Genomic DNA, 57,671 nt, shown 5'->3' on the forward strand with positions numbered 1-57,671 from the left:
CCTTGCCGGTCTCTTTGTCCGCCACATGCCGCGCAGAAACGATCTCCGGCTGCGCAGGGCCGATACTGCGGATCAACGCCTACGTGGCAGGAGATCTCGATGGCTGACATTCTCCTCGGGCTCGGCGCCGCAGTGATCAAGACTGCTGCCCGGCTCTGGTTGAAGGACCATGAGTTCGCCGCGGAGACGAGCGGCTCGGTGATCGACGCGATCACCGGCAGGGCCGCGGGTGTGCGTGAGCGCCGGCGCGCGCAACGGCTGTTCGAGGATCTCGAGGAGATGGTCGCCGATCGCCTCCTGACCGTGCTGGAGCACGAGTTCACCGGGCTGGCCGAGAACGAGCGCAATGCCGCCGTGCTGGCCGTCACCGACGCCTTCGACCGGGCCCCGCTCACCGACCAGGACCTGTTCGCCGCGGACCTCGACGCGTTGTTCCTGGAGCGCCACGTGCGGGCGGGCAGCCCGGGCGCCACCCGCGACCTCGGCCACCAGGCCGCCGGGCTCTACGACCGGGTGCTCGCCGAATGCTGTGCGTACGTGCTGGAGGTGACGGTCGGGCTGCCCGCGTTCGGGAAGGGCGCCCTCGTGGAGATCCTGCGCCGCGAGACCGAGATCCTCACCGGCATCCGCGACCTGCTCGACCGTATCCCGAAGGTCGACGCCGCCGACCCCGACACCGTCTTCCTCGCCACGTACCGGCGCCAGGTCGCCACCGCGCTCGACCGGCTGGAGCTCTTCGGCGTGACGGTCTCGCCGTCCGTACGCCGCTATCCGCTCAGCGTCGCCTACATCAGCCTGGACGTGCGCGGAGAGGGCCTGCGGCAGACGATGTCGGCGGCCCTCGGCGGGCTGGGCCGGATCGGCGAGGTCCACGCGCGGCTGGACGCGTCGGCCAGTACGTGGCGGGTGCACGAGGTGCTCGGCGCCACGTCACGGCTGCTGTTGCGCGGCGACGCCGGGTCGGGAAAGACCACGCTGCTGCAGTGGCTGGCGGTACGGTCGGCGCGCGGCGACTTCGGCGACCAGCTGTCCGGCCTGGTCGGGCTCGTGCCGTTCTTCCTGCCGTTGCGCCGCTACTCCGGTGCCGAACTGCCCGCGCCCGAGCAGTTCCTCAGCCAGGTGGGTCGGCACATCGCCGACGACATGCCGAGGGGCTGGGTCCATCGGCTGCTCCGGGCCGGGCGGGCGCTGGTGCTGGTGGACGGCATCGACGAGCTGCCCGAGACCGAGCGCGAGGCGGCCCGCGGCTGGCTGCGGGAGCTGGTCCTCGCCTTTCCGCAGGCGCGGTACGTCGTCACGTCGCGGCCGGCCGCCGTCACCGGGGACTGGCTGGACCACGAGGGGTTCGATTCCGCGGAGCTACAGCCGATGTCCTGGTCGGACGTGAGGGCGTTCACCCGGCACTGGCACGCGGCGATGCGCAGCCAGACCACCGACGAGGAGGAGCGGGCCCGGCTGCACGGGTACGAGGCGGAGCTGCTGGAGACGGTGCACGCCCGGCGGCACCTGCGCGAACTGGCCACCAACCCCCTGCTCTGCGCCCTGCTGTGCGCGCTGCACCTCGACCGGCGGATGCAGTTGCCCCAGGATCGAATGGAGCTGTACGCGGTGGCGCTGGAGCTGTTGCTCGAGCGCCGCGAGAGCGAGCGCCGGATGAGCGACCTCGGCCCGGCGCTGTCCCGTACGGACAAGAGCCTGATTCTGCAGAACCTGGCGTACTGGCTGATCCGCAACGGCCTGAGCGACGCCCGCTGCGAACTCGTCGTCCGGCAGATCGAGCAGAGTCTCGCCCTGATGCCGCGCATCTCCGCCGGCGCCGAGAAGGTGTTCGGTCATCTGCTGAACCGCAGTGGGCTGATCCGCGAGGCGGTCACCGGCCGGGTCGACTTCGTGCACGGGACATTCCAGGAGTACCTCGCTGCGCGGGCCGCGATCGAGGCCGAAGACATCGGCATGCTGATCGAGCACGCCCAGGACGACCAGTGGCGCGAGGTCATCGTGATGGCCGCCGGCCACGCCCAGCCGCGCCAGCGAACCGAGCTGCTGCGCGGGCTGCTCGCCCGTGCCAACCGGGACACCTCCGTGCGCCGGGCGCTGCTCGTTCTCGTGGTCGCCTGCCAGGAGACCTGTCCGCAGCTCGACCCGCGGCTGCAGGAGGAGATCCAGCGGGTCACCCGCGACCTGCTGCCGCCGCGCAGCATGGCCGACGCGAAGGCGCTCGCCGTGGCCGGCGAGTTCGTCCTCGACCTGCTGGCCGACCGGCCGCCGCGCGGTGTGCGGCAGGCCGCGGCCACGGTGCGCGCGGCGGCCGGGATCGGCGGCGACCGGGCGCTGAAGGTGATGGCCGGCTGCGCCCGGTACGACGACCCGCGCGTGCACGAGGAGCTGATGCGGGCGTGGCCGCGGTTCGACCCGGCCGAGTTCGCGCACACCGTGCTGCGGCCGTCACCGCACGCCGTCCGGATCAGGGAGATCAACGACGTGTCGCTGATGGCCGGGCTGGCCGAGCTCGAGGATCTTGAGGATCTCGCCTACCGGCTGCCGACGGGGTACGGCGATCTGAGCTTCACCGAACGGATGCCCAAGCTCTCCGGGCTGTGGGTGTACGAGGACCCGGCGTTGCACGACCTCACGCCGCTGTCGTCGAGCACGTCGCTGGATTATCTGCGGCTGGCCAACGTGGGCCGGATCTCGCTCGAACCGCTGGCCGACACGGTGAACCTGCGCAGCCTGTGCCTCGACGACACCCGGGGCGTCGATCTCACGCCGCTGCGCGACTGCGCCGGGATCAAGCAGCTCCTGCTCGGCCACCTCGAGGACGCCGCCCTGCTGGAGGAGTCGCTGCCGCCCACCGTGCTGTCCTCTCTGATCATCGGGCACTGCGCGACCCTCACCGACCTGCGCGGACTGCGCCGGTTCGAACGACTCGGCCGGCTGGCCGCGCTGCACCTCAACTCCTGCCCGCTGACCGGCCTGGCGGGCATCGAGTGGTGGGCCGAGACGCTGTCGGACCTGTCCCTGCGCGGCGCATCTGAGCTCACCGACCTGCGGCCGCTGCGGACCATGACCCGGCTCACCTGCCTGGACCTGTCCGAGACCGGCGTGAGCGATCTCGGTCCACTGCGGGACCTGCCGAACCTGACCACCGTGGACCTGCGCGACTTCCGGCGGCCGCCGGATCTGCGGCCGCTCGGCGACCTGGCCGAGCTCCGACACCTCTGCCTGGCGGGCAGCGGAGAGGTCGACCTGAGCCCGCTCGCCGGCAAGCCCGACCTCGAAGTGCACCTCGCCCGTCGGCAACGGGTCCGGGGCGCCGAGCTGCTGGGACCCGGTAGCAAAATCGTCCGCGACTGGTGACCCAGGCCGACCCCAGATCCAAGATCAAGATCCCGGCACGATCACCCTCAACCGGGGCGGGGATGGTACCTCCGTGGGGGCGGGACGACCTTGTCGGGAATTTCGTCCGTCCACTCGCCCATGTACGTGTTGGTCCCCGACGACTCCCTCTTTCCGAAGTTGGTGAAGTTCTCGATGCTGACCCTCGTCGTCTTCGGGTCGACGATCATTTGTATCCCCACTTGTCCGGGTCCGGGTCCGGACATGTACACCAGGACCTGCCCCTCCTTCACTGCACCCACCCTCTTGATGCTCGGGAGCGAGGCGAGCGCGCGGAAGGCGGCGGCGCGGACCTTCTGCTGGACCGGCAGGTAGTACAGCATTTCGTTCAGAACGTGGACGAGGTTGACCTCGAGAGTGCTCGGCTCGTACTTGAAGGGCGGATCCCCCTTGCTGCGCCGTGACTTCATAGCGTTGAGGATCCACGTTTTCAGCGCAGCCGGGTCGGTCGGCAGATTCTGGAGTTGATTGGAGCTCATACCGGTGAGCGAAAAGGTGGTCACCTGCCACCGTGCGAGTTTGCTCACCTCGCCAGGCTTCACGCTCACCCACCCCAGGCCGTCACGCCGGAACCACATCTCAGTCTTGCGCCTCCCCCCTATAGAAGGCCCGTGCGTCATCGTGACGTGCCAGTAGGTTCCAGAGCCCTCCGGTACGGACTCCGCGGTGGCGGCCGCCGCGAGCAGTACCTGCCGGGCGGACGGCTGGGCCACGGCAGGCGGGCCGTTCGGCGTACCGGTGGGCCCGATCACGTTCGAGATCACCAGCGCGACCGTGGTGGCGGCCGCGGCCAGGCCGAGACCGGCCACCGTCCAGCCGGTCCTTCGCCCGCCGCTCCTCTGCCTGCGGGCCGGACCGCGCATCCTGTTCCGGAGCCGGTTCCGGCTGCGGTCGGCGACCTCTGGGGACGGCTCGGGCTGTGCCAGCATGGTCCTCAGCAACTTCAGGTCATCCATCGAACGCCTCCGGGTCGATCGCCTTGGTGAGTTTCCTGCGGGCCCGGGTGAGGCGGGAGCCCACCGTCCCCTGGGAGATCCCGAGCGCCTGGGCCACCTCGTCGTAGCTCAGCTCGGCCAGCGCCACGAGCAGGACGACATCGCGCTCCCCTTGAGAGAGCGCGGCGAGGGCCCTGGTGAGCTGTGGCCTCATGCGCTGCGCCGCCACCGACGTGATCACCTGATTCTCGTGACTGCCGGCTGCCGGCTCGCCTGCCGTACGGGCCATCGCCCGGTACCGGCGGGCCTCCTTGCGCCGGTGCCGGGCCACCATGTTCGTGGCGATGCCGAAGAGCCAGGACCGCAGGCTGCCCCGTGCCGGGTCGAACCGGTCACGCTGACCGAACGCCATCAGGAACGTCTCGGCGGCGATGTCCTCGGCCACCTGCACGTCCAGCCGCCCGGCCACGTACAGATAGATCTCGCGGAAATACCGGTCGTGGACGGCGGTGAACTGCTCGGCATCCCGCCGGAACCGGGTGACCAGCTGGGCGTCGGTCGCCTGCTCGCCCACGTCGGCGGTCACGTCTCTGTCTCCGTCATGCGGGCGCCTCCCAAATCTGGTCCAAGGTCACCCATCATTCGCCGGAGGCCCACATCGTCTTCCCACCGCGATGCGACCCGGCCACCGTGACGAACTACCCCTTGGACCGGATGTGCCGCTGGACCGCCACAGCCGGCACGGTGAACAGGAGCGCGGCCAACAGGAAGAATCCAAAGGAGCTCTCCATCACCAAGCCGGTGAAGCCGACGGTCATGGACAGCAGCCAGATGGCGATGAACAGGTAGAACCGCCGGCTCCAGTAGACGCGCCGCGACGGGACGGGCGGCAGCACGTCGAGCGGCGCGATTCCCGCCGCCTTGGGGCGCTTGAAGTACCTGAAGCGCATCCAGGTTCCGCACGGCTCCCAGCCTTCGGCGGCAAGCCCGACGGCCGGCTCGCGTCCGCCGCCGACGGCCACCGTCTCACGGCGGTACTCCCAGCGCTGCGCCCCCGAGATGGGGCGATGGCTGACGAACCGGGCGAGACGATCGACCCGCTCGATCTCCCAGCCCTGGTCGCCGAACCGATCGAGCCAGTGCAGCTCCGCGAAGGCATCGGAGTTCCATTTCCAGGTCTGCGTGAGGGGGGCGGTGCCCGCGTGGCCGGCGGCGTCGGTGGTCATCGATCTCAGCTCCTTGACGAGTACGAGCGCTTCCTGAACTACCTAAACGCTAATGCAATCTAGTCAGCAATACAACCTACATCGCCAAGGCGACTCGGTCAGCCGGGCCGCCGGGCCGCCTACTGCGCCCGCCGCCGCACGGGCGAGGAGTAGGTGAACCGTCGTCACCGTGTGTGGCGTCCGGCCAGGCGGCCCGGTGGCGCCCGCAAGACGGATGAAGAAACATGACACAAGAGGTCAGGTTTTGGGTCGAGCATGGTTTCACCGGTCGGCGTCGATGGTGGACGTGGACCGGGGCCCCAACGGATAGATAAGGACCTCCATGCGCGAAACGCCAGAAGATCTCAAAGAGCTCCAGGCCCTCCTTGACGCCTCGCTCTCCCGCTCCACCTCGCACCTCCGCTCAATCATCAACACCGAGAGCACACTGACCGCAGAGCAGCTCACCCAGGTCCTCACCGGGATGTGCACCCTGGCCCTGTCCACCGTGACGGCGAAGGGTGAACCGCGGATCAGCGGCGTGGACGGGCACTTCCTGCACGGAAAGTGGCACTTCGGCACGGCGCGCGGCGCCGCCAAGGCGCGCCACCTCGCGGCGCGGCCCGCCGTCAGCGCCGCGCATCTGCGCGGTGAGGACCTGGGCGTGTTCACGCACGGCATGGTGGAGATCCTCAACCCCCAGGACGGCGAGCCGGCCGCAGACTGGCCGGACCTGCTCGCGTACTTCAAGGACTTCTACGGCGAGGACTTCTTCGACTGGGACAACGACGTGGTCTACTACCGGCTGCATCCGCACTGGATGACCGTCAACGCCCCCGGCATCGCAAAGCTCACTGCGGCATCCCAGTGACCGCATTCGTACGGGACGTCGCGAGTATGGGGCGCGAGACCATTGACGTGGTGGGGGCTCGTACCAACAATCTGCGGGACGTGTCCGTGAGCATCCCCAAGGGGCAGCTCATCGCCTTCACCGGAGTGAGCGGCAGCGGCAAGACCTCGCTGGCCATCGACACCCTGCACAACGAGGCCCAACTGCGGTATCTGGAGGGGCTTTCGCCGTTCGTACGGCAGTACATCACCCAGCGCAATCGGCCGAAGGTCGACCGCATCCTGGGACTCGGCGCGACGCTCGCGGTCGACCAGCGCCGCCTGAACCGTAACCCCCGCTCCACGGTCGCGACGATCACCGGCATCGACGGGCACCTGGGGCTGCTGTACTCGCGCCTTCCGGGGATCGGCGCGGACCCGGCGGCGGAGAGTGGGGACGGGCATCTGACGACCGCTCACTTCGACCGCAATACGCCGGAAGGGAGCTGTGCGGACTGCCACGGGGTGGGCGGGCGCTGGCAGGCGCAGGAGGACCTGGTCATCACCCACCCGGCGCTTCCGCTCTTCGAGGGGGCCTCGCCCTGGTACGCGAAGTGGCGGTCGGGGGAGCACGCGTTCGTACCGGCGCTTGCCGAGAAGCGGGGCGTGGACCTCGGCCGGCCGTGGCAGTCGCTGCCTGAGGAGTTCCGTCACTGCGTGCTGTACGGCACGGGTGACGAGAAGATCGAGGCGACCATCGACATGACGAACAAGAATGAGACGGCCCTGGTGACCTACACCTCGACCCAGCCGCTGCGTGGCGCGCTCGCCGAGGTGGAGCGGGTGTTCGTGAACGCCCAGACGTCCAGCGCCAAGCAGCGCTACCTGCCGTACATGCGCAAGCAGCCCTGCGGCACCTGCGGCGGCAGCGGGTACGACCGGGTGGCCCGGTCCGTGCGGCTCGGCGGGCTGGCGTACCCGGACCTGATCGAGGTGGAAGTACGGGAGGTGCGCAGCTGGGCGAAGCGCGTGGCGGACGACCTGGGCGCCCGGCAGCGCGAGGTGGGTGAGCCGCTGCTGCAGGATCTGGGGCGGAGGCTTGGAATTCTTGGCCGGCTCGGTCTGGACCACCTCCAGCTGTCTCGGAGCGCGGCGACGCTTTCCGGGGGTGAGTTGCAGCGGACTCGGCTCGCCGCGCAGCTCAGCACCGAGCTGAGCGGCATCATCTTCGTCCTGGACGAGCCCGGGACCGGGCTGCATCCGGCGGACAAGGCGCACCTGCTCGACATCGCCCTGGAGCTGCGCGAGGCCGGCAACACGGTGCTCCTCGTCGAACACGACCCTGAGCTGATCGCCCGGGCCGACTGGGTGATCGATATGGGGCCCGGCGCTGGCCGCCTCGGCGGTGAGGTTCTAGTGTCGGGGCCTCCCGCCGACGCGGCCGCCCACCCGAAGTCGCTGACCGGGCGCTATCTGGCCGGTGAGGGGCCGCGGCTGCGCCGGACCCGCCGCCCGGCCGGGGATGACACCGGCTGGGTGGAGCTGCACGGCCTGCGTGCGCACAACGTGACCGCGGACCTGGTGCGTTTCCCCGCCGGTCGGCTCACCTGCCTGACCGGGGTGAGCGGCAGCGGCAAGAGCAGCCTGCTCGGCGCGCTCGGGGCGAGTGTGGAGGCCGCCCTGAACGGGACGGCGACCGACACGGTGCGGGAGGTGACCGGCCTCGAGGGGTTCAGCTGGGTCGCCGTCGTCGATCAGGAACCGCTCGGGCGGACGCCGCGGTCCAACCCGGCTACGTACAGCAAGGCGTTCGACATTGTCCGCAAGCTGTTCGCCGAAACCGACGTGGCGCGCGGGCGCGGGGTCAATGCCTCCTGGTTCAGCTTCAACACCGCGGGTGGCGGCCGCTGCGAGACCTGCACCGGTTATGGCCGCAAGCTGGTCGACATGCACTTTCTGCCGGACGTGTGGGTGGTCTGCGACGCGTGCGAGGGTCGGCGCTACAAGCCGGAGGCTTTGGAAATCAGGTACCAGGGGTTGGCCATCGATCAGGTGCTGGAGCTGACCGTCGCCGAGGCCGTGGAGCAATTCTCCGAGCCCCGGCAGCTCGCGGAGACCCTGGGAGCCTTGAACCAGGTCGGGCTTGGCTATCTCCAACTCGGCCAGAGCGCCACAGAGTTGTCCGGCGGCGAGGCGCAGCGCCTGAAGCTGGCGTCCGCGATCCAGCGCGGTGCTGCGAGCCGCAAGGCCGGCCTCGTCGTTCTCGATGAGCCCGTCTCGGGCCTGCACCCGTCTGACATCCAGCGTGTGGTGGATGCGCTCGATGTGTTGCTCGACTCGGGCAACACCGTCGTCGTGGCCGAACATGACATCCCCGTCGCCGCGTCCGCGGACTGGGTGATCGATCTGGGGCCGGGAGCCGGTCCGGACGGGGGTGCGGTGGTCGCGGAGGGCACCCCGGACGCCGTCGCGACGGCAGACACCCCGACCGCCGGTTTCTTCCGGCGGTACGCGGCGGGCCTGCCGCTCCTGGAGGTGCGGTAAGGCGCGCGCTGCTGAGGGCCGGGGCGCGTCAGGTACGAGCGCCTCAGGACGCGTCGACCGGGTGACCGGGCGACGATGGCGTCCCGATCGGCAGACGGGCACACCGGCGGCAGGCGCGGGCCGAGGCCGCCACCACGGCGTGCGACCCGACCGTCAGGGCACCGGCGAGCGTGACGAGTGGCCAGCTCGTGGCCAGAGGCGAGGTCGCGGCGAGCGCCAGCGTGGTGATCACTATGGCCACGCTGGCGGCGGTACCGGTCCAGGCGACGACGAGGGGAAGCCGGTGCGGTGTGCGCAGCCGGCGGGCGAGGGTACCGGTGGCGGCCAGTGCCACCGTGGCGAACAGCGCGGCGACGGCCGCGACGCCGGCGAGGTGGACGGCGACCAACTGGGCCGCGTCCGCCGGCCACCGGCCCTGGCCGTGGTCGGCCGTCCAGATCAGATACCAGCAGGCGATCAGAAACGGGGCGGTGAGGACGAGGGCTCGGGCGGTGTGGCGAGTCTGGGCGATGGTGAGTTCCCGCTGGCAGCTCGGTGCGAGTTCGTCCGGGCTCCCGAACTCTCGCACCGCTTCGCGGACGGCGCCCTGATGGGACATCCCTTCGCGGGTATGCGCCGCGACCGTGTCGACGAGGCCGTCGCGCATCTCCTCGATCAGCCGGGCCTTGGCTCGGGCCGGACCGTGCAGGGCGGCCGCCAGGGACGCGACATAGTCATCGATGGCGTCGGCGCGGTGGTCGAGCGTGCTCACGTGGCCGGCCGGGGCGCTGGGGCGGGGTCCAGGACGGAGCCGATCGCGGTGGTGAACTCGCGCCACGCCGTCCGCTCGGCGGCCAGGCCGCGCCGTCCCGCGTCGGTGAGCTCATAGCAACGCCGCCGCCGCTCGCCGACCGACTGCCAGCTGCTGCGGAGCAGCCCGAGCCGCTCCAGCCGGTTCAGGGCGGGATAGATCGTGCCTGTGCGCAGCTCCAGCACGCCCTCGCTGCGCCGCTGGACGGCGGCGATGATCGCGTAGCCGTGCAGCGGGCCCGGCTCGAGCACGGCCAGCAGCAACCCGTCCAGGTGTCCCCGCACCGCGTCCGCCCGCATAAGTAGACAGCCTACAGATAGATGCTGTAGGCATTCTACGTATTGGCAGCCAACGTATATCGCGTTGGCGTCGACCAGGAGGTTTCAGTGACCAAGGTGCTGCTGTCCGTGCACGTCATCGCCGCGATCCTGGCGATCGGCCCGATCGCCGTGGCGGCCTCGCTGTTCCCCCGCTACGCGCGCCGGCCGCTGCCCGACGGCGACGATGCGGGCGAGCAGACCGCCGGGGTCGCCGCGTTCCTGCACCGGATCTGCCGCGGGTACGCCGTGGGAATCGTCGTCCCGGTTTTCGGCTTCGGGACCGGTGCGCAGCTCGGCGTCCTCACCGACCCCTGGCTGATCGCGTCGATCATCTTGACGGCGATGGCCGCGGCCGTCCTCGTACTGGCGATCCTGCCGGGTCAGCGGCACCTGCTCGCGTCGATCTCGGGCCGAACCTCAGAAAGCGGGACCTCAGACGGGTCGCCGCGCTCCATGGAGACCCGTCTGGCCGCCCTCACCGGCGTCTTCAACATCCTGTGGACGATCGTCGTCGTGCTCATGATCGTGCGTCCCGGCTCCACCACCGGAGTGTGACCCCGTGCGCTCCCTCCGGATCGCCGGCGGCGTCGAGGCCGCCTCCCTCGCGGTCCTGCTGGTCAACCTGTTCACCGTGCACGCGCAGGTCATCACGTCGCTCGGTGGTCCGCTGCACGGCACGGCTTATCTCGTCGTCATCGCGATCACACTGCTGACCCCGGCCGCCGCCTCAACTGGCGCCCGAGCGCTCGCCCTCGTCCCGGGCATCGGCGGGCTGCTGGCCCTGCGGCGGATCCGCCGACATACGCGACGGTGCGCTCGCGGCCCGGCGCGTTCCGGCACATCACCACGCACAACTGCATGATCACGGCAGAAAGTCTTCCGCCGTGATCATGCAGTTGTGCGCGTCCCACCCGAGCCCGGCACCTGGGACGGCGCGGACCAGACCTCCTGCGGGGGCGGGCCGAGTCTCGGCGTCGATCATTCGCGGCAGGCCCACATCGCCTTTCCACGCGACAGCTGCATGATCACGGCGGAGCATCTTCTGTCGTGATCATGCAGTTGTTCGCGCTCTCACCCCGACCGGCAAGGCCGTCTGGTTCGAACTCGCCGCCTGACCGGGCGTCCCTGACGCGACCGGCATGTACGCCAGGACCGTCATGCGTGCGGGTTCACTGACTCGCACGAGAGAGGCGATCGAAGACCGCCTGTCCACGCGGATGCTGCGGCAGCGGATTCTGGCCGGGGAGACGCCGCCGAGGGTGTGGGTCGTATTGCACGAAGCGGCTGTGAAACAGCCGATCGGCCTCACGGACCCGCGCTGGTCTTCTCCCGGACGGCTTGGCACGCCTTCACGACGCGCTTCAGCACGGAGTCTCCGACGACGCCGCGATAACGCCGAGAGCGCGGCCCGGCGGGACGTCCGCCGGACCGCGCTCCTCGATATCACCACCCGGTATCGCTCTGCTCGGTATCGCTCTCCTCAGTGCGGCATCAGGTCAGGATGTTGAGCGCGTCGACGATCGCGACCGACGTCGTCCTGCTCACGATCCGGATCGTGTGCGAGCCGCTGGGCAGGCCGGTCCTGCGGTAGACCACCTGCTGGGCCTGTCTCGGTCCGCTCACGTACAGATTGACGTTGGCCTGGAAGGCCCCGTCGAGGTAGACGTCGACGTTGCCCATGTCGCCGTTGCGCTCGGAGAAGTACTCGATCCCGGTACCCGTGAACGTGTACTGCGCGACCGCGCCGTTGGTCGTCGTGTGGTGGGTGTCGTCGTTGTAGTCGCCGTAGCCGCGGTTGGTGGTCTGGTACCAGTTGGCGTCGTACGTCAGCGCAGTGTCGTTGACCATGCCGCTCGTGGTCCGGCCGATGCCCAGGGTCGACGCGGTGTTGCGCAGCGACTTGACGTCCTGGTTCGCATTGCCGGTGAGCTGCGTCGAGGTGTACCCGCTGAACGGCTTGGCGGTCCGCTCCACGATGTAGACCGTGTTCGCGGCCGTGCCGAACGAGATCTCACCGCTCGACCCGGAAGCCACGATCGCGTTGTCGGACGCGCGGCGAACCTGGATCTGCTGGGTGCCCCAGGGGTTCACGACCCTGGCCTGGTTGCCGTACAGGCTCTTCAGCCCGACGTACTTGATCTCGCCGGCCTCGCGCTCCGAACTGACCAGGAAGCCGTCCTTGGCCAGCAACGTGAACTTGCCCACGAAGCTGGAGTCGGACGGCACGGCCGGGAACACCCGGATCTTGTCGTTGTAGCTCTGCATCAGGGCCTCGTTCATCACCGACAGGTGCACGCCGAGGTACTCGAAGACGCCGTTCGTGTTGTTGGTCAGCGCGTTCGGATAGTTCTGGTACTTCTGCAGCATCGTGCGCATGCCCTGGAACGCCTGGTCGCCGAGGCCGAGGCGGGCGGCCTGGATCGCGTCGGGGGCCCAGACGTTGCCGTACGGGAAGGGCCGCTGATTCCAGGTGTTCACCGCGGTCTGGTGGTCGGGGGCGCCGATCCCGGTGAGGTTGTACGGCCAGATCAGCTCACTCGCCACGTTCTCGTTGTTCCTGGTCTGCGCGATCGGCGGCTGGTGCGGCAGGTAGGCGCCGTTGGCGGTCGGGTACGGGACGAGGTTGTCGAGGACGGTCTGCCACTGGCCGCGCAAACCGGCGTCTTGGCCGAGCGTCTGGCTCACCTGGATGGCGAGCGGGAACAGGCTGCGGACGGAGGCCAGATCGGTGATGGCGTTCGGGACGTTCCAGTACGTCTCGTGCGCGTTCGAGCTGGCCATGTAGTACTTGCCCGCGCTGTCGCGCGAGAGCTTGGCCGCGTAGAACTTCACCGCCTCGCGCATGTACGGGTACGCCGTATTGCGCAGGTAGTTCACATCGTTCGTGTACCGGTACTGCAGGTACATGTTGAAGGCGGCCTCGGTGGCCGTGGACAACGTGTTCTTGGTGTAGTCGCTGTTGATCGTTCCCCGGGCGTTGCCGTCCCAGCCCATGGTCTCGGGCACCCACAGCCCGTCGATGCCGTACCGGGTCTGGGTATAGGCCTTCAGCGCGTTGTAGTTCCGGCTGTAGAGGTTGTTGAAGACACTGATCAGGTCGACGTGGTTGGACGCGAGGAACGAGTTGTAGACGTCCCGTTGGTTCCAGTACCAGTACCCGTTGCTCCACTTCGTCTGGTCACCGGTGGCGCGAAAGACCCCGTTGATGAAGTGGAACGGGTAGTTGCCCCGGCCGCCCGCGGCGATCATGTAGGTGGCCAGGTAGTAGACGTTCTCGAGGTAGTCGGCGTCACCGGCGCCGTTGGAGTACTGGACGAACGACTTCTGCCAGAAGGCGTGCCACCAGTTCTTGTAGTCGTTGAGCGTGGTGTTGTATCCGGTGCCCTTCACCGCGGCGAGCTGGTTGCGCGCCTGCGCGACCGAGTCGCGGTTCGGCGCGTTGACCCTGCCGGCCGCCGTGAACCAGATCGTGTAGCTCGACGACGGCGTGATGTTCAGCCGCACCTTGGTGCCGTTGACGACCTGGGTGCTGTAGCCCGCGCCCTCGACCGTCGCGGCGAGGGTGTAGCCGAAGCCGTTCGCGTCGGCCTGCCCGCGGCTGAGACCCGCGCCGGAGGAGTCGGCGTACGTGGAGACCGTCCGCCAGGTGTTGATGTCCGGAACGTCCGCGACGTTGCCCACGGAGCTGGGATCCCAGAGGCTCAGGTCGAGGGCCACGCTTGACACGTTGCTCCGGGTGTCGTCGACGTGGATGCCCATGACCTCGGAGTTCGGCGACCCCATGATCGTCACCGTGCGGTTGCCGTCGTATTTCGTGGTCAACACCCCGTCGTACAGCGACAGCCTCTGCTGGTACGTGGAGTATCCGGTGTCCATCCCGGGGTTCGAGTAGAGATTGACCAGGCCGGCCGCGAACGCCGACTGCTGGGACAGGTCGGCCCCGGAGACCTGCATGGTGAGGCCGTTCTGGTTCCAGACCATGGCACCGGTGCGCCCGTTGCCGACGGTGAGCCCGTAGTCGGGGTTGGTGTTGGGCCGGTTGTAGACGACGTCGTGCTTGGACAGGTACCTGGCGTAGTCGACGTTCAACGCACCGGTCGAGCGGTTGAACGCCGCGTCGGTGGTGGACGCGGACGCCGGGGAGAGGACCGCCGGGCTGATCAGCCCGGCGGTGAGTGTGAGGACGAACGCCAGGCGCGAAAGCCCGGCCAATCGGATCTTGGGCAATGTTCTGATGGTCACGCGGCAATCCCGTCTCTGCTCATGAGACCGCACGGGCCGGACGGAGCCCGTCCGGGACATCGATCGATCGTGGCGGGGGTGGAAGGCGCCGATCTCCGGTGCGCGGGCAAGACATCGGATGACCTGCCCATGAGAACGCCGAAGCCGAGCGCCGTCTTACGTTCGCATCTCTGTCGCGCCGAGCAGCTCCACGCGGGCTGCCGACCGGATCTGCACCTCCTCGTCATCGTCCATTGCGAGGAAAGATACGTCCCCGGCGAGCGAGAGGGAAGATGACTCATCCGATGTATTTTCGATCGCCGCGGTTGGCCGCTGACCGCCGGAGGAGATCACCCAGCCGCCCGAGCGAGGGCCTGATGCGTACGGGACCTGCGGCAGCGACCTGCCGATGGCATGATCTCCGCATGTCCGAAGAGCTGTCGCGCTGGTACCGGAACCTCATGGTCTTCGGGCCGTTCCAGCCCGTTCGACCCGATGACCTCGCGGAACTGAAGAGCGCGATCGACGGGCCGCTACCGGGCTCGTACGGCGAGTTCATCGAGGTCGCCAACGGCGGGTCCCTTCAGTACTCGGTGCGCATCCCCCCGCACCCGGAGGGCGAGCCGATCCTGTTCGGAAACCTCCTCTCGGTCGCAGGTGTGCTCACCGACTACAGGCGGCTGCCGAAGACCGTCTTCGCCGAGGCGTTCGCCACCATGGGCGTCGCCGCCGGCTCACTGCTGCCGATCGCGCAGGACGGCGGCGGTTCCATGCTCTTCCTCGACCTGTCGCCGGACACCCACGGGCGGGTCCTCGCCTTCGTCTTCGGGCTGCCGGACTGGACGGGGGTGGATCGCGCGTCAGGGATCGGAGTGGTCGCCGATGACTTCGAGCGCTACCTCGACCTGCTGTTCATCGACGCCGGCACGGCCGAGGCGACCTGGGAGGACACCCCGGCGGACGAGCCCGCCGATCCGTGGCGTCGCACGGTCGAGCAGTGGCTCGACCACGGTCGTCCCGGATGGCGCGACCTGCCCTGGGCCAAGGCCTGACACCCGCTACTTCGGGGCCCAGGCCCGTGAGGAGCCGGGGCGATTCCGTGGGACGAGGTGAGTGCGCTCGTCCTGGTCGCCCGAACCATCGCCGTACCTGCGACCCACCACGAGCAGGAGTGACCGCGGACGCCGGCCCGTCCTGCGGTCACCGGCCCTACATGGACCTCGGCGGTCGAATCCGCCGCACGACGGCCCCGCGCTCGTCCTTGAAGACGATGCTCCTCACGGTCTTGCCCATGGGTGTGCCGACCTGCCAGATCTGGCAGAGGTACCCCTTGGCGCGAAGCAGCGAACCCGGGTACCTCCTGCCGTCGGCCAGCTCCGCCGTGACCGAGGCGACCCGGTCGTCGGCGTAGCCGACGTACGCCGAAACGGGTTTCTCCGCATCGACCTGGGCCCTCCACCAGAGCAGTGTGGTCGGGTACTTCCGGGAGATGGGATTGCAGCCGCCGCCACTGACGGCTCCGGAGCGGTCCAGCTGCTGGATGCAGGCCCCGGGCCCGTGCTCGAGGTCGGTGAACCACGCGCGAAGCCTCGCGCCGGACGCTCGACCCGAGGGGGTGAGCACGCCGATCTCGCTGGTCGGTGGGTGGCGCTTGAGCTCCTCCTCGAGCGTCGGACGATTCCCGCGGGGCGCCTCGGGGGTGGGCCGCGCGGCCGTCACGGTTCCCCCGCCGGATTCACCGGTGCCCTTCATCAGCGTCGCGGCGGGGACGATGCCGGCGGCCGCGATGGCGGCCGGCACGATGACGCCGATGGCGATGCGCCGGCGCCGGCGCCGGACCCGCCGCCGTACGTGCACGATCGCCGCCGGGTCCGACGTGAAGGTCTCGGCCCTGCTCCGCAGGGCATCGCGCAGTTGCTCCTCTACGGTTTTCATGTCTGCTCTCCGAGCCTCGTCTTCAGGGCTTTCATGCCTCTGTGCGCGTGCGACTTCACCGTGCCGGCGGAGATGCCCATCATCTGGGCGATCTGCTGTTCGGACAGATCCAGCCAGTAGCGGAGCACGAGGGTCTCGCGTTGCTTGCGCGGCAACCTGTCCAGCGCGCCCAGCAGCTCGCGATGGTCCTCGCGCACAATCGCGATCTGGTCCGCGGGGGTGGCGTCCACCGGCGGTGGCGGCCGCCGCCGCCTGGAGACCCGCAAATGGCGGAGCCGGTTGCGGGTCAGGTTGAAGACGGTCGAGCGGAGGTAGTCGAACGCCGCGTTCCCATCGTCCAGCCGATGGGACTTCCGGTAGAACCGGGCGAACGCCTCTTGGGCGACGTCCTCGGGGTCATCGGCGCCCAGCAGCGCCGCCAGCCGTACCAACCGCTGGTAATGGACCCGGAAGAGCTCGTCGAACGCCACCTCCCGATCGTCGGCGGGGCCGGCCATCGGTTCCACGCACCCATCCACAGACAGTTCGGTCATATTAAAGAGACACGCGACGCGTTCCCGCGTTGTCACGTCCGGTCGAGCGGCGGCAGTGTCTCTGCGAGGCTGTGTCGGAACACCATCCGGTCGGTCGACGGGGAGAGCAGACCGACCAGGAAGCCGGCCAGGTCATCGCCCTGTTCCGCGACGAGGCTGGTCTGGAAGAAGTGATCGAGGAACAACCGCGGCAGGGCGGCATGGACCGGCCGCCCCCACCAGTCGTCCATGACCGGCGCAATGCGGTCGTAGTCGGCCGGGTGGGCCGGACATAGCCGAATGGGCTGATCCACGTCGCCCACCCAGCATCCCCGACCGGGCACCCACCCGGGCAGGGGCAGTCATGCCCCGACGCGATCCGCCGGCCACCGGTCCTCCACGTACAGGCGGACGAGGGCGGCGTGGGACAGCGGGGCCGCGAGATCGGCGATGTCGCCGTTGGTCGTGTAGTCGAGCAGGACGACATCGCGCGTGCGGCTCAGCGTTCGCAACTCGCCGACCAGGTCGGCGGCCTGGTGCTCCAGCACCCAACGGTAGGTCGGCAGGTAGATCGACCGGCGAGCGTCCTCGTACGAGAGCAGCGCCTCGTCGGTCAGGCCCCGGCGGTGGCCGAGCACGTCACCGTGCTTGCGTACGGTTCGTTTCAGCCCCTTCATCGACGTGATCTCCAGCTTGGCCGGGTCGACGTCCGTGGTCGCGAAGACCTTGAGCGCCTGCCAGACGCCCTCCACGGACTGGCTCGTCACTCCCGGAGAGAACGGCACCGGGATGTCACCGTGCGGATAGAAGGGGCTGAGACGCACCCACGGCGCCTCGGCCCGCGAGGTGACATCGAGGACCATCGCCCCCGGATGAGCCGCCTCGATCGAGGCTCGCGACCGGCGTCGACCGGCTACGTGGATCGGCATGGATCGGGCCGCCCTTCCGCTGCCACGGGTTCGTTCGCGGGCAGCCTCTCAGCCGGGTCCGACATTCAGTCACCAGGGCACGATCTCCTCGGCGATCATGGATGTGCAATCGCTCAGCAGCCGCGTCGGCCGCCCGGCGATCACCAAGGGCGTGGCGCTCGCCTCCTGAGCGCCCGCCGGCCGTGGGCCGGGGTCAGGACGGCGGGTGGGCACGCAGGATCATGACCGCACGTACGGTTGCCCACCCCCGCCAGTCCAGGGCCCCTGCCGGGGACCGAGCAACCCAGTCCACGATCCAGCCGCCGTCGCTCTGCCGCTGCGACGCGAGCCGGGCCAGTTCGGCGGTGATCACCTCGGCCGCGAACAGGTCCCGCAGCGGCCCGCCGGGGTACGGCGAGAAGTCCAGCGGGCGGATCGCCTCGCCCTCCACGCCGCCTTCGACCGGCAGCACTCCGGACGTGGGCAGGAACCCGCCGAGCCGCGCGAGTTCGGCGGCGGCGCCGGGCAGCCGGTCGTGCGCCGCGTCGAGGAAGCGAAGGACGAAGGCGAACTCGATGGCATGAGGCGGTCCGTCCAGTTCCGTGATCTTCCGCAGGGTGTAGGCGCTCGCGCCTTCCAGCCACGCGTGACGACGCAAGTTCTCATCGTTCCGGGCCACACGGTGGGCGATTCCGGCCAGCATGGCCGTCGCGTGGAGTGACGATTCCAGCGGATCGGTCTCGAGCCACCAGGGCGCGGTGCCCGCGGTCTCGTCCTCGGGGATCGGCAGGGCGAACGGCAGACCCCCGTCGGCCAGCGTGATCGAGCCGAGCCAGTCGAACAGCCGCCTCGCGTCATCAGCGCCGACCGGCCCGACCTCCTCCAGCACCTCGAACGCGTGCAACGCACCACCGGGCTGGCTGCCCCGGGCCCGCAGATCGGGCTCGAGCCCCCATCCGTAACCGCCGTCGGCGTTGCGGTAGGCGGCCAGCGCCGTGAGCACGTCGTCGGGCCGGCACCGGCCCAGCTGAAGGTCGAAGCGCCGGCGGTCGAGCAGCCGTGCGTGCGCGGCCATGAAGTCCGAAGCCGCGGCCAGATAGGTTTCCATGCCGCCATGGTGGCCGACCGGTCCCGGCCGTGGCTTGTACGAATCAGTCATGCCCGCGAGCGGCAGATCAGGGGCTGATGCGCTGTTGGCGGCCATCAGGCCAATGACGACGAGGCCCCGCACTTTCGTGCGGGGCCTCGTGCAGTCTCTGACCGGGTCAGTCCTTGTTGAAGTTGATCGTGTCGTCGACGGTCGCACCCACGGTGGGCAGCGCGTCCGGGACGCCGTTCGGCTTGGGCTCACCCCGGAAGGTGAACTTGGCCTTCTCGCCGGTGCCCTCGACTCCGACGATCACGATCTGACCGGCCTTGAGCTCGCTGTACAGGATCTTCTCGGACAGGTTGTCCTCGATCTCCCGCTGGATCGTGCGACGCAGCGGCCGGGCGCCGAGCACCGGGTCGTAGCCCCGCTCGGCCAGCAGGTCCTTGGCGTCCTGCTGCAACTCGAGGCCCATGTCGCGGTCCTTGAGCCGCTCGTCCACCTTGGCGATCATCAGATCCACGATCTGGATGATCTCCTTCGGGGTCAGCTGGTGGAAGACCACGGTGTCGTCGACACGGTTGAGGAACTCGGGCCGGAAGTGCTGCTTGAGCTCCTCCTCGACCTTGGACTTCATCCGGTCGTAGTCACCCTGGTCGTCGTTTGCCCGGGCGAACCCCATGGACAGGCCCTTGGAGATGTCCCGGGTGCCCAGGTTCGTCGTCATGATGATGACGGTGTTCTTGAAGTCGACCACCCGCCCCTGGGCGTCGGTCAGCCGGCCGTCCTCGAGGATCTGCAGCAGCGAGTTGAAGATGTCCGGGTGGGCCTTCTCGATCTCGTCGAACAGGACCACCGAGAACGGCTTGCGCCGCACCTTCTCGGTCAGCTGGCCGCCCTCCTCGTACCCGACGTAGCCGGGCGGGGAGCCGAACAGCCGCGAGACGGTGTGCTTCTCCATGAACTCGGACATGTCCAGCTGGATGAGGGCGTCCTCGTCACCGAACAGGAACTCGGCCAGCGTCTTGGACAGCTCGGTCTTACCGACACCGGACGGACCGGCGAAGATGAACGAGCCACCCGGGCGCTTGGGGTCCTTGAGGCCGGCGCGGGTACGGCGGATCGACTGCGAAAGCGCCTTGATCGCATCGTTCTGGCCGATGACGCGCTTGTGCAGCTCCTCCTCCATCCGCAGCAGCCGGGCGGACTCCTCCTCGGTGAGCTTGAAGACGGGGATGCCGGTGGCCGTCGCCAGGACCTCGGCGATCAGCTCCTCCCCCACCTCGGCGACAATGTCCATGTCGCCGGCCTTCCACTCCTTCTCCCGCTGCGCCTTCTGCCCCAGCAGCTGCTTCTCCTTGTCGCGGAGCGCGGCGGCCTTCTCGAAGTCCTGGGCGTCGATCGCCGATTCCTTCTCCCGGCGAACATCGGCGATCTTCTCGTCGTACTCGCGCAGGTCCGGCGGCGCGGTCATCCGGCGGATGCGCATCCGCGAACCGGCCTCGTCGATGAGGTCGATCGCCTTGTCCGGCAGGAACCGGTCGCTGATGTAGCGGTCGGCCAGCTGCGCGGCCGCGACCAGCGCGCCATCGGTGATCGAGACGCGGTGGTGGGCCTCGTAGCGGTCCCGCAGGCCCTTGAGGATCTCGATCGTGTGCGACAGCGACGGCTCGGCGACCTGGATCGGCTGGAAGCGCCGCTCGAGGGCGGCGTCCTTCTCCAGGTGCTTGCGGTACTCGTCGAGCGTCGTCGCGCCGATGGTCTGCAGCTCGCCACGGGCCAGCATCGGCTTGAGGATGCTGGCGGCGTCGATGGCGCCCTCGGCGGCGCCCGCACCCACCAGGGTGTGGAGCTCGTCGATGAACAGGATGATGTCGCCGCGGGTGCGGATCTCCTTGAGGACCTTCTTCAGTCGCTCCTCGAAGTCACCCCGGTAGCGCGAACCCGCCACCAGAGCGCCCAGGTCGAGGGTGTAGAGCTGCTTGTCCTTGAGCGTCTCGGGCACCTCACCCTTGACGATCTTCTGCGCAAGGCCTTCCACAACGGCGGTCTTGCCCACGCCGGGCTCGCCGACCAGCACCGGGTTGTTCTTGGTGCGGCGGCTGAGGACCTGCATGACCCGCTCGATCTCCTTGTCCCGGCCGATGACCGGGTCGAGCTTGCCTTCGCGGGCCGCCTGAGTGAGGTTGCGGCCGAACTGGTCGAGCACCAAGGACGTCGAGGGAGCGGACTCGGACGGGCCGCCGGACGCCGCAGCCTCCTTGCCGCCCTGATAGCCGTGCAGCAACTGGATCACCTGCTGGCGCACCCGGTTCAGGTCCGCGCCGAGCTTCACCAGCACCTGGGCCGCAACGCCCTCACCCTCACGGATCAAGCCCAAGAGGATGTGCTCAGTGCCGATGTAGTTATGACCAAGCTGCAACGCCTCACGCAACGACAGCTCAAGAACCTTCTTGGCGCGTGGCGTGAAGGGGATGTGCCCCGACGGCGCCTGCTGCCCCTGACCAATGATCTCTTCGACCTGCTGACGCACGGCCTCAAGACTGATCCCCAGGCTCTCCAGGGCCTTGGCAGCGACACCCTCACCCTCGTGGATCAGCCCCAGGAGGATGTGCTCGGTGCCAATGTAGTTGTGGTTGAGCATCCTGGCCTCTTCCTGAGCCAGGACGACAACCCGCCGCGCGCGGTCGGTGAACCTTTCGAACATGTCGTCGCTCCTCACAGAGCGGTCGAACAGGGGCCGGGATGTCCGGTCTTGTCCTTCCGCATGCTAGCCCGCCCCGAGGAGGTCCGCCCGGTGCACTCTCACCGAGAGACGTTCCCCAGCTAAGCTCTGTTCATCCTCATCCAACTACCGCATCGGTGCGTCATGTTCCCGCTACGCCCCAAGCGAACGGGGTCTTCGCCGGCTCGTCCGCGCCGACGGACGCCCGGGCGGGCACCGGCACCGGCGGATCGCCCGGGCCCGCCCCCGCCAAGACCGAACGGCCCGCCTACCTGAACGAGGTGGCGGGCCGTTCTTGGCGGTCAAACTCTCAGTGAGCGGCCTCGTACTGTTCCACGACGGACGCCGGGATACGACCACGCTCGTTGACCTTGATGCCGCGCGACTTCGCCCAAGCGCGTATATCCGCGCTGCGCTCACGACTGGACGCACCACGGGTACGGCGACGCCGGGCGGCGCCCGCCTTCCGCGCGTGGTCCACGAACGGCTGCAGTGAATCCCGCAGCCTCTTTGCGTTGGAACCACTGAGATCGATCTCATAGGTGGCGCCATCGAGCGAGAACGACACGGTCTCGTCCGCCTCGCCACCGTCGAGGTCGTCGACGAGAAGCACCTGAACCTTCTGTGCCATGGGGACAGACCTTTCCGCCGGAGCAAACTGCATTCGCATCTCAAAGATATACCGATGCGCTTGCAGATGACAATTCAGGGGCCCGTACGGAGTTTCCATCCGAGTCGCGGTAACGCAACGTAATCAGACCAACGAATCCCGTCTTACTCGCCGGGAGACCCGTTCTGCCATGGGACGGGGGATACGCGTTGCCGCTCATCTCGCCCGTCGCGGTCAGAACACCGCCAGAAGACCAAGGTACAGAAGAGGCGGTACGCGGTGGGGCACTCGTAGTGAATTGTCCTGTGTCTCCACACAAGCAGGTGATGCCCCAGTGAGATCGCTCCCCGGCAAGCGATTTCCGGCGGCGAGGCGGGGACGGCACCGGGAGGGGCGGGCCGCCGACACGATGATTCTCGACCGCCTCGGACGGCAGAAAATACCGGTTCCAAGGTCGCCTTAACGGGTGCCCTACATGTCCGGTCGATCCCTATTAAGCCTTACGGGGCAAGGCTTAGCGCCCACTCCTCACCCGTACGACCAACGTGCGGGCGACGCGGTCGTGGAGCGCCTGTCGCCGGGGCCGCTCGAACAGCAGAGCCGCGTTGGCGACCCAGAACACGCCGGCCATCGCTCCGAGGACCGGCACCGGACGGGCCGCGATGGGCAACGCGTAGACGGCCGATCGGAGCACCGCCCGGCCCAATCCCAGGGGGCCGTCCTCGGGCCCCTGGGGCCCGGCGGGCACGACGGCGACACCGGCCAGCCGCTTCCCGAGCGTCTGTCCCCACCGCGCGAGCTGCACGGATTCGTACAGCATTAAGAGGCCGGCCAGTCCGACCGACGCCACGATCTCGGCCGTGGCCTGCGGCAGTGTCGCGTGCGTGAGCAGGACCACCGGCACACCGACGATGAGGGTGTCGGCGACCCTGGCCAAAAGGCGCTGCCCCGGCTCGGCCGTCTCGCCGACCGCTGGGGCAGGGGGCCCTGCGACCGGCCGGTCTACTCCCACTCGACTCGATCGTCGATCACGATGGTGCCGGCGAAGCGATCGTGCACGGCCTGATTCAGCGGCCGGTCCCAGATCGCCCAAAGGTACGCCACGAGCGTGCCGAGCGATACCAGCAGCACACCGTAGGCGGCGAAGTCGAAGACTTTCACCGCAAGGATGAGGAAGAAGAAAAATCCCAATTGGTAGACCACATGGTTGATCGCCGGCCGCCAGACGGCGGTGAAGACGTCCAGAGGGTCACCGGCCGGGTCGACCTTTACGACACGTAGGCCGAACCACCGTTTGCCGAGGGTCTGTCCCCAAACGCCGAGCTGGACCGCCTCATACAGGAAGGGCAGTAGAGACAAGACCGTGAAGAGGACGAAGATGATCGGCCAGGTCCAGACGCCGCCCTCATCCCTGGTCTTGCTGCCGGGGCTGTCCAGACCCAGCGCGCCGATCGCAATCGGCAGAATGAGCGCGAATCCGAAAACAGCGACGAGAACGTTGTCCATGACCCGCGCGCCCGCCCGGCGGTGAATGGGCGCCAGCGGCAGATCAGCCGCCGGGGACGGCCCGGCGGCATATGAACCGTATGAGTCGTACTGCGGTTGGTGCCCGTAGTGATCCTGCCGCTGCGACGCACCGTAGGGGGAGTGACCGTACGCCGGGGATCCGTAAGACGGATCGCCGGACCGCTGGGGCGAGTGCCGACGCCCGCCATAAGGGGGTTCACTCATCATCATCCTCCAAGCGGAGCAACATCCGGGTATTCCCCAACGTATTCGGCTTGACCCGGTCTAGGTCGAGAAACTCCGCGACGCCTTCGTCATAAGAACGGAGAAGCTCCTCGTAGACCTCAGGCGAAACCGGAGTCCCGTGGATCGGCTGGAAGCCATGACGCACGAAGAACCCCACCTGGAACGTAAGACAGAACACCCGGCGCACGTCTAGTTCTCGGGCGGTTTCGAGCAGTCGGCTCACGATACGGTGTCCGATCCCCCGACCGCCACAATCCGGATCAACCGCAACCGAACGGACCTCGGCCAGGTCTTTCCACATGACATGGAGGGCACCGCAGCCGACGACGCCGCGTTCCACGTCATCGGCGACCCAGAACTCCTGGACGTCCTCGAAGAGCGTCACGACGCTCTTTCTCAGCATCCGCCGCCCGGATCCGGCATAGAGATCGACGAGCCGGCCGATGGCCTGGACATCAGAGGTGCGCGCCCGCCGGATCGTGACTTCCACAAGCAGGTGAGGGTAGTGCCCCGGAGCCATCGCGCAGACACGAACCGTCCCGTACCGGAGCGCGGGCCGATCGCGCGGAACCGGCCGCGACGTCGCTCGTCAACGGTCCTTTACCCAGCGTCGACAACTAATTACGTGCCGCGCGCGACCGCGGAACGCCCTGTACAAACACGGGCAGGTGACCCGAGCGGCTTCCACATAGGTGATGAAGTTCACATCACAGATGAGCCACGAGCGCATAGCCGTACGGTCACCACACCGCTACGACCTGCGATTTCGCATGTTCCGGTTGGCATTCGCTCCAGACTCCGTTAATCTCCAGCGCTGTCATCAGCAGCCACATGAGTGGTTGCAGACCCGCCGAGTCCAAGGGACGCATCCAGCGCTCCGAGAGCCGGGGACCCACCTTCCCCTGGGGTGAATCCACGCACGCCTCGACGCGTGCCACTGGTAGGGCTGCTCCGGCCCGAACCCGTCAGCTAACCCGGTAGGCGGCTGAGGAGAGGAGTCTTAGTGGAGCCAGCGCGCCCGAAACGCGTGCACGCCGGTCAGCGCGCACCCCAGCCGGTCGTTCCCGCCCCTGGCCTTACCCGGCCTGGGCGGTTCCGGAACCGGATGGTCGCGATCGCCGGTGCTTTCTTCGCGGTCACCATCGCCCTCCCCAGCGGCGTCGGACACGCCGAACCGGAGCCCACGGTCAAGGAGCTGAAGGCGCAGGCCACCAAGCTGGCCAACCAGCTCGAGCAGCTCTCCGAGCAGTTCAACGGACTCAAGGTCCGATTCCAGCAGGCACAGCGGGCCTCCGCGGTCGCCGCCGACAACGCGCGGCGGCAGGAGGTGGCGCTGCAGGCCGTTCAGCAGAAGGTCGGACGCCTCGCAGCCGACAGCTACATGAAGGGCGGCGTCGACCAGACCGTCGCCTTCGCCACCGCGCAGGACCCGCAGGCGATGCTCGACCAGGCCGCCACACTGCACTTCTTCGCCGCCCAGGAGGGCACCGAGGTCCAGACCCTCGCCCAGGCCATGCAGGCCACCCAGCGGGCGCGTAAGGCCGCTCAGGACCGCGCGAACCAGGCGCAGAGCCTCAAGAGCGAGATCGAGAAAAAGAAGAAAAAGGTCGAGGCGCTCTACGACAAGGTGCGGGGCAAGCTGATCGACAAGGCGCCCGGCCAGATCGCGAGCCTGCCGGTCACCGGCAACGGCAAGGCCGCCCAGGCACTGCGGCTCGCCATGAGCAAGCTGGGCCGGCCGTACGTGTGGGGGGCCGCGGGCCCGAGCACCTTCGACTGCTCAGGCCTCACGATGTGGGCCTACAAGCAGGTCGGCATCAGCCTGCCGCACTACACGGGCAGCCAGTGGAACTCCGGTACCCGGATCGCGTCAATGAACGATCTGCAGCCGGGCGACCTGGTGTTCTTCTACTCCGACCTGCACCACATGGGCATGTACGTCGGCGGCGGCAAAATGCTCCACGCACCGCAGACCGGCGACGTGGTGAAGATCAGCCCGATGGCCGGGCGGCCGTTCGCCGGGGGCGTTCGAGTGGCCTGAGCCCTCATGGCGGACGTTCGGCCCGAGCCCTTGCGGCCGGCGATCGGCGCCGCTGATCGGCCGAGCCCGTACGGCGCGCATCGCGGCACGCCGCCAGAAGCCCGGGGCGGGGCTGATCTCCTCGCGGAGACCAGCCCCGCCGCACGCCGTTCGGATCCTCCGCTCCCCCGGAAGCGAAGACCCCCAGTGCGGGTCGGTTCGGCCGGTGCAGGCCGTTCAGCAGGACCGCCGCGACGGTCCGATGCTCAGATCAGTTGTCTCCGAGCCGCCCACACAACGGCCTCGATAGGGGTGTTGACCTCGAGACGATCACAAATCGTCCGCAGCCGCCGCCGCAGAGTCCTTGCGCTCAGCTCAAGCTTGCGTGCCGCCACGTCGGCCGTGACACCGCTGGCGATCTGCGCGAGCAACCTCAGCTCCTCCTCGCTCAGACGTTGATCCTCCATGCCACGCCGTGTGAGTGTGGCCTGTTCCACTCCGTCCTCCCTCGTCCGCTGTGATGACTGCGGGGATGCAGCAGGTAGCTGCATAGGCACGGGTAGGCCTAGATCGAAGCGCAGTTCGAGAGCGAGCCCAGAGTCGGCTGGTCCCGAGCCGGTCAGGGGGTGACGCAGATGGCCGGAGTCGGCCGTTGAACCGGATACGAGACACCGTGGGGGAACTCTGTTTAACGGCCCGGTCGTTAGCCCGGCGAACTGAGACGCTTCCACGGGTGCACGGGGAAGCGCCCCGGTCACACCAGTGGCGAGGGCGTGATCTCCGGGGAGGGTCGTAGTTGCAGCCTCTTCCACCCGTCCCCTCACGTCCGCCGCCCAGACCGAGACCGTGAATCGTTTCAAGCTACGCTTCGGTCCGGAACGCTAGGCGGCCAGATCCGGACCGTCAAGCGCTCAAAGATAACAATGTGCGGGCATAAGACTCTGTACAGTTACATAGCACCGCCGGGTTTGTCCCGCGCAAGCTGCTAACCTGCGAAAACTCGTCGAGATTCGGCAAGGAGTGCATTGCCGCAAGCCAGCATTCGCGAGGTCGCGAAGCGTGCCGGAGTTTCAGTTGGGACAGTTTCGAATGTCCTAAACCGGCCAGATCTCGTGGCCGAAGAGACCCGTGCCCGGGTCCTTTCGGCGATCGACGATCTTGGTTTCGTCCGGAACGAGTCGGCCCGCCGGCTCCGACAGGGCCCGCCCACGCGGAGCCGCGCGTTCGGCGTCCTGATCGAGGACGTCGCCAACCCGTACTACACCGACGTCGCCCAAGGCGCCGAGTCCGCGTTGAACGCCGACGACGTCGACGTGATCTGGTGCACGAGCAACGGCTCGACGCACAAGGAGCGCCGGGCCCTGGAGCTGCTCGTCGAGCAGCGGGTGGCCGGCGTGCTCATCACGCCGGTCGGCCTCGATGACGACCGGCTCTCCTGGCTACGGGCCCAAGGACTGGTCGTCGTGGTGCTGGATCGCCATCAGCACCCCACCGATGTCTGCTCGGTCCGGGTCGACCACGCGGCCGGCGGCGACATCGCCGTGAGCCGTCTGCACGCGCTGGGCCGCGACCGCATCGCCTTCGTGACCGGCGGTCCGGACTCCGATCCGACCACGGAACGGCACGACGGCGCCCGCAGGGCACTGGCCCGCGAGGGCGGCACTGAGCTGCTCACGCTGGTTCAGGACACGATGACCGCCACCGCGGGCCAGCAGGCCGCGCGCCGGCTGATCGACCTGACTCCCGCGCCCAGCGCCGTCTTCTGCGCCAACGACCTGCTCGCGATCGGAGTGATCAACGAGCTGCTGCGGTGCGGCGTCAAGGTGCCGGAGGAGATCGCCGTCATCGGCTACGACGACATCGAGCTCGCGGCGACGGCGGCGGTGCCGCTGACGACCGTACGGCAGCCACGGCAGGAACTCGGCCGGGCCGCGGCGCGGCTGGCACTGACCGAGGCCGCCGAGGGCATCGACCACCGGCACCGCCATGTCGTCCTCACGCCCGAGCTGGTCACCCGTGATTCCGCCTAAACAACCCCAGGTGCCCATATAAGGGCGAATATCAGCTCAATGCAGCACTATTCAGGCTTGACCAGTGGGAAGAGGATGGTCTCGCGGATGTTCTTGCCGGTGAAGGCCATAATCATCCGGTCGATCCCGGCCCCCATTCCGCCGGTCGGCGGCATGGCGTATTCCAGCGCCCGCAGGAAATCCTCGTCGAGCTGCATCGCCTCGAGGTCCCCGCCGGCCGCGAGAAGTGACTGCTCGGTGAGCCGGCGCCGCTGCTCAATGGGATCGATCAGCTCGGAATAGGCGGTGCCGAGCTCGGTGCCGAAACCGATCAGGTCCCACTTCTCGGTGAGCCGCGGGTCCTCGCGGTGCTGGCGGGTGAGCGGGGAGGTCTCCAGCGGATAGTCCATGACGAACGTCGGCTGCACGAGGGTGTGCTCGACGAGCGCCTCGAAGATCTCTTGTACGAGCCGCCCCTGCCCCCACTTGGGGTCCCACTTGATCTCCCGCTGGTCCGCGTGCTGCCGGACCTTCTCCAGCGGCGTGCCCGGGTCGACCTCCTCGCCCAGGGCCTCGGAGACCGAGCCGTACAGGGTGATCCGCGGCCATGCCCCGGCGCCCAGATCGATCTCGTGCCGCCGGGTCTCGCCGCCGCGCCCCGGCCCGACGGGAGCGTCGTGCACGACCACCGTCGTGCCGAGCGCCGCGACGACCGCCTTCTGGTACATCCGCTGCGTGAGGTCGGCCATGTCGTTGTAGTCGAGGTAGGTGCCGTAGGCCTCGACCATCGTGAACTCGGGGTTGTGCGTCGAGTCGGCGCCCTCGTTGCGGAAGTTCCGGCTGACCTCGAAGACCTTGTCGATCCCGCCCACGACGAGCCGCTTGAGGTACAGCTCGATCGCGATCCGCAGGTAGAGGTCCATGTCGTAGGCATTGATGTGGGTCTTGAACGGCCGGGCCGTCGCGCCGCCGTGTACCGGCTGCAGCATCGGGGTCTCGACCTCGAGATAGCCCTCGTCGTGCCAGAAGTCGCGGACCGCCCGCACCGTGTCGCTGCGCACCCGGGCCATGCGGCGCGCCTCGTCGTTGACGATGAGATCGACGTAGCGGTACCGGACCCGGGCCTCGGGATCGGTCAGCCCGGCGTGCTTCTCCGGTAGCGGCCGCAGGCACTTCGACGTGATCGCGAACCGGTCCGCCATGATCGACAGCTCGCCGCGCCGCGAGGTGATGACCTCTCCCTCGACGCCGACGTGATCACCGAGGTCGACGTCGCGCTTCCATGCCTCGAGGGTCTCCGCGCCGACGCTCGCGAGGGAGAGCATGATCTGGATGTCGCCGCCACCGTCGCGGATGGTGGCGAAGCAGAGCTTTCCGGTGTTGCGCGCGAGGACGACCCGCCCCACGACGCCGACCCGCTCGCCGGTCGCGACGTCCGCCTCTAGCTCCCCGTGTTTGGCCCGGACCTCCGCGATCGTCGTCGTACGCGGGAAGCCGACAGGGTAGGGGTCGACGCCCGTCTCCCGGAGGCGGTCCAGCTTTTCCCTGCGGACCCGCATCTGGTCCGGCAGGTCGTCGTAGGTCTCTTCGCTCACGCCAAGAGGCTATCGACCCCGTCGTACGGCAGGCGAATCACTTCCCACAGCGTCCGCACCTCGGGGCAGCGCGGGGTCAGGGCGCGGTGATGTTCCGTTCGTAGACCAGGCGCAGGCCGATGAGGGTCAGCCACGGCTCGAAGACGTCGATGCTGCGGGCCTCTCGCAGCACCAGCGGGGCGAGGCCCCCGGTGGCGACCACGGTGACGTCTTCGGGATTGTCGGCGAGATCCTCCGACATCCGCTCCACGACCCCGTCGACCTGGCCGGCGAAACCGTAGATGATCCCCGACTGCAGCGCCTCGACCGTGTTCTTTCCGATCACGCTGCGCGGCCGGATCAGCTCGACCTTGTGCAGCTGGGCTCCCCGGGCCGACAGCGCGTCGACCGAGATCTCGATGCCGGGGGCGATCGCGCCGCCGACGTACTCCCCCTTGGCCGAAACCGCGTCGAAGGTCGTCGCGGTGCCGAAGTCGACGACGATCGCCGGGCCTCCGTACAGGTGGACCGAGGCGAGCGCGTTGACGATCCGGTCGGAGCCGACCTCCTTGGGGTTGTCCATGCGGACCGGGACCCCGGTCTTCACTCCCGGCTCCACGATGACCGCTGAGACGTCGCCGTAGTAGCGGCGGCACATCTCCCGCATCTCGTGGAGTACGGACGGCACGGTGGAGCACAGCGCGATGCCGCTGATGTCTGTGCCGGCGAGCAGGGGGCTCTGCTGCACCAGCCCCTGGAGGACCACGGCGATCTCGTCGGCGGTACGCCGCGCGTCGGTGTTGATCCGCCAGTGTTCGATCACCTCATCGCCCTCGAACAGCCCGAGGACGGTTTGGGTATTGCCAACGTCGATCGTGAGCAGCATCAAGTCCCCGCTGTGTTCATGGTCGCGTCCTGTGTCGCGCATTGTGCCGTGGTGCGCGCCCGTGCGCGCCGACCTGCTGTCACCCGTCGTCAGCCTCGGCTCCGGGGGACGAAGTCGAGACCGATGTCGAGGGCGGACGCCGAATGCGTCAACGCACCCACGGCAAGGTAGTCGACACCGGTCACGGCCACGTCTCGAGCCCTGTCCAGGGTGAGCCCGCCACTGGCCTCGAGCTCCGCGCGATCCCCGGCCATGCGCACCGCCTCGGCCATCCGCCCGTCCGTCATATTGTCGAGCAGGATGGCCGTCGCACCGGCCGCGAGCGCCTCTTCGACCTGCTCGAGCGTGTCGCACTCGACCTGGACGAGCAGATCCGGGAAGCGGGACCGTACGGCCTCGTACGCCCTCGTCACCGAGCCGGCGGCGGCGACGTGGTTGTCCTTGATCAGTGCGGCGTCCTCGAGGCCCATCCGGTGGTTGACGCCGCCGCCGCACCTCACGGCGTACTTCTGCAGCGACCGGAGCCCGGGCAGGGTCTTGCGGGTGTCGCGGACCCGGGCCTTCGTGCCCTCGACCGCGTCGACCCACCGCCGGGTGGCCGAAGCGATCCCGGACAGGTGCGTGAGCAGGTTGAGCACCGTGCGCTCCGCACGGAGCAGCGCTCGGGTCGGCCCGGTCACGGTGAGCAGCACGTCACCGGGCCCGACCCGGTCCCCGTCCGAAACCCTGACCTCGACCCGGAAGACCTCCGGGCCTGGTCCGGTGCCCGCGCCTTCCCCGCCGGCCCGCTCGGCGAGCAGCGCGAAGACCGCCTCGGCGACCGGCAGACCGGCGGCCACCCCGTGCTCGCGCGCGGTGAAGTCACCCGTGGACACCTCGTGCGCGCCGAAGATCGGCTCGCTCGTGACGTCGGCCTCGCCGTCCTCGGCCAGCGCGGCCGAGATCAGGTCGCGCACGGCCTGTGGATCCAGGCCGGCGGCCCGCAGGCGCCCGGCGGGCTCCGGTGTCATGTCGTCTCCCTCAGCCGATCGCCGTCACGCGATGCCCGGACCGTCCGGATTCGTAGACCGTGCTCAGTCCGGCACCGTCCATGTGCGACACGAGATGGCCCTGCCAGGCGTCGTCGGCCCGGCCGGGGAAGTCCTCGCGCCAGTGGCTGCCGCGCGTCTCCTCACGCGTGAGCGCAGCCCGCACGATCGCGGTCGCGACGGTGTGCAGGTTCGTGGCCTCCCACGCCGCCACGCCCGGCTCGCCGGAGTTGCGCGCGGCCAGGGCGGCCAGCTCGCGCTCGGCGGTCCGCAGCCCCTCGGCGCTGCGCAGGACGCCGGAGTGGGCCGTCATCACCCGCTGCACCTCGTCGCGGACCTCCGGTGCCAGCAGGCCGGCGCCCGGCGAGGTCAGTACGGCCGTTCCCGCCTCCGGAGAAGGTACGACGGCGAGCCCGCCCCTCGTCCGCCGTGATCTCGCCGTCGCACGCGGCGCGGCCGCCGGATCCGCGAGCTCGGCACCGAGGGTCGTCCCGATCCGCTCGGCGAAGACCAGCCCTTCGAGCAGCGAGTTGGACGCCAGCCGGTTCGCGCCGTGCACGCCCGTACAGGCGACTTCGCCGCAGGCGTACAGCCCCGGCACCGACGTCCGGCCCCACAGGTCCGTGCGCACCCCTCCGCTGGCGTAGTGGGCGGCGGGCACCACCGGGATCGGCTCGGTGACCGGGTCGACGCCGTGGTCTCGGCAGCTGGCCAGGATGGTGGGGAACCTCCGCTCCCACGCCGCCGCGCCGAGATGGCGTCCGTCGAGGAACATGTGCGACGCACCGGTCTCGCGCATCCGGTTCATGATCCCCTTGGCGACGACGTCCCGGGGGGCCAGTTCGGCGAGCTCGTGCCGCCCCACCATGAACCGCTCGCCCGCCGCGTCGACGAGGTGGGCGCCCTCGCCGCGCACCGCCTCGGAGATCAGCGGCTGCTGGCCCCGGGCGCCGGCACCGAGCCAGAGCACGGTCGGGTGGAACTGCACGAACTCGAGGTCGGTGACGTCGGCACCGGCCCTGAGCGCCAGCGCGACCCCGTCGCCGGTGGACACCTCCGGATTCGTGGTGGCCGAGAACACCTGCCCCAGGCCTCCGGTGGCGAGCACGACCGCTCGCGCCCGCACCGCGCCGACGCCGTCGCACTGCCCCTCCCCCATCACGTGCAGCGTGACCCCGGCGGCACGTCCCTCCGACAGCAGCAGGTCCAGGACGAGCGCGTGCTCGATGACGTCGATGCCGCCGGCGGCCTTGCGGGCGGCGAGCAGGGCGCGGCTGATCTCGGCGCCGGTGGCGTCGCCGCCGGCGTGCGCGATGCGCCGCCGGTGGTGCCCGCCCTCGCGGGTCAGCGCGATCGCGCCGTCACGCGTACGGTCGAAGTCGGTGCCCAGATCGATCAGCCGCCGTACGGCCTCGGGCCCCTCGGTCACCAGCGTGCGCACGGCCTCGGGGTCGCACAGGCCGACGCCCGCGGTGAGCGTGTCGCGCAGATGGTCTTGCGGGCTGTCGTCCGGGGCGAGCGCGGCCGCGATACCGCCCTGTGCCCACCGGGTCGAGCCCTCGTCGAGCAGGGCCTTGGTGACGAGCAGCACGCGGCCGTACGAACGGGCCCGCAGAGCGGCCACGAGCCCTGCGATGCCCGATCCGATCACGACGACGTCGGCGTCGACGGTCCAGCCTGGATCGGGGGCGATCAGCCGACGCGGGATCATTGACCCTCCTCGGGGGGTGACCTTTTTCGTCACAATGACACTAACCCATGGGGCCAAGGAGACCTGAGCGCGGGTCAGCCCCTCACCCCTTCCCGGGCGCCGAGCGGCGGCCCCGCCGGCACACCGGCGTCGTGCGGGCCACCGTCGCCGCGGATCAGGTCCGTGCCGGGGACCGGCTCGGCCGGGTCGGACCCGAGCTGAATGATCTTGTTCGTCCGGTCCACGTGCACCACCCGCGGCTCGAACGCGCGGGCGTCCGCGTCGCTCATCGCCGCGTAGCTGATGATGATCACCAGATCGCCCGGCTGGACCAGCCTGGCCGCGGCGCCGTTGATGCCGATCACGCCGGTGCCCCGCTCGCCCGCGATGACGTAGGTCTCCAGCCGGGCGCCGTTGTCGATGTCGACGATCTGCACCTGCTCGCCGGGCAGCAGGTCGGCCGCGTCCAAGAGGTCCCGGTCGATGGTCACGGAGCCCACGTAGTGCAGGTCGGCCTGCGTCACCGTGGCACGGTGGATCTTCGACTTGAACATCGTGCGGAACATCAGGACTCCTTCACGGCGAAGACCGTGGCAGGTGCCGTGGAAGCGGCGCCCGCCACCTCGGCGGAAAAGCTCAGCGAGACGTTGTCGATCAGGTGGGTGGCTCCGACCCGCCCGGCCACGACGAGCACCGCCGGGCCGGTGTGACCGTCGGCGACCTCGGTGAACGTCACCGGATCGACCAGCGAGAGATAGTCCGGCGACAGCGGCGGGTCGGCCTCGGCCGCCTCGTCCAGAACCCCCTGAGCGGCCCGCAGCACGGCCGAGGGGCCCTCGCCGGCCAGGCCGGCCCCGGCCCGGAGCGCGGCGGACAGCGAGAGCGCGGTGCGCCGCTCGGCCTCGGACAGGTAGCGGTTGCGGCTGGACAGCGCGAGGCCGTCCGGCTCCCGTACGGTCGGGCAGCCGACGATCTCCACCGGCAGATCCAGGTCGCGGACCATCCGGCGGATGAGGGCGAGCTGCTGGGCGTCCTTCTCCCCGAAGACGGCGTACGTCGGGCGCACCAGGTTGAGCAGCTTCGTGACCACGGTCAGCACCCCGTCGAAATGGCCCGGCCGGTGGACGCCCTCGACGATCCCGCCCATCCGGCCGGAGCTGACGCGCACCTCGGGCGCGGCCGGGTACATCACGTCGAGCGTGGGGGCGAAGACCAGGTCGACCCCCTCGTCCGCGCAGACCCGCAGGTCGATGTCCAATGTGCGGGGGTAACGGTCGAGGTCCTCACCCGGTCCGAACTGCAGCGGGTTGACGAAGATGCTGACCGCGACCACATCGGCGATCTTCCGAGCCCGCCGGATCAGCGACCGGTGCCCTTCGTGCAGGGCCCCCATGGTCGGCACCAGCGCGAGCGGCCAGTCCCGGATGTCGGCGCGCGCCGCGGCGAGCTCTTCGCGGGTCTCGGCGACGAGGGGTTTCACGATCTGGTTCCCTTCCACTCGATCCCTTCCACTTCGCTCATTGGTCGGCGAGCGCCTCGAGTAGCCGCTCGGCGTCCGCCGGCTTGAGCAGGCCGGCGGCGAGCGCCCGGTCCGCGGTCAGCCGGGCCAGGGCGATGTAGGCCCGCCGCCCTTCGGGGGACACCTCGGCCAGCTCGGCGATGTGATCGGCCACCGTTTCCGCGTCGCCGCGTGCCACCGGGCCGGTGAGACCGTTCATGCCGAGGCGCAGCGCGTTGTCCAGCGCCGCTCCGAGCAGGGGTCCCAGCATCCGCGCCGGGTCGTCGACCCCGGCCCTGCGCAGCAGGTCCATCTGCTCGGCCACGAGGGTGACCAGGTGGTTGGCCCCGCCGGCCAGCGCCGCGTGGTAGAGCGACCGCCGGTCCTCGGGGATCCACACCGGCTCACCGCCCATCTCGACCACCAGCACCTCGGCCACCGGCCGCAGCGGCTCGGGTGCCGTCACGCCGAAGGAGATGCCCGCCAGCCGGTTCACGTCCTCGGAGCGGCCGGTGAACGTCATGGCGGGATGGATCGCCAGCGGCAGCCCGCCGGCCCGGGTGGCCGCCTCTAGCACGCCGACGCCGAACCGCCCGCTGGTGTGGACCAGCAGTTTGCCGGCCACCGGGACCTCGGTGGCGACCAGCCCGGCCACGAGCGGTGGCAAGGCCTCGTCGGGCACCGTGAGCAACACCAGATCGGCGGCGGACACGACTCCCTGGGGGTCGGTCAGCGCCACGCCCGGCAACCGGTCGGCGGCCCGCTGACGCGACTCGCGCGACACCGCCGACGCCGCCACGACGCGGTGGCCGGCGCGCGAGAGGGCCGCCCCCAGCGCGGTGCCGACCCGGCCCGCGCCGACCACGCCCACGGCGAGCCGGCCTGGCCGGTCCTCAGGCCGGTCCCCGCCGACGGGCATGGGCGATGGCACATCGAATGCGTTCACTTCGTTCCAGTCCTCTGCCGGGGTACCGGACGTGCGAAAACATGCTACTCGGTTCCGGCGGGCCGCTCGGCTCGGCAGCCGATCACTCGGCGGCCCGGGAACCGGCGGCCGATCACTCGGCGGCCCGGGAACCGGCGGCCGGTCACTCGGCGGCCAGGGACTCGACGATGGAGGCTCTGGCGGCCCGCCGGGCGGGCAGGACGGCGGCGATCAGGCCGGCCAGCGCGGCGAGGGCCATGAACACGAGGATCTGCGTGTACGGGAGCCGGAAGAGCGCTCCTTCGAGCACGGCGCGGGTGGCGGCCCAGCCGAACAGCGTGCCGAGCACGACGCCGGTGAGAGCACCGATCAACGCCATGATCATGGACTCCACGGAGAGCATCCCGCGGAGCTGACGGCGGGTCAGGCCGAGGGCCCTGAGCAGCGCCGATTCCCGGGTCCGTTCCACCACCGAGAGCGTCAGCGTGTTGGCGATGCCGAACAGCGCGATCACGATGGCCAGCCCGAGCAGGCCGCCGAAGATCATGAGCATCGTGTCGATGGCCCCGCTGAACTGGTCCTTGATCGAGGCCGCCGAGGCCACCCTGACCGCCGGGTGGTCCTTGGTGGCAGCGTCGACGACGGACCGCGCGGCGACCGCGTCCACACCGTCCTTCGCGTTGAGATAGACCGCGGTGTCGCCCAGGGCGCCGAAGTAGGAGTCGAAGTCCCGCTCCGGCACGAGGACGGCGGGCAACGGGACCTCTCCGGCGAAGACCGCCGCCACCGTCAGCCTCTTCGGTCCCTGCCGGGTGGTCAGCTCGATCGACTGACCGGCCACGCGGTCACCGGCGACGCCCTGGTGCAGTGCGACGGTGCCCGGGCGCAGATCGGTCAGCGACCCGCTCTTCGGCTCCGGCTTGATCATCGTGCCGATGGCCGACCTGGTGACCGTTCCGATCCGGCGTTCGGTCCCGTCGAGGCGGCCGTCCGCCCAGCGCACCTGGGCCACCGAGCCGATCCTGGGGTCGGCTCGCAGGCCGTCGGCCAGCGCCCGTGGGATGGTCCGGTCGCTGCTCACCTGGGTCTGCAGTAGGTAGTCGACGGGAAACTGCGCCCGGATCATCTCCGACGCGGTGGCCTTCACGCTCGCACCGAGCACCGCGAAGAGGGTGACCAGGCCGACGCCGATGGTCAGTGCGATGGTCGTGGTCGCGGTGCGTCCGGGTGCGCGCCGCGAGTTCTCCATCGCCAGCCGGCCGGGTACTCCGGCGAGCCGGGCCGGAAGCGCGCCGATCATCCGGGCCAGCGGCCGCACCAGGGCCGGCATCAGCGCTATCGCGCCGAGGAAGGCCAGCGCACCGCCCACGGCCGTCATCACGAGCGCGCTCGGGCCGGTGGGCGCCACCAGCGCACCGACGGCGGCGAGGCCCAGGCCAAGGCCGCCGAGCAGCACGGTGACCGCGATCCGCGGCCGGCCGATCCGCAGCCGGCCCGTGCCCGGCTCCGGTTCCGAGCGCAGCGCCGCGATGGGCGCCACCCGGGTGGCCGCCCTTGCCGGCAGCAGAGCGGAGACCACCGTGACGGTGATCCCGGCGAACAGCGCCACCACGACGGTACTGACACCGAGGGAGAACGCGCCGACGGGCAGGTCGCCACCGAGGAAGTTGATCAACGAGAGTGCCGCCGCCCCGAGTCCGGCTCCGGCGGCGAGACCGAGCAGCGAGCCGGCCAGCCCCACGACCGCCGCCTCGACGACGACCCCGCCGAAGACCTGCCTGCGGGTGGCGCCGACGCAGCGCAGAAGCGCCAGTTCGCGCATGCGCTGGGCGATGAGGATTGTGAATGTGTTGTAGATGACGATGGCCGACACCAGCAGGGACACCAGCCCGAAGAGCAGCAGGGCGATGCGCAGCACCGCGGTGTCGCTGCCGTTCTCCGCGGCCAGCCGGTCACCGAGCTGCCGGCCGGTGAGCACCTCGTAGGAGCCGCCGACCGCCGTGGCCACTGCGTCCCTGGCGGCCGGGCCGACGACGTCGATCTCGGTGAAGCCCTTCTCGCCGGTCATCGCGGTGGCGGTGGCGGAGGTGAAGCCGACCGCGCCCCGATAGGACACATCGCCGTCGATGCCCAGATCCACCGTGCCGACGAGCCGGAACGCGCGCGGAGTGCCGTCCGGACCGAGGACCTTGACGGTGTCGCCGACGCGGTGGCCGGTGGACTTGGCGGTGTCCTCGTGGAGCACCGCCTCGTCGGCGGCGGCCGGCGCCCTTCCGGCCACGACGTCGTACCGCCGCAGCGCGCCGGCGGCCGGCAGCGAGAGGCCGACGGTCGGCAGATCGCCGAAGGCCCTGCCGTCCTTGCCGAGCAGCGGCGAGTCTCCGCGCACGATCCCGTGGGCGTCCGTGACGCCGGATACCGAGCGGATCTTCGTCAGCAGTTCGGCCGGAAGCCTGCGATCGGGCGCCTTCCCCGGTCGTACCGCGACGGCGATCTTGCCGGCGGAGGCGGCGAACTTCTGGTCGTAGCCGGCCTGCATGGTGTCGGTGAGCACGAACGTGCCGGTGATGAAGCCGACGCCGAGTGTGATGGCGAGCGCGGTGAGCAGCAGCCGGAGCTTGCGTGCCCGAAGCCCCGCGAGCGTGGTCTTCAGCATCAGTCCCCCAGCCGCTTGAGCTCGTCGAGCACGCCGCCGGAGGTGGGGCCGTACAGTTCGGACACGACCTCGCCGTCGTGCAGGAAGACCACGCGGTCGGCGTAGGACGCCGCCACCGGGTCGTGGGTGACCATGATGATCGTCTGGCCCATCTCACGGACCGAGGTGCGCAGGAACCCGAGCACCTCGGCACCGGACCGTGAGTCGAGGTTGCCCGTGGGCTCGTCGGCGAAGATGACCTCAGGCCTGGAGACCAGCGCGCGGGCGCAGGCGACCCGCTGCTGCTGCCCCCCGGACAGCTCCGACGGGCGGTGGGCCAGCCGGTCGCGCAGCCCGAGTACGCCGATGACGTGGTCGAACCACTCCCGGTCGGCCCTGCCCCCGGCGAGTTCGACGGGGAGCAGGATGTTCTGCTCGGCGGTGAGCGTGGGCAGCAGGTTGAACGCCTGGAAGACGAAACCGACCCGCTCGCGGCGCAGCAGCGTCAGCCGCTTGTCGGTGAGCTCGGTGATCTCGACATCGCCCAGCACGACGGAGCCCCGGGTGACGACGTCCAGACCGGCCAGGCAGTGCATGAGCGTCGACTTGCCCGAACCCGACGGCCCCATGATCGCGGTGAACGCGCCACGGGCGAAGCCGACGGTGACCCCTCTCAGGGCGTGTACGGCCGCGTCGCCGGTGCCGTAGACCTTGCTCACCTCTGCGGCCGAGACGGCGGGGGCGGCATCGGGCTCCGCCGGCGGGCGGGGGGCGCGACCCTCTGCGGTGGCGTCGCGGAAAGTGCCGTTCACGTGGGACTCCTAGTGGAATTCGGACAACGCGCTCAACACTAGAAATCCGCACGGGCACTGCCATCGTCCGCTCGTGTGGCGTTCTCTGCGATCTTGGGCTACTCGCGGGGCGGCTTGTACGACTCGAGGCTGATGGATGCCCAGGTCGTCCTGTCCTCCTACCCGTTCCCGCCACCCGGCCAGGAACCCACGGCCGGGAACCCGCCAGCGGATCGCCGTCGAAGCGCCGCAGACGCCGCAGACGCCGGAGCACCGGGCCGCTCGACGCGGGTCCCGGTGCTCCGGTGCCGAAGCGCGCTACGCGCGCGGGGCCGGTCAGTAGCCGTGGTGACCCTTCACCTTCGCGCCGCCCTTGCAGCCCGAGCCGGCGAAGCCGATGACGGCGACCGAGTTGCCGCACACGTTGATCGGAATCGAGATGGGTGCGAAGATCTGGTTGCCCCCGAGGATCGAGTGGTCGCCCCGCGTGAAGTTGTCGGCCTGCGCGGGCGTGGCGATCATCATCGCGCCGGCGGCCGCGACCGCCACTACGCCGGTGGCGGCGATCTTGCTGAGCATGTGAATCCTCCCGTACGTCTGGGCCGGTGCGGCCCGTCCTGACATGCACGTCCCTGTCGGCTCATGGTTCTGAGCCACGCCTGCCGTCAGGCATGCGCTACGTAAGGTAGTTATTCGGCTACTCAGCGGTAGGCTGCGGAAAGACCCAAGGATGAACGCGAACAGTCATCAAAAGGTAATGGACATGTTACTCACTGTGACCATTATGTCCTTGCTTGACCAGACCCGTCTCGTACGCGTAGACGACCGCCTGTACCCGATCCCGCAGATCCAGCTTCGTCAGGATGCGTCCCATATGGGTTTTCACTGTGGCGTCGGAGACGTACAGCCGCTCGGCGATCTCCGCGTTGGACAGACCGCGGGCGACCAGATGCAGCACCTCGGACTCGCGGGCGGTGAGCAGGTCGAGTCCCCGGTCGCGCACCGGTTCCCGCTCCGGCAGGTGCACCGCGAACCGGTCCAGCAGTCTCCGCGTCGTGCTCGGCGCCACCACCGCGTCACCCGAGTGCACGGCCTTGATCGCCTCGATCAGCTGGGCCGGGCCGGCATCCTTGAGCAGGAAACCGCTCGCCCCCGCCTTGATCGCCGCGAACGCGTACTCGTCGAGGTCGAACGTGGTGAGGATGATGATCTTGGGACCGCCGACGCTGATCCGCCTCGTCGCCTCGATCCCGTCCATGCGCGGCATCCGGACGTCCATGAGGACGACGTCGGCGGTGGTCGAGCGCAGCAGCTCCACCGCCCGCGCGCCGTCACCCGCCTCGCCGACCACGTCGATGTCCGGCTGTGCGTCCAGGACCATCCGGAAACCGGCCCGGACCAGTTCCTGGTCGTCCACCAGCACAACCCGGATGGGCGGCCGTTCGCCGAGATCCTCGATCATGTGCTCACTCACGTCCTCGCCGCCTCACGCACCGGAAGCCGCGCCACCACTTCCCAGCCACCTCCCGATCTCGCCCGGGCCAGCGCCGAGCCCCCGTACATCGCCACACGCTCCCGCATCCCGACCAGCCCGTGCCCTCGGCCGTCGTCGGCCGCCGCGGCGCCCCGCCCGTCGTCACGGACCCGTACCTCGACGGAGTCGTCACCGTAGTGCAGGTTCACGTGCGCGGTCGCGCCGGTGCCGGCGTGCTTGAGCGTGTTGGTCAACGCCTCCTGCACGATCCGGAAGACGGTCAGCTGCAGCCCCTGCGACAGCTCCCGCGGCACCCCGTCGATCTCGAATCGCAGGGGCATTCCCGAGGCGCGGATCTGGTCGACCAGATCGGTGAGCTGCTCGATACCCGGCTGCGGGGCGTAGGAGCCCGTGTCATCGCTCTCCCTGAGCACTCCGAGCAGCCTGCGCATCTCCGCGAGCGCCGTGCGCCCGGTCGCCGAGATCGCCTCCAGCGCCTGCTTGGCCCGCTCCTTGTCGGACTCGATCGCGTACGCCGCGCCGTCGGCCTGCACCACGATCACGCTGACGTTGTGCGCGACGACGTCGTGCAGCTCCCGCGCGATCCGCGCCCGCTCGGCGGCCATCGCGACCTGCACTTGGGTGTCCCGCTCCCGCTCCAGCCGCGCGGCGCGCTCCTCGAGCGAGCGCAGGTAGGCGCGACGGGTGTTCATGTAGATCCCGAACACCCACACCGCGGCGACCACGACCGTGAGGAAGATGGCCGGGCTCCGCGCCTGTTCCCAGCTGAGCCCCCACTGCTGGCAGGCCTCCATGATCGCGCCGGCCTCAGCCACGATCGCCGCGGTCAGCCCCCAGCGGAACCCGCATCGCGAGGCGACCGTGTAGAGCGCGATCAGGACGGCGAGGTCGGGCGGCAGCGCGGCGATGTGCGCGGCCCACTGCACCGCCGCCACCACCGCGATGAGGACGAACACGGCGCGAGGCCACCTCCGCCGCCAGATCAGCGGCACGCACAACCCGAGCGTCAGCATGATGAACTCGGCCTCGCTGACAGTTCGCTGGCCGACGTTCGAGCCGTACATCAGCACCGACCACGCCGCGATCGGCAGCATGAAGCAGAAGTCGACCAGCGGCGTCTGCCGCCGCCACCACGCCCAGGCTCTCCCCACCACGGGTTCAGGGTACGTTCGCCCCGGTCGGCCGACATCGGTCTCGGGTCGGACTCCCGTACGACCTCAGGATGGCGTCCGGGACGGCGCAGAGACCGGTCACGGCCCTCCCGCGCGGCCGCGATACCGTCACGCTGTGGGGTGGGTCACGTGGCGCCAGGGCATGGAAGGGGCGCTGTACGGCGAGAAGGGGTTCTACCGTCGCGGTGAGCGTCCCGCGGCGCATTTCCGCACCTCGGTGCACGCCTCGCACCGGTATGCCGCCGCGTTCGCGCGGCTGCTGGCCGAGGTGGACGCGTCGCTCGGGCACCCGGCTCGCGTGGATCTCGTGGACGTCGGCGCGGGCTGTGGAGGGCTGACCACCCAGATCATGAGATCGGTGCCCGCAGGGCTGGCGGCCCGGCTCGCCCCCACGGCGGTCGAGGTGGCCCCGCGCCCGCGCGAGGTCCCCGTCGAGCTCGCGTGGACGGCCGAGCCGCCGGAGGAGATCAACGGACTGGTGATCGCCAACGAATGGCTCGACAACGTGCCACTCGACGTGGTGGAGCTGACCCCGCTGGGACCGCGGATGGTCCTCGTCGATCCGGCGACGGGCGCTGAGCGCATCGGACCGCCGCTCGACGCGGCCGACCACGACTGGCTGGCCCGGTGGTGGCCGCTCCGCGAGCCGGGCGACCGGGCCGAGGTCGGCCGGCCGAGGTGCGAGGCATGGGGCGCGGTCGTCGCACGGCTCCGCCACGGGTTGGCGGTCGCGGTGGACTACTCGCACTCCCGCGAGGCGAGACCGGCCCAGGGGACGCTCGCCGGCTACCGCGACGGGCACGTTGTGCCGCCGGTGCCCGACGGCTCGTGCGACATCACCGCGCACGTCGCCCTGGACGCCTGCGCCGTGTCGGGCGAGAGGGCCGGCGCGACCGCGTCGCTGCTCACCACCCAGCGTTCGGCGCTGCGCTCACTCGGCGTGACGGGTGCCCGGCCTCCGGTCGAGCTCGCGCATCAGGACCCGCAGGCCTACGTCGCCGCGCTCTGCGCCGCCGGCGAGGAGGCCGAGCTCATCGATCCGGCCGGCCTGGGCGGCTTCGGCTGGCTGGTGCAGGCGACCGGCATCCCGCTTCCGCCCTCGCTGGCCTGACTCTCACGCCACGACCTCTCACACCACGACGTCTCACACCACGACCTCTCACACCACGACCTCTCACACCACGACGTCTCACACCACGACGTCGAGGGCCTTCAGGCCGCGCAGGACGAAGCCGGGCTTCCAGGTGGGCTCGGCGGCCAGGCTCAGGCCCGGCGCGAGCCTCAGCAGGGCTCCGAACGACTCGGCGAGCTCGATGCGGGCGAGGGGCGCACCGAGGCAGAAGTGGATGCCCAGGCCGAACGAGATGTGCGGGTTCGGGGTCCGGGCCAGGTCGAGGCGGTTCGGTTCGGTGAACACCGACGGATCCCGGTTGGCCGAGGCGAACTGCAGAGCGACCTCGGCGCCACGCGGGATGTCCACGCCCGCGACCGAGATGTCCTCCAGTACCCATCGCTCGAACATCGGGGCGGCGGTGTCATAGCGCAGAAGCTCCTCCACGGCGCTCGGGATCAGCGCGTGGTCCGCGCGGAGCCGGTCGAGCTCGGCCGGGTTGCGCAGCAGCGACCACCAGGCGTTGCCGGTGGAGTTGACCGTGGCCTCGTGGCCTGCGTTGAGCAGCAGTACGCAGGTGCCGACGAGCTCGTCCTCGGTGAGCCGGTCGCCCTCGTCGGCCACCTGGGCGAGCGCACTGATCAGGTCCTCGCGCGGGGCCCGGCGGCGTTCCCTCGCCAGGTCGCGCAGATACGCGGAGAACTCGGAGGCCGCGCGCACCGCCGTCCGCTGCGCCTCCTCCGAGGGGTTCAGCTCGTACATCCCGCAGATGTCGGCCGACCACGGCCGAAGCAGGTGACGGTCGGACTCCGGCACGCCGAGCATCTCCGCGATCACGGTCACCGGCAGCGGCTCGGCCACCTCGGCGAGCAGATCGCCGCCGCCTCCGGCGACCAGGGAACCGGCGAGCTCCTCGGCCAGCCGCCGCACCGTCGGGCGCATTCCCTCGACCATGCGCGGCGTGAACGCCTTGGCCACCAGCCGCCGAAGCCGGGTGTGCGCCGGCGGCTCGACGTCCAGCATCCCGGCCCTGATGAGATCCCAGAACGGCCGCAGGAACTCCGGCTCGGCGAGCTGCCCGAACTCCTCGTGCGACGCCGTGTGGAGGTAGGAGCGGCCGAGGAGGCGACTGCGCAGCAGGGAACTGACGTCCTCGTACCGGCTGATCACCCACTGCCGCGTGGGCTCGTGGTAGAAGACCGGGTTCTCTTCCCGCAGGGCCGCGAAGACCGGATAGGGATCCGCCACGAATTCAGGCGACCAAGGGTCATATGCCACATTTGTCACCCCGCCACGGTAGCCAGCCGGGTCCTCGTCCGACGTCCCGGGTTCGTGAATCGGTCAGCGGGCCCATTGGGGGCGGTCACCGCCTCGGGCGCGGGCGACGCGCGCCCGTTCCGCCGTCGACTCGACGATGAGCCGCGCCTCTTCGAGGTCCCGGTTGACCGCGGCCACCTGAACCGGGCCCGCCGGCGCGTCGACGTGCACGGTCCCGAGGCCCAGCAGCCGCTGCAGCGGACCCGCGCTGAGCCGTACGCTCTGCGCCCGCGCATGGGCGATCACGTCGGTGCTGCGGCAGAACAGGCCCCGGCGGCTCACGAACACCACGTCGTCGGCACCCGCCGCCGCCTCCCGGTCGAGCGACCACGACCGCCCGGACGCGGGCAGCAGCCGCAGGGCGCTGATGTCGGTGCCCGGGAAGGCCAAGGAGACGAGGTCGTACGCGACCTCCCGCGGCGCCACCGGCACCAGCACCGAGGAGAACACCTCCCGCTCCCCCGAGTAACCCGCCACCGTGACGTCGACCCGCGCCCAGCCGCTGGACCGCCAGATCGACGGCTCCACGATCCGGATCGCCTGTACCCGCCCCGGCGGCACCGTCTGCATCCGGGTCTCCAGCAGCCCGTGCCGCAACCGGAGCCCGTCCGGGGACATGGCGACGGTGAAGTTCGCGTTGATGACCAGTGGCGCCACCACGCCGCGCAGGAGGCCCAGCAGCGCCGGCACCGCACCGCCGAGCACTCCGAACTCGGCGTACGCGAATCCCACCAACAGCAGCGCCACGAACAACGCGAAGGTCCCGAAAACCGGCACCTTGAGCACGAGCGAGGCCAGCAGCGTGCTGAACCGCACCCGCCAGATGAGCCGCTCGGGCGCCTCCGGGGTATGGCCGGGCAGCCCCGCGGCCCGCGCGAGCAGTTCGGCGCGCAGCCGCTGGGCCGCGGCCCGGCCGAGGAATCGCAGCGCGATCTCCCCACGGTCACCGCCGGCCAGCTCCACGCGTACCTCGGCCAGGTTGAGGGCCCGGGTCACGAGCGGCCGTACGACGTCGACCGCCTGGACGCGCGAGAGCGAGATGCGCCGCTTGCGCTTGCGCAGGATGCCGGTCTCGACGACCAGATCGTCACCGCCGATCCAGAACCGCAGCGACCACCATCCCCAGAAACCTACGAGCATCGCCAACACGACGAACGGCACGCTGACCAGCATGAACACACCCATCTCGGCCGCGGTGACGCCCGAGGACGGGCCGAGCAGAACCGGTCCGGCCATCGCGAGATAGATGACGAGCACGGTCATCGCACGGATCAGAGCGGTAGCCCAGTGGAGCCGATGCACGCCGTGGGAGAAATGCACCGGCCGCAGCGGCGGACCGTAGCCCGCCCCGTACCCCGGAGGCGGGTGTGGAGGGTGCACCATTGGCCCTTGGCCATGACCGCCCCGGCCATACCCTCCGGGCGGGCCGTAACCACCAGGTTGGCCGTCACCGCCGAGTGGGCCGTAACCCCCGGGTGGGCCGTCTACGGCAGGTTGACCCGGCCGGCCGGGGGCGCCGTAGTTCATCGAGATCGCAGCGTGGAGACTCTGGTTTTCAGGCCGGAGAGGAAACGCAGCTTCCCCCCTTCTGCTACGTTGAGTGAGTTCGCGATAACCAAGCGGATTCGCGGCCGGGCGGGCCGTGACAGCGCGGGGAGCCCTCCAGTCGTTGGACGGGGCCGTGAACCGCGAACCACCGGCTTCTCCTGTCTGAGAGGTTGGAATCTCCCGCCTTCAGGCGGGAGAGGACGTCAACACAGCCCCATCGTCCTGGCCTCGCCCTTCTGGGCGAGCCGGTCGCGCAGAAGGGCGGCGTCGGCGGCGGGCAGGGCCGGGATGCACGCGTCCGTGGCCGCCGCCGCCGTGTTCACGCGTACGGTGGCGATGCCCAGCCACTGCTCCAGCAGCCCCGCGGTCACGTCGACGAACTGCATCCGCCCGTACGGCACGACGACCAGCCGCTTGACGAACACGCCGTGGGTGACCAGCAGGTCGTCGGAGCGCTCCGCGAATCCCCAGGACCGGTAGGCCAGCTCGGCCACGATCCAGCCGAGGGCGCACGAAACGACGACGGCCAGTACCCACAGCAGCGCGCCGACCACGCCGGCGATCACGCCGAGCAGCAGTGCCCCGACGGCGGCCGCCGGCACCGCGGTGAGGAACACGGAGATACGCCGGTGCCAGGTGAACCGGGGCGACACGCGAGCCCACGGCAGCCCGCCCGGCGGCGCGAACGCCTGCTCCGCCGGCCGCGATCGCCGCCCCGGCGGCTCGCCGTGCGATGCGTCGCGGAGCCCGAGCGGTCCGGGCCCCGTGGGCGCGCCACCCGGGCCGCCGGGCGACATCGCGGTAGGCGCGGCCGGATGCGCCCCGGGTGGCCGGTCATTAGGCGGGTAGCCCGAGGCGTGCGGATGCGGCTGATCGCCTTTGCTCGCGTTCACTGGCACTAGTCAACCGGAAGCGCCCGAGACGCGCGAGATCCCCTCATGCGACGATGAAGTGTGACCGCACACGACGAGGGAACACAGCGCCTCGACGCGCCACGAGCCGTCGAGCGGACCGACAGCGGCCCGCACGTCACCGAGCGGACCGTGGGGATCGGGGCCGGGGCCAAGGAACTCGCCACCGAGGACATGGTGCTGAACATCGGCCCGCAGCACCCGTCGACGCACGGCGTGCTCCGGCTGCGGATCACCCTGGACGGCGAGCGCATCTCCGCCGCCGAGCCGATCATCGGCTACATGCACCGGGGTGCGGAGAAGCTGTTCGAGGTGCGGGACTTCCGCCAGATCATCGTGCTGGCCAACCGGCACGACTGGCTGTCGGCCTTCGCCAACGAGCTGGGTGTGGTGCTCGCCGCCGAGCGGATGCTGGGCATGGAGGTACCCGAGCGCGCCGTGTGGGCCCGTACCCTCCTGGCCGAGCTCAACCGCGTGCTGAACCACCTGATGTTCCTCGGCAGCTATCCGCTTGAGATCGGCGCGATCACGCCCATCTTCTACGCGTTCCGCGAGCGCGAGCAGTTGCAGCGGGTCATGGAGGAGATCTCCGGCGGCCGCATGCACTACATGTTCAACCGCGTGGGCGGCCTGAAGGAGGATCTGCCCGCGGGCTGGCTCGGCAGGGCGCGCACCACGGTCGCCGAGGTCCGCAGCGGGACGGCCGACATCGCCGGCCTCATCGCCGGCAACGAGATCTTCCGTGCCCGCACCCGCGGGGTCGGCGTGCTGACCCGCGAGCAGATCCTGCAGTACGGCGTGTCGGGACCCATCGCCCGCGCCTCCGGGGTCGACTTCGACCTGCGCCGAGACGAGCCCTACCTGGCCTACGGCGAGCTGGACGTGCCCGTCGTCACCCGGACCGACGGCGACTGCCTGGCCCGGTTCGAGTGCCTGCTCGACCAGGTCTACGCCTCACTCGACCTCGCGGACGCCTGCCTGGACCGGCTGGCCGACCTGCCGCCCGGTCCGATCAACGTGCGCTTGCCCAAGGTGCTCAAGGTGCCGGAGGGCCACACGTACGCCTGGACCGAGAACCCCCTCGGCATCAACGGCTACTACCTGGTGTCCAGGGGCGAGAAGACCCCATGGCGGCTGAAGCTGCGTTCGGCCTCGTACAACAACCTGCAGGTCCTCTCGGAGCTGCTGCCGGGCAACCTGGTCGCCGACATGATCGCGATCCTCGGCTCGATGTTCTTCGTCGTCGGCGACGTCGACAAGTGACCCACCCGCCGGCCTTGGACCGTCAGGTACCGAAGGTGCCCCGGTCCTCGCGCTCGTCGTCCGGCCCCCTCGGGACGCGGCAGGTGTACTCGAGGAACAGCGCGGCGCCGACCAGGACGATCGCCGCGACGAACGTCCCGGCGCTGACGAAGAAGTCGTGCCGGGGGGTCGCCTTGTCCAGGGACGCTCCCAGATAGAGGAGGAACCCGCCGAAGACACCGGCGAGCGCGGCGGCCGCGTGGGAGCTCGCCTTGGCCAGCGCGGCCATCCGGGCGACGACGAGCGGTTCCACGGGCTTGGTCTCCACCGGCTTGGGCCCGGGCCTGCGGCGGATCCTGGCCCGGACGTTGAGGCCCGTGAAGGCCTCGCCCAGGGCCAGCAGCAGTAGCGTCGGGACGGCCGTCCACGGCAGCGGCGGCAACGTCACGTACGCCAGCCGGAGCACCACCCACGTGATCAGGGCGATGCCGGTGATGAGGGCGACGAGTATCGCCGGGCGGGTCGCCGTCACGCCGGTGGCTGCAAGGTCAGATCGTCGCGGCGGCTCACGCCCGTCATGCCGATCCCCTCGGCGAGATCGCCCACCCGGCCGTACCCGGGCAGCAGCGTGTTCGGCTCGATGTCCGCCCACGGCACCAGGACGAACGCACGCTCGTGCGCCCTCGGATGCGGCAGCGTCAGGTCCGGGTCGGTGGAGGAGACATCGCCGAACAGGATGATGTCGATGTCCAGCGTGCGGGGGCCCCAGCGGACGTCGCGGCTCCGATCCATTGAGTTCTCGATGTTGAGCAGCCGCTCCAGCAGGGTCTCGGGACTCAGCCGGGTGTCGGCGACGAGCACGACGTTGAGGAACTCATCCTGCTCGGGGATCGACTCGCCGGGGGCGGCGAACGGCGCGGTCTCATAGACCGGCGACAGCGCCACGAACGTCAGTCCCGGTGCGTCGAAAAGCGTGTCGACGGCATCCTGCAGATTCTCCAGCCGATCACCGAGGTTACTGCCGAGCGACAACACCGTACGGTGCTGGACCAGCATGTGACCGCCGGTGTGAGTGCGGTCAGGCGCCGGATTGGGCACGGTCATGGGCGGCTCCCATTCATCGTCGCGCGGTTCGGAAGATCTTCACGGACACGTCCTCGAAGGGGTGGGGCACCGGGGCGCTCGGCTTGTGCACCGTGACCTCCACCTCCTCGACCTTCTCGCCGTCGAGGCACACGGCGGCCAGCCGCTCCGCGAGCGTCTCCAGGAGGTTCACCGGCTCTCCCTGAACGATGTCGACCAGCCGACCTGCCAACGTGCCATAGTCGACCGTACGGGACAGATCGTCGGCGGCTGCGGCCGGGTGGAGGTCCAGACCGAGGACCACGTCGACGATGAACTCCTGCCCCAGTTCCCGCTCCGCCGGGAGGCACCCATGCCGGCCCCGGGCCCGCAGTCCCCGCAGTTCGATGCGGTCTCTGTTCGGTGCCATGTTCATTGCCACGCCGCGTCCCTCATTCTTCGTCTCCGATCCGGTTGAGGACCGGGGAGCCGTGGTGCAGCCACAGCCGCCACTGGCCGTCGGCGCGCACGAACATGTTGGTGGTCACCACGCTGCCGCCGGCGGAGAACCCCAGGTCGGTGTCGTCGTCGGCGGTCAGGATGTTCTCCGAGCACGTGACGACGGCATGCTCACCGCACATCTCGGTCCGCACGTCGGTGAGCACGAACTGGATGAACGGCGTGTTCGCCATGATCAGCGCCCACGAGCGCAGCACCTCGCCGCGGCCGCGGAGCAGCGGCCAGCCGGGGTGCACGCAGGACACGCTCTCGGCGTACGGCCCGTCGGCCCACACCGCCGACATGCGATCAAGATCCACCGCCTCGAAGGCGGCGTAGAACTCCGCGTTGGCTTCGTCGACGGTGACCAGGCTCATCGGATCGTGTCCACGGCACCGGCGCGGGCCACGGCGGCGGCGACCCGTACGGCGTCGGCGTTGGGCCGTACGTCGTGCACGCGCACGCACCAGACCCCGGCGGCCGCCACCAGCGCGGTGATCGCCAGAGTCGCGTCGTCGCAGTCGAGGAACGGGCGGGGAGCGCCGTCGGGCGCCGTGAGCAGCCTGCCGAGGAAACGCTTGCGGGAGGCGCCGACGAGCACCGGCAGACCGGTACCGAGGAGCGCGTCCAGATGGGCGAGCAGCGCCCAGTTGTGCTCCGGCCGCTTGGCGAACCCCAGGCCGGGGTCGAGAACGAGCAAAGACGGATCGACGCCTTCCTCGATGACCGCGTCGGCCCGCCGGCGCAGCTCGTCGGCGACCTCCGCGACGACGTCGCGGTAGACCGACCGGGTCTGCATGTCGTGGCTGTGCCCGCGCCAGTGCATGACGACGTAGGGCACGCCCGCCTTTCCGACGACCCGAGGCATCGCGGGGTCGGCGAGACCGCCGCTCACGTCGTTGACCAGCCGTGCCCCGGCCGTGATCGCCGCCTCGGCGACCTCGGCCCGCATGGTGTCGACGCTGACGTGCACGCCCTCGGCACTGAGCGCGGCGACCACCGGGATCACCCGCCGCAGTTCCTCGGCGCGCGACACCCGCTGAGCACCCGGCCTGGTGGACTCTCCGCCCACGTCGACGATGTCGGCACCGTCGGCGACAAGCTGCAGACCGTGCTCTATCGCCGCGTCACCGTCGAACCAGGCACCGCCATCGGAGAACGAGTCCGGTGTGACGTTGACCACACCCATGACCAGGCAACGACCCGGATCCGGCAAGCCCGGCACGGAGTGGTTCGTGGTCATACGGATCAGCCTATTCCTTGCTCAGATCACGTGGCGCCGCCTGCGCCGGGAACTGGCGCCGCCTGCGCCGGAACCTGCCCGATCAGACCCGGGAGGACTTCGGCGGGCGCTTGAGGCGACCGGGAATCCACAGCCGTGGCCAGACGATGAAGGCCTCGGCCTCCAGAGCGGCCAGCGCGATGCGAGGAGCGTCGTTGAAGCTCGGATAGACGAAGAACCGCGGCTGCCAGACCGGGTCGAACTTGGCGTTGAACTTGTAGAGCGACTCGATCTGGAACCAGCGGGACAAGAACACCAGCAGGCCCCGCCAGGCGCGGAGCACCGGTCCCGCGCCGATCCGCTCGCCGCGGGCGAGCACCGACCGGAAGACCGCGAAATTCAGGGACAGCCGTTTGACGCCGAGATCGGAGGCCGCCTTGATCGCCTCGACGATGAGGTAGTCGTTGAGGCCCGGCTGAGTCTCCCGGTCACGGCGCATGATGTCGAGCGAGAGGCCGTCGGTCCCCCACGGCACGAAGTGCAGGAAGGCGTGCAACTCCCCTCCCTTGGTCGCGGTGGCGATCGCGCAGTCGCCGTCGCCGGCCTCACCGACGCGGCCGAGCGCCATGGAGAAGCCCCGCTCGTTGTCGGTGCCCCGCCACGCGTTCGCCTGGTCCCACAGCGACTCGAGCTCTTCGGCGGAGAAGTCCCGTTCCCTGCGGATCTCGGCCTTGTAGCCCTGCCGGGCGACCCGGTTGACCATCTGCCGCACGTTGCGCATCGACCGGCCGTCCAGGCTGAACTCGCCGACGTCGATGAACGCCTCGTCGCCGATCTCCAGCGCGTCGAGCTGCCCTTCACGGCACCAGACCTCGGCGCCGACCTCGCTGCAGCCCATCACGGCCGGCACCCAGGCGTGCCGGTCGGCCTCGTCCATGAACGCCTTGATCACCCCGGGCCAGGCCTCCGGATCACCGAGGGGATCGCCGCCCGCGAGCATCACCCCGGAGACGACGCGGTAGGTGATGCACGACTTGCCGGTGGGCGACCAGATGACGCTCTTGTCGCGGCGCAGGGAGAAGTAGCCGAGGGAGTCGCGGGCCCCGTGCCTGGTCAGCAGATCACGGATGCGGTCCTCGTCCTCGGCCGACAGCGACGGCGCCGGCTCCGCCGGGCGCAGGAAGAGATAGACGGTCACCACACCGGTGAAGAGGCCCAGCCCGGACAGGATGTACTGGAGCAGCTCGCCCCGGCGGCCCGGGATGAACTCCACCGGGCCGTTGAGTCCGATCAGGCCGATCATGACGTGCTCGAACCGCTCGGCGTAGGAGTTGTCGCCGACGAGCAGCCGGGCGTTGAGGGACATGAAGAGCATGCCGATGAGCACGCTGCCGGCGACCAGCCCGAGCCCGACGTACATGGCCCGCCAGCGGGTCCGGGAGTCTCCGATGGCGTAGAACTCGTCGCGGTAGTGGACCAGCGCGCCGAGCATCAGAGCCGGGAGCACCAGTTCACCGGGGGCGAAGTCCCGGGCGACGCGGAACACGATGCCGGCCGCCAGCAGGATCACGACGGCACGGAACGCCCGGATCTTTCGCCGGCGGAGCGCGTGGGACAGCAGCAGGAGCAGCAGGCCGGTGATGACGGTCGCCGCCCGCGCCACGTTGATGAGGACGCCGGGAACGACGTCGGTCATCCGGATGATGCGGGGGTCCCATTCGGGGGCGACCGCGCCGATCACGTCATGGAGGCCGATGAGGAAGCACAGCCAGCCCGCCGTGACCGGCACCCATCGGCGCTGCCGCCGACGGTCCGGGGACCGGTGAGCCGCACTCTCGCCCTTACTCTGGAGAGCGGACTTCGCACGCTCTGTCTCCACCACTGCGCCCCAAAGCTCGGCATCGATTTCCGCTGAAAGCGAGACATTCGGTCAGCGGAGATGCCGACTGCCTGCCTGGCCCAAATACCCGCAGCCCCAGCTCAGAAACGACGCGGCTCAGAAACGCGGCTCAGGAGCGACGGAGGATCAGGCTCATCGCCTCCGCGCGGGTCTTCTCCGAGTCCCGGAAGTCACCTCGTACGGCCGAGGTCACGGTCTTGGCACCAGGCTTGCGGACGCCTCGCATCGTCATGCACAGATGCTCGGCCTCGATCACCACGATAGCGCCACGCGGCTCGAGAACCTGCATGAGCGCGTCGGCGATCTGACTCGTCATGCGTTCTTGAACCTGGGGCCTGCGGGCGTAGACGTCCACCAATCGGGCCAGTTTGGACAGCCCGGTGATGTGCCCCTTCTCGTTGGGCGTGTAGCCGACATGAGCGACACCGTGGAAGGGCACCAGGTGGTGCTCGCAGATGGAGTAGACCTCGATGTCCTTCACCAGGACCATCTCATCGTGATCGGCGTCGAACACGGTGTTCAGGACGTCCTCGGGGCGCTGACGCAGCCCCGCGAACTGCTCGGCGTAGGCGCGCGCGACCCGAGCGGGGGTGTCGATGAGCCCGTCGCGATCGGGGTCCTCCCCGATCCCGATCAGGATCTCTCGCACCGCCCGCTCGATGCGCGCGTGGTCGAACTCGGGCACCGGCGGAATCAGGCCCCCACCGTCGAACTCGTCTGCTGGACGGACCAAGACCGGCTCAGCTCTTCTCCTGCTCGCCCACAGTCGGCTCGGCGGCGATGCCCCCGGCCTGGCCGTTGCCGGAGGTCAGATCCTGCACGTCCTTGGGCCCCATGAGAGCGAGCTCCTTGGGGGTCAGCACCGGCGGCCGGTCCGACGGCAGCCGCTTGCCGTAGCCCGTGTAGGACTTCTGGAACGGCCGCTTGTTCACCGGAGCGAAGACGTCGAGCACCTCGTCCTTGGACAGGGTCTCCTTGTCCATGAGCCGGAGCACCAGGTCGTCGAGTACGTCGCGGTACTCGACCAGGATCTCCCAGGCGACGTCGTGCGCCGACTCGATGTAGCGCCGGACCTCGTCGTCGATCGCCGAGGCGATGTCCTCGGAGTAGTCGCGCTCGTGGCCCACGTCGCGGCCGAGGAAGACCTCACCGGCACCGGTGCCGAACCGGCGGGCGCCGAGGCGCTCGCTCATGCCGTACTCGGTCACCATGTTGCGGGCGATCGAGGTGGCCTTCTCGATGTCGTTCGACGCACCCGTGGTGGGCTCGTGGAAGACCAGTTCCTCGGCCGTACGGCCGCCCAGCAGCATGGCGAGCTGGTCGGTCATCTCCGACCGCGTGGTGAGGAACTTGTCCTCCATCGGCAGGGTCATGGTGTAGCCAAGGGCCCGGCCGCGCGGCAGGATCGTGACCTTGTGCACGGGGTCGGCGTTCGGCAGCGCGTGCGCCACCAGAGCGTGACCGCCCTCGTGGTAGGCGATGATCTTCTTCTCGGACTCGGACATGACCCGGGTCTTGCGCTCCGGGCCGGCCATCACCCGGTCGATGGCCTCTTCGAGGGTGGCCATGTCGATCTGCTTGCGGTCGAAGCGCGCGGTGAGCAGCGCCGCCTCGTTGATGACGTTGGCCAGGTCGGCACCGGTGAAGCCGGGGGTCCGCCGGGCAATGACGTCCAGCTCCACGTCGTCGGTGAACGGCTTGCCCCGGCCGTGGACCCGCAGGATGCCCTTGCGGCCCTCGAGATCGGGACGGTCGATGACGACCTGCCGGTCGAACCGGCCGGGCCGCAGCAGCGCCGGGTCGAGGATGTCCGGACGGTTGGTCGCGGCGATCAGGATGACGCCGCCCTTCACGTCGAAGCCGTCCATCTCGACCAGCAGCTGGTTGAGGGTCTGCTCGCGCTCGTCGTGACCTCCGCCGAGCCCGGCACCACGGTGCCGGCCGACGGCGTCGATCTCGTCGATGAAGATGATCGCGGGAGCGTTGGTCTTGGCCTGCTCGAAGAGATCGCGGACCCGGGAGGCGCCGACACCGACGAACATCTCGACGAAGTCGGAACCGGAGATCGAGTAGAAGGGCACGCCCGCCTCACCGGCGACGGCCCGGGCGAGCAGCGTCTTACCGGTTCCGGGCGGGCCGTACAGCAGCACACCCTTGGGGATCTTGGCGCCGATGGCCTGGAACTTGGCGGGGTTCTGCAGGAAGTCCTTGATCTCCTGCAGCTCCTCGATCGCCTCGTCCGCACCGGCCACGTCGGAGAAGGTGGTCTTGGGGGTGTCCTTGGTGATGAGCTTGGCCTTGGACTTGCCGAAGTTCATCACGCGAGAGCCGCCGCCCTGCATCTGGTTCATGATGAACAGGAAGATCAGCACGACCACGACGATGGGCAGCAGGCTGAACAGCAGACTCACGATGAAGCTCTGCTTCGGCACCTCGACGTTGTAACCGCCCTTGAGCTGCCCGACCCGGTACTTCTCCTGGAGCAGTTCCTGCAGCCGCAGGCCCTGTCCGTTGACCCAGGACGCTCGTTGCTGCGTCTTGGCCTTGTCGGCCAGGGTCACCTCGATGCGCTGATCCTTGTCAACGATCTTGGCGGAGTACACCTGACCGTTCTGGATCTCCTGAATCACCTTGGCGGTGTCGGTCGGCTCGTGGGAGCCGTTGGAGCCGGCGCCCCACATGACAAGGGCCACCAACAGACCGAACAGCAGGACCCACAGCAGCGGCCCGCGAAAGTAGCGCTTCACGTCCATGTATTCGGCAACCCCGTTAGGGGCCCGTCCCTCCTGACCAACATCTGCGAACTCACCGGACCGTGCCGGCCCGCCGAGACGGTCTCCCCCAGTGGTTACCCGGCTTGTGGCCGGAATACCGAAGGTACACCGATGACCGCGGGGCCGCAGCCGGCGATCACCACGTACCCGCTTCCAGACTATTAACGAAGCCTCTAGTCCTGTTGTTCCCCAGCCGTGGGCTCCGTGGTTCCACCGTATACATGCGGTGCGAGGGTGCCGACGAACGGCAGGTTCCGGTACCGCTCCGCGTAGTCGAGGCCGTAGCCGATGACGAACTCGTTGGGGATGTCGAAGCCGATGTACTTCACGTCGATATCGGTCTTGATCGCGTCGGGCTTGCGCAGCAGAGCGCAGATCTCCAGGGACGCCGGGCCCCGCGACCGCAGATTGCTGACCAGCCACGAAAGGGTGAGGCCGGAGTCGACGATGTCCTCGACGATGAGCACGTGGCGGCCCATGATGTCGGCGTCGAGGTCCTTGAGGATCCGCACCACCCCTGACGACTTGGTGCCGGAGCCGTACGACGACACCGCCATCCAGTCCATCGAGACCGGCGAGTGCAGGGCCCTCGCCAGGTCGGCCATCACCATGACCGCGCCCTTCAGCACGCCCACCAGCAGCAACTCCTGGCCCGCGTAGTCGGCGTCGACCTTCGCCGCCAGCTCCTGGATCTTGTCCTGCAGCCGCCCCTCAGGGATCAGCACACTCGCGAGATCCGCGCCCAGGTCCTTCTCGTCCACCCCGACACACCTTCCCCAATCGCCACGCTCGGCCACGGTCAACGGCCTCCGCCCGGTTCCACCCCGCCGGCCCGGGGAGGACCATGCGGTTTGTCGCGATCAACCGGATTCGGTTCGGCCGAATAGCAGCCTCCCATACCGGCGGAAGCCACGTACGCCCCCGGGCAGGTCAACGTGCCGCTGGCCGCGCCAGCCGGTGACCAGCAGGTCCAGCGCATCGACGTGCACGGCCGCGAGGGTGCCCGGCGGGCTGCCCGCCGCGACCGCCGCCCGCCGAAGCACCCGGGTCCGTACGGCCCGCGGGAGCGCCTCCAGCGCCGCCGTGTCCAGACCGGCCGGGTCGGCTTGGGCGTCGGCCGCGGCCCGGTCGGCCCAGGCGTCCAAGGCCTCGGCGTCGTCGCGCAGCAGCCGGGCGGTGCGTGCGAGCGCCTCGGTCACCCCCGGCCCGAGGGTCTTCTCCAGCACGGGCAGGGCGTCGCGGCGGACCCGGACGCGGGTGAAGGCGGAGTCCTCGTTGTGCGGGTCCTCCCACGGGTCGAGGCCCATCGCGAGGCAGGCGCGCCGGGTGGTGGCGCGTCCCAGTTCCAGGAGCGGCCGGACATAACGGACCTCATCCCGGTCGAAGGCCGGGGGCATGCCGCACAGCGACCGGGCGCCCGACCCCCGCGCCAGCCCCAGCAGTACGGTCTCGGCCTGATCGTTTCGAGTGTGACCGAGCAGGACGGCGGCGTCGAGGCGCCGGGCGGCGGCGTCGAGCGCCTCATATCGCGCCGTACGAGCGGCGGCCTCGGGTCCGCCCGCCGTACCGACGGTTGCGGTGACCGACTCCACGGGGTCGAGGCCGAGGCCGCGCAGCACCACCGCCACCTCCGCCGCGCGCGCCGCGGAGCCGGCCTGAAGCCCGTGATCGACGGTGATCCCGCCCGCCGGCCGCCCGGCCTTGGCCGCCTCGAAGGCCAGCGCGCCGGCCAGCGCCAGCGAGTCGGCGCCCCCGCTGCACGCCGCGAGCACCGGCCGGGCCGGGTCGAGCTCGCCCAGTGACGCGCGGACGGCCGACCGCACCGCCGCGACCGCCGGATCCAGTGCGGGACGGCGCTCGGTCCGCTCACGCGGCTCGGGGCGCTCGGAAGGCGGTGTCCTCCCGGGCTCGCCGTCAGGCGGAACGGTCGTTGTCATCGGCGGCGTCGGGCTTCGGGCCGGTGCCGTTCCTGCTCGGGGGCGCGGTGATGGCCGGCGTGCCGACCACCCGGGCGATCCAGCTCGCCGGCTCCCTGAGCTCGTCGTGGGTCGGCAGGGTCTCGGGCGAGGTCCACACCTGGTTGAAACCGTCCATGCCGACCTCGGCGACCACGCGCCGCACGAAGCGTGATCCTTCGGCGTACTGCTTCATCTTCATGTCGATGCCGAGCAGCCGGCGGATGGTCTTGTCCATCCGGGAGCCGCCCTCGCGACGTCCTTGGAAACGCGCGCGGATCTCGGCGACGGTCGGGACGACCTGCGGGCCCACGGCGTCCATCACGTAGTCGCCGTGCCCCTCGACGAGGGTCATGACGGCGGTGAGCCGGTCGAGGATCTTGCGCTGCTCGGGCGACTGGATCGCGTCGATCAGGCTGGAGTCGCCGCCCCGCACGGCGTCGACCACCGCGTCGGCGGCTTCGCGAAGACGGTTGAGCATGGCGGCGGGGTCGAGGTCGGAGGCGAGCAGGAACGCGGTCATCTGCTCCTGCACGTAGGGACGCAGCCACTCCACCCCGGTGAACTGGGTGCGGTGGGTCTCCTCGTGCAGGCACACCCAGAGGCGGAAGTCATGGGAGTCGACGCCGAGCTCGTTCTC

At 69.7% G+C, this 57,671-nt stretch carries 52 protein-coding genes, 1 pseudogene and 1 riboswitch (1 of these 54 running past the window's edge); of the genes and pseudogenes, 11 read left to right on the forward strand and 42 right to left on the reverse strand.

The genetic code is table 11. The features are described 5' to 3' along the window. The first annotated feature begins 99 nt into the window (after positions 1–99). A complete protein-coding gene (locus tag HKK74_RS20925) occupies positions 100–3,357 on the forward strand; it encodes an NACHT domain-containing protein (RefSeq protein ID WP_187244965.1) in 3,258 nt (1,085 codons plus the stop codon). A gap of 47 nt (positions 3,358–3,404) precedes the next feature. On the opposite strand, the gene HKK74_RS20930 is transcribed toward HKK74_RS20925, so the two are convergent. The 3 genes from HKK74_RS20930 to HKK74_RS20940 form a co-directional block, all read right to left on the reverse strand. Then, a complete protein-coding gene (locus HKK74_RS20930) occupies positions 3,405–4,352 on the reverse strand; it encodes a CU044_5270 family protein (protein WP_187244966.1) in 948 nt (315 codons plus the stop codon). Beyond that, positions 4,345–4,917 carry an RNA polymerase sigma factor gene (locus HKK74_RS20935; RefSeq protein WP_187244967.1) on the reverse strand — a complete coding sequence of 191 codons (573 nt, stop codon included), beginning with the start codon at positions 4,915–4,917 and terminating at the stop codon, positions 4,345–4,347. Before HKK74_RS20935 ends, HKK74_RS20930 begins: the two co-directional genes overlap by 8 nt. A gap of 112 nt (positions 4,918–5,029) precedes the next feature. Further along, positions 5,030–5,557: a hypothetical protein gene (locus HKK74_RS20940; RefSeq protein ID WP_187244968.1), complete on the reverse strand. Its 528-nt coding sequence runs from the start codon at positions 5,555–5,557 to the stop codon at positions 5,030–5,032. Positions 5,558–5,879: 322 nt separating this feature from the next. Between HKK74_RS20940 and HKK74_RS20945 the strand changes: the two genes are divergently transcribed. Both HKK74_RS20945 and HKK74_RS20950 read left to right on the forward strand, forming a co-directional pair. Beyond that, positions 5,880–6,407 carry a pyridoxamine 5'-phosphate oxidase family protein gene (locus HKK74_RS20945; protein ID WP_187244969.1) on the forward strand — a complete coding sequence of 176 codons (528 nt, stop codon included), beginning with the start codon at positions 5,880–5,882 and terminating at the stop codon, positions 6,405–6,407. Positions 6,408–6,457: 50 nt separating this feature from the next. Next, positions 6,458–8,908, forward strand: coding sequence for an excinuclease ABC subunit UvrA (locus tag HKK74_RS20950; RefSeq protein WP_312881649.1), 2,451 nt, complete (start codon positions 6,458–6,460; stop codon positions 8,906–8,908). A gap of 43 nt (positions 8,909–8,951) precedes the next feature. Here HKK74_RS20950 and HKK74_RS20955 read toward each other — a convergent pair whose 3' ends face one another. Both HKK74_RS20955 and HKK74_RS20960 read right to left on the reverse strand, forming a co-directional pair. Then, complete coding sequence (locus HKK74_RS20955) at positions 8,952–9,659, reverse strand: permease prefix domain 1-containing protein (RefSeq protein WP_187244970.1); 708 nt, start codon at positions 9,657–9,659, stop codon at positions 8,952–8,954. Further along, positions 9,656–9,997: a helix-turn-helix transcriptional regulator gene (locus HKK74_RS20960; protein ID WP_187244971.1), complete on the reverse strand. Its 342-nt coding sequence runs from the start codon at positions 9,995–9,997 to the stop codon at positions 9,656–9,658. Before HKK74_RS20960 ends, HKK74_RS20955 begins: the two co-directional genes overlap by 4 nt. Positions 9,998–10,084: 87 nt before the next feature. Here HKK74_RS20960 and HKK74_RS20965 point away from each other — a divergent pair, with 87 nt between their 5' ends. The 3 genes from HKK74_RS20965 (at position 10,085) to HKK74_RS41940 (ending at position 11,526) form a co-directional block, all read left to right on the forward strand. Beyond that, a complete protein-coding gene (locus tag HKK74_RS20965) occupies positions 10,085–10,573 on the forward strand; it encodes a hypothetical protein (RefSeq protein ID WP_187244972.1) in 489 nt (162 codons plus the stop codon). A 4-nt stretch (positions 10,574–10,577) separates the two neighbouring features. Next, complete coding sequence (locus HKK74_RS20970; protein ID WP_187244973.1) at positions 10,578–10,880, forward strand: hypothetical protein; 303 nt, start codon at positions 10,578–10,580, stop codon at positions 10,878–10,880. Between the two features lie 277 nt (positions 10,881–11,157). Further along, on the forward strand, positions 11,158–11,526 hold the full coding sequence (locus HKK74_RS41940) for a Scr1 family TA system antitoxin-like transcriptional regulator (protein ID WP_222722553.1): 369 nt from the start codon (positions 11,158–11,160) through the stop codon (positions 11,524–11,526). Here HKK74_RS41940 and HKK74_RS20980 read toward each other — a convergent pair. Further along, complete coding sequence (locus HKK74_RS20980; protein ID WP_222722554.1) at positions 11,510–14,260, reverse strand: glycosyl hydrolase family 95 catalytic domain-containing protein; 2,751 nt, start codon at positions 14,258–14,260, stop codon at positions 11,510–11,512. The two genes, HKK74_RS41940 and HKK74_RS20980, sit on opposite strands and share 17 nt — an antisense overlap. A 404-nt stretch (positions 14,261–14,664) precedes the next feature. On the opposite strand from HKK74_RS20980, the gene HKK74_RS20985 reads away from it, so the two are divergent. Continuing rightward, on the forward strand, positions 14,665–15,291 hold the full coding sequence (locus tag HKK74_RS20985) for an SMI1/KNR4 family protein (protein ID WP_187244975.1): 627 nt from the start codon (positions 14,665–14,667) through the stop codon (positions 15,289–15,291). A gap of 157 nt (positions 15,292–15,448) precedes the next feature. Here the strand turns inward: HKK74_RS20985 and HKK74_RS20990 are convergent, their stop codons facing one another. The 10 genes from HKK74_RS20990 to HKK74_RS21035 form a co-directional block, all read right to left on the reverse strand. Next, the gene (locus tag HKK74_RS20990; RefSeq protein WP_187244976.1) at positions 15,449–16,174 is read right to left on the reverse strand and encodes a hypothetical protein; all 726 of its coding nucleotides are present in this window, start codon (positions 16,172–16,174) and stop codon (positions 15,449–15,451) included. Continuing rightward, positions 16,171–16,671: an RNA polymerase sigma factor gene (locus HKK74_RS20995; RefSeq protein WP_187245116.1), complete on the reverse strand. Its 501-nt coding sequence runs from the start codon at positions 16,669–16,671 to the stop codon at positions 16,171–16,173. The genes HKK74_RS20990 and HKK74_RS20995 overlap by 4 nt, the downstream gene beginning before the upstream one ends. Positions 16,672–16,739: 68 nt before the next feature. After that, positions 16,740–17,000 carry a GNAT family N-acetyltransferase gene (locus tag HKK74_RS41945; protein WP_187244977.1) on the reverse strand — a complete coding sequence of 87 codons (261 nt, stop codon included), beginning with the start codon at positions 16,998–17,000 and terminating at the stop codon, positions 16,740–16,742. A 48-nt stretch (positions 17,001–17,048) separates the two neighbouring features. Continuing rightward, positions 17,049–17,615: a DUF6939 family protein gene (locus HKK74_RS21005; protein WP_187244978.1), complete on the reverse strand. Its 567-nt coding sequence runs from the start codon at positions 17,613–17,615 to the stop codon at positions 17,049–17,051. 193 nt (positions 17,616–17,808) lie between these two features. Continuing rightward, positions 17,809–18,702 carry a hypothetical protein gene (locus HKK74_RS21010; RefSeq protein ID WP_187244979.1) on the reverse strand — a complete coding sequence of 298 codons (894 nt, stop codon included), beginning with the start codon at positions 18,700–18,702 and terminating at the stop codon, positions 17,809–17,811. A gap of 157 nt (positions 18,703–18,859) precedes the next feature. After that, positions 18,860–21,388 (reverse strand): ATP-dependent Clp protease ATP-binding subunit, encoded by a 2,529-nt coding sequence (locus tag HKK74_RS21015; protein WP_187244980.1) that lies wholly within the window; start codon positions 21,386–21,388, stop codon positions 18,860–18,862. A gap of 328 nt (positions 21,389–21,716) precedes the next feature. Then, the gene (locus HKK74_RS21020; protein WP_187234637.1) at positions 21,717–22,037 is read right to left on the reverse strand and encodes a histone-like nucleoid-structuring protein Lsr2; all 321 of its coding nucleotides are present in this window, start codon (positions 22,035–22,037) and stop codon (positions 21,717–21,719) included. Positions 22,038–22,530: 493 nt separating this feature from the next. Further along, the gene (locus HKK74_RS21025; protein ID WP_187244981.1) at positions 22,531–23,028 is read right to left on the reverse strand and encodes an RDD family protein; all 498 of its coding nucleotides are present in this window, start codon (positions 23,026–23,028) and stop codon (positions 22,531–22,533) included. Then, positions 23,019–23,753, reverse strand: a complete 735-nt coding sequence (locus HKK74_RS21030) for an RDD family protein (protein WP_312881650.1) — start codon at positions 23,751–23,753, stop codon at positions 23,019–23,021. The genes HKK74_RS21025 and HKK74_RS21030 overlap by 10 nt, the downstream gene beginning before the upstream one ends. Next, on the reverse strand, positions 23,740–24,288 hold the full coding sequence (locus tag HKK74_RS21035; RefSeq protein ID WP_187244982.1) for an amino-acid N-acetyltransferase: 549 nt from the start codon (positions 24,286–24,288) through the stop codon (positions 23,740–23,742). Before HKK74_RS21035 ends, HKK74_RS21030 begins: the two co-directional genes overlap by 14 nt. A gap of 318 nt (positions 24,289–24,606) precedes the next feature. Further along, positions 24,607–24,768, forward strand: a riboswitch (cyclic di-AMP (ydaO/yuaA leader). 3 nt (positions 24,769–24,771) lie between these two features. Between HKK74_RS21035 and HKK74_RS21040 the strand changes: the two genes are divergently transcribed. Beyond that, positions 24,772–25,809, forward strand: coding sequence for an NlpC/P60 family protein (locus HKK74_RS21040; RefSeq protein WP_312881651.1), 1,038 nt, complete (start codon positions 24,772–24,774; stop codon positions 25,807–25,809). 245 nt (positions 25,810–26,054) lie between these two features. On the opposite strand, the gene HKK74_RS21045 is transcribed toward HKK74_RS21040, so the two are convergent. Then, positions 26,055–26,285 (reverse strand): LuxR C-terminal-related transcriptional regulator, encoded by a 231-nt coding sequence (locus HKK74_RS21045; RefSeq protein ID WP_187244983.1) that lies wholly within the window; start codon positions 26,283–26,285, stop codon positions 26,055–26,057. A 528-nt stretch (positions 26,286–26,813) separates the two neighbouring features. Between HKK74_RS21045 and HKK74_RS21050 the strand changes: the two genes are divergently transcribed. Continuing rightward, positions 26,814–27,818 carry a LacI family DNA-binding transcriptional regulator gene (locus tag HKK74_RS21050; protein ID WP_187244984.1) on the forward strand — a complete coding sequence of 335 codons (1,005 nt, stop codon included), beginning with the start codon at positions 26,814–26,816 and terminating at the stop codon, positions 27,816–27,818. 47 nt (positions 27,819–27,865) lie between these two features. Here the strand turns inward: HKK74_RS21050 and lysX are convergent, their stop codons facing one another. The 11 genes and pseudogenes from lysX to HKK74_RS21110 all read right to left on the reverse strand — a co-directional run bounded on the left by lysX (position 27,866) and on the right by HKK74_RS21110 (position 41,473). Beyond that, the gene (gene lysX, locus HKK74_RS21055) at positions 27,866–29,392 is read right to left on the reverse strand and encodes a bifunctional lysylphosphatidylglycerol synthetase/lysine--tRNA ligase LysX (RefSeq protein WP_187244985.1); all 1,527 of its coding nucleotides are present in this window, start codon (positions 29,390–29,392) and stop codon (positions 27,866–27,868) included. Positions 29,393–29,468: 76 nt separating this feature from the next. Next, entirely contained in the window at positions 29,469–30,257 is a 789-nt protein-coding gene (locus HKK74_RS21060) for a type III pantothenate kinase (RefSeq protein ID WP_187245119.1), read from the reverse strand. Positions 30,258–30,346: 89 nt separating this feature from the next. After that, positions 30,347–32,996 (reverse strand): annotated as a pseudogene (locus HKK74_RS41950) (L-aspartate oxidase). Between the two features lie 74 nt (positions 32,997–33,070). Then, positions 33,071–33,541, reverse strand: coding sequence for an aspartate 1-decarboxylase (gene panD / locus HKK74_RS21075; RefSeq protein WP_187244988.1), 471 nt, complete (start codon positions 33,539–33,541; stop codon positions 33,071–33,073). Next, a complete protein-coding gene (panC, locus tag HKK74_RS21080; protein ID WP_376771546.1) occupies positions 33,541–34,458 on the reverse strand; it encodes a pantoate--beta-alanine ligase in 918 nt (305 codons plus the stop codon). The genes panD and panC overlap by 1 nt, the downstream gene beginning before the upstream one ends. Positions 34,459–34,492: 34 nt before the next feature. Next, positions 34,493–35,392, reverse strand: coding sequence for a Rossmann-like and DUF2520 domain-containing protein (locus HKK74_RS21085; protein WP_187245120.1), 900 nt, complete (start codon positions 35,390–35,392; stop codon positions 34,493–34,495). 169 nt (positions 35,393–35,561) lie between these two features. Then, positions 35,562–38,054 carry an ABC transporter permease gene (locus HKK74_RS21090; RefSeq protein WP_187244990.1) on the reverse strand — a complete coding sequence of 831 codons (2,493 nt, stop codon included), beginning with the start codon at positions 38,052–38,054 and terminating at the stop codon, positions 35,562–35,564. After that, positions 38,054–38,845 (reverse strand): ABC transporter ATP-binding protein, encoded by a 792-nt coding sequence (locus HKK74_RS21095; RefSeq protein ID WP_187244991.1) that lies wholly within the window; start codon positions 38,843–38,845, stop codon positions 38,054–38,056. The genes HKK74_RS21090 and HKK74_RS21095 overlap by 1 nt, the downstream gene beginning before the upstream one ends. A 315-nt stretch (positions 38,846–39,160) precedes the next feature. Next, on the reverse strand, positions 39,161–39,403 hold the full coding sequence (locus tag HKK74_RS21100) for a chaplin (protein WP_187244992.1): 243 nt from the start codon (positions 39,401–39,403) through the stop codon (positions 39,161–39,163). Between the two features lie 187 nt (positions 39,404–39,590). Beyond that, entirely contained in the window at positions 39,591–40,286 is a 696-nt protein-coding gene (locus tag HKK74_RS21105; protein WP_187245121.1) for a response regulator, read from the reverse strand. An 8-nt stretch (positions 40,287–40,294) separates the two neighbouring features. Continuing rightward, a complete protein-coding gene (locus HKK74_RS21110; protein ID WP_312881652.1) occupies positions 40,295–41,473 on the reverse strand; it encodes a sensor histidine kinase in 1,179 nt (392 codons plus the stop codon). Positions 41,474–41,606: 133 nt separating this feature from the next. Here HKK74_RS21110 and HKK74_RS21115 point away from each other — a divergent pair, with 133 nt between their 5' ends. After that, the gene (locus HKK74_RS21115) at positions 41,607–42,602 is read left to right on the forward strand and encodes an SAM-dependent methyltransferase (RefSeq protein WP_312881653.1); all 996 of its coding nucleotides are present in this window, start codon (positions 41,607–41,609) and stop codon (positions 42,600–42,602) included. Between the two features lie 78 nt (positions 42,603–42,680). Here the strand turns inward: HKK74_RS21115 and HKK74_RS21120 are convergent, their stop codons facing one another. The 3 genes from HKK74_RS21120 to HKK74_RS21130 form a co-directional block, all read right to left on the reverse strand. Next, complete coding sequence (locus HKK74_RS21120) at positions 42,681–43,850, reverse strand: cytochrome P450 (protein WP_312881654.1); 1,170 nt, start codon at positions 43,848–43,850, stop codon at positions 42,681–42,683. Between the two features lie 93 nt (positions 43,851–43,943). Then, positions 43,944–45,182: a PH domain-containing protein gene (locus HKK74_RS21125; RefSeq protein WP_246491828.1), complete on the reverse strand. Its 1,239-nt coding sequence runs from the start codon at positions 45,180–45,182 to the stop codon at positions 43,944–43,946. 488 nt (positions 45,183–45,670) lie between these two features. Continuing rightward, entirely contained in the window at positions 45,671–46,360 is a 690-nt protein-coding gene (locus tag HKK74_RS21130) for a PH domain-containing protein (protein WP_312881655.1), read from the reverse strand. Positions 46,361–46,552: 192 nt separating this feature from the next. On the opposite strand from HKK74_RS21130, the gene HKK74_RS21135 reads away from it, so the two are divergent. Beyond that, the gene (locus HKK74_RS21135; RefSeq protein WP_187245126.1) at positions 46,553–47,641 is read left to right on the forward strand and encodes an NADH-quinone oxidoreductase subunit D; all 1,089 of its coding nucleotides are present in this window, start codon (positions 46,553–46,555) and stop codon (positions 47,639–47,641) included. Between the two features lie 22 nt (positions 47,642–47,663). Here HKK74_RS21135 and HKK74_RS21140 read toward each other — a convergent pair whose 3' ends face one another. From HKK74_RS21140 to HKK74_RS21190, 11 genes are all read right to left on the reverse strand, one after another. After that, a complete protein-coding gene (locus HKK74_RS21140) occupies positions 47,664–48,152 on the reverse strand; it encodes a DUF3180 domain-containing protein (RefSeq protein ID WP_187244994.1) in 489 nt (162 codons plus the stop codon). Next, positions 48,149–48,724, reverse strand: a complete 576-nt coding sequence (gene folK / locus HKK74_RS21145) for a 2-amino-4-hydroxy-6-hydroxymethyldihydropteridine diphosphokinase (RefSeq protein ID WP_187244995.1) — start codon at positions 48,722–48,724, stop codon at positions 48,149–48,151. The genes HKK74_RS21140 and folK overlap by 4 nt, the downstream gene beginning before the upstream one ends. A gap of 13 nt (positions 48,725–48,737) precedes the next feature. Then, complete coding sequence (gene folB / locus HKK74_RS21150; RefSeq protein ID WP_246491840.1) at positions 48,738–49,118, reverse strand: dihydroneopterin aldolase; 381 nt, start codon at positions 49,116–49,118, stop codon at positions 48,738–48,740. Positions 49,119–49,134: 16 nt separating this feature from the next. After that, entirely contained in the window at positions 49,135–49,557 is a 423-nt protein-coding gene (locus tag HKK74_RS21155) for a nuclear transport factor 2 family protein (RefSeq protein WP_187244997.1), read from the reverse strand. After that, on the reverse strand, positions 49,554–50,423 hold the full coding sequence (gene folP / locus HKK74_RS21160) for a dihydropteroate synthase (RefSeq protein ID WP_246491829.1): 870 nt from the start codon (positions 50,421–50,423) through the stop codon (positions 49,554–49,556). Before folP ends, HKK74_RS21155 begins: the two co-directional genes overlap by 4 nt. Positions 50,424–50,505: 82 nt before the next feature. Continuing rightward, positions 50,506–52,191, reverse strand: a complete 1,686-nt coding sequence (locus HKK74_RS21165; protein WP_222722556.1) for a GNAT family N-acetyltransferase — start codon at positions 52,189–52,191, stop codon at positions 50,506–50,508. A 220-nt stretch (positions 52,192–52,411) separates the two neighbouring features. Beyond that, positions 52,412–53,035, reverse strand: a complete 624-nt coding sequence (gene folE / locus HKK74_RS21170) for a GTP cyclohydrolase I FolE (protein WP_187244998.1) — start codon at positions 53,033–53,035, stop codon at positions 52,412–52,414. 7 nt (positions 53,036–53,042) lie between these two features. Continuing rightward, positions 53,043–55,055, reverse strand: coding sequence for an ATP-dependent zinc metalloprotease FtsH (gene ftsH, locus HKK74_RS21175; RefSeq protein ID WP_187244999.1), 2,013 nt, complete (start codon positions 55,053–55,055; stop codon positions 53,043–53,045). 194 nt (positions 55,056–55,249) lie between these two features. Further along, positions 55,250–55,837: a hypoxanthine phosphoribosyltransferase gene (gene hpt / locus HKK74_RS21180; RefSeq protein WP_187245000.1), complete on the reverse strand. Its 588-nt coding sequence runs from the start codon at positions 55,835–55,837 to the stop codon at positions 55,250–55,252. 99 nt (positions 55,838–55,936) lie between these two features. Then, positions 55,937–57,013 carry a tRNA lysidine(34) synthetase TilS gene (gene tilS / locus HKK74_RS21185; RefSeq protein ID WP_187245001.1) on the reverse strand — a complete coding sequence of 359 codons (1,077 nt, stop codon included), beginning with the start codon at positions 57,011–57,013 and terminating at the stop codon, positions 55,937–55,939. Next, on the reverse strand, positions 56,991–57,671 hold the 3' portion of the coding sequence (locus tag HKK74_RS21190) for an Rv3626c family coenzyme F420 biosynthesis-associated protein (protein WP_187245129.1). 474 nt of this gene lie beyond the right edge of the window; only the last 681 of its 1,155 coding nucleotides appear in the window; the start codon falls outside the window, past its right edge; its stop codon occupies positions 56,991–56,993. Before HKK74_RS21190 ends, tilS begins: the two co-directional genes overlap by 23 nt.

The organism is Actinomadura alba (assembly GCF_014323705.1).
Classification (GTDB): domain Bacteria; phylum Actinomycetota; class Actinomycetes; order Streptosporangiales; family Streptosporangiaceae; genus Actinomadura_C; species Actinomadura_C alba.

Excerpts from the sequence above, each read along its gene's own strand:
- HKK74_RS20925 (WP_187244965.1), top strand. The coding sequence starts at position 100 with ATGGCTGACATTCTCCTCGGGCTCGGCGCCGCAGTGATCAAGACTGCT.
- HKK74_RS20930 (WP_187244966.1), bottom strand. The coding sequence starts at position 4,352 with ATGGATGACCTGAAGTTGCTGAGGACCATGCTGGCACAGCCCGAGCCG.
- HKK74_RS20940 (WP_187244968.1), bottom strand. The coding sequence starts at position 5,557 with ATGACCACCGACGCCGCCGGCCACGCGGGCACCGCCCCCCTCACGCAG.
- HKK74_RS20945 (WP_187244969.1), top strand. The coding sequence starts at position 5,880 with ATGCGCGAAACGCCAGAAGATCTCAAAGAGCTCCAGGCCCTCCTTGAC.
- HKK74_RS20960 (WP_187244971.1), bottom strand. The coding sequence starts at position 9,997 with ATGCGGGCGGACGCGGTGCGGGGACACCTGGACGGGTTGCTGCTGGCC.
- HKK74_RS41940 (WP_222722553.1), top strand. The coding sequence starts at position 11,158 with ATGTACGCCAGGACCGTCATGCGTGCGGGTTCACTGACTCGCACGAGA.
- HKK74_RS20985 (WP_187244975.1), top strand. The coding sequence starts at position 14,665 with ATGTCCGAAGAGCTGTCGCGCTGGTACCGGAACCTCATGGTCTTCGGG.
- HKK74_RS20990 (WP_187244976.1), bottom strand. The coding sequence starts at position 16,174 with ATGAAAACCGTAGAGGAGCAACTGCGCGATGCCCTGCGGAGCAGGGCC.
- HKK74_RS20995 (WP_187245116.1), bottom strand. The coding sequence starts at position 16,671 with ATGGCCGGCCCCGCCGACGATCGGGAGGTGGCGTTCGACGAGCTCTTC.
- HKK74_RS21005 (WP_187244978.1), bottom strand. The coding sequence starts at position 17,615 with ATGCCGATCCACGTAGCCGGTCGACGCCGGTCGCGAGCCTCGATCGAG.
- HKK74_RS21010 (WP_187244979.1), bottom strand. The coding sequence starts at position 18,702 with ATGGAAACCTATCTGGCCGCGGCTTCGGACTTCATGGCCGCGCACGCA.
- HKK74_RS21015 (WP_187244980.1), bottom strand. The coding sequence starts at position 21,388 with ATGTTCGAAAGGTTCACCGACCGCGCGCGGCGGGTTGTCGTCCTGGCT.
- HKK74_RS21020 (WP_187234637.1), bottom strand. The coding sequence starts at position 22,037 with ATGGCACAGAAGGTTCAGGTGCTTCTCGTCGACGACCTCGACGGTGGC.
- HKK74_RS21030 (WP_312881650.1), bottom strand. The coding sequence starts at position 23,753 with ATGATGATGAGTGAACCCCCTTATGGCGGGCGTCGGCACTCGCCCCAG.
- HKK74_RS21035 (WP_187244982.1), bottom strand. The coding sequence starts at position 24,288 with ATGGCTCCGGGGCACTACCCTCACCTGCTTGTGGAAGTCACGATCCGG.
- HKK74_RS21060 (WP_187245119.1), bottom strand. The coding sequence starts at position 30,257 with ATGCTGCTCACGATCGACGTTGGCAATACCCAAACCGTCCTCGGGCTG.
- panD (WP_187244988.1), bottom strand. The coding sequence starts at position 33,541 with ATGTTCCGCACGATGTTCAAGTCGAAGATCCACCGTGCCACGGTGACG.
- HKK74_RS21085 (WP_187245120.1), bottom strand. The coding sequence starts at position 35,392 with ATGCCCGTCGGCGGGGACCGGCCTGAGGACCGGCCAGGCCGGCTCGCC.
- HKK74_RS21090 (WP_187244990.1), bottom strand. The coding sequence starts at position 38,054 with ATGCTGAAGACCACGCTCGCGGGGCTTCGGGCACGCAAGCTCCGGCTG.
- HKK74_RS21100 (WP_187244992.1), bottom strand. The coding sequence starts at position 39,403 with ATGCTCAGCAAGATCGCCGCCACCGGCGTAGTGGCGGTCGCGGCCGCC.
- HKK74_RS21105 (WP_187245121.1), bottom strand. The coding sequence starts at position 40,286 with ATGATCGAGGATCTCGGCGAACGGCCGCCCATCCGGGTTGTGCTGGTG.
- HKK74_RS21125 (WP_246491828.1), bottom strand. The coding sequence starts at position 45,182 with ATGACCGTGCTCGTCATCTATCTCGCGATGGCCGGACCGGTTCTGCTC.
- HKK74_RS21135 (WP_187245126.1), top strand. The coding sequence starts at position 46,553 with ATGGTGCTGAACATCGGCCCGCAGCACCCGTCGACGCACGGCGTGCTC.
- folK (WP_187244995.1), bottom strand. The coding sequence starts at position 48,724 with ATGACCGTGCCCAATCCGGCGCCTGACCGCACTCACACCGGCGGTCAC.
- folB (WP_246491840.1), bottom strand. The coding sequence starts at position 49,118 with ATGAACATGGCACCGAACAGAGACCGCATCGAACTGCGGGGACTGCGG.
- HKK74_RS21155 (WP_187244997.1), bottom strand. The coding sequence starts at position 49,557 with ATGAGCCTGGTCACCGTCGACGAAGCCAACGCGGAGTTCTACGCCGCC.
- folP (WP_246491829.1), bottom strand. The coding sequence starts at position 50,423 with ATGACCACGAACCACTCCGTGCCGGGCTTGCCGGATCCGGGTCGTTGC.
- ftsH (WP_187244999.1), bottom strand. The coding sequence starts at position 55,055 with ATGGACGTGAAGCGCTACTTTCGCGGGCCGCTGCTGTGGGTCCTGCTG.
- tilS (WP_187245001.1), bottom strand. The coding sequence starts at position 57,013 with ATGACAACGACCGTTCCGCCTGACGGCGAGCCCGGGAGGACACCGCCT.